Here is a 42,385-nt window from a genome sequence, read left to right on the forward strand (position 1 = left end):
CCGAATTCCGAGGGTCGCTCCACCATCCGAACCCTGCGCGGCAAACGCGCGCGTGGACGGCCCCGCGACGAGGAGCAGGTCGTCGCGCAGGATCAGATCCGCGCTCCCGTCGGCGGGCAGGGTGCGCGTTGCCGCATCCCCTGCGGAACGCCACACCACCCCGACGCCCGGGATACCCCACTCCGAGTACACGGCGCGTGCCTCCGGGCTAGAGGTGCCCGGCGGCCTCCATGCTCCGCAGTTCCCGCTTGAGCTCGGACACCTCGTCGCGCAGGCGCGCGGCGAGCTCGAACTTGAGCTCCTCGGCGGCCGCGAGCATCTGCTCGTTCAACTCCGCGATCAGCTCCTCGAGCTTGGCCGAGCCCTCCGCCGCGATCGCGCCAGCCCGTGCCGCCGCCTTGCCCTTGGCGCGCTGGGTGGACGGGGCTTTGCGCTGTGCGTGCTGCCCGGTGCGGGAGAGCACGTCCTCGGTGTCCGCGGCCTCACGCGCGAGCATCGCGGTGATGTCACCGATCTTCTTGCGCAGTGGTGTCGGATCGATGCCGTGCTCGGTGTTGTAGGTGATCTGGATCTCGCGCCGTCGATTGGTCTCGTCGATCGCCTCGCGCATGGAGCGCGTGATCGTGTCGGCGTACATGTGCACCTGGCCGGACACGTTTCGCGCGGCGCGGCCGATGGTCTGAATCAGGGAGGTGCTCGAGCGGAGGAAGCCCTCCTTGTCGGCGTCGAGGATTGCGACGAGCGAGACTTCGGGCAGGTCGAGCCCCTCACGCAGCAGGTTAATGCCGACAAGCACGTCGTAGACCCCGGCGCGAAGCTCGGTGAGCAACTCGACTCGGCGGAGCGTGTCCACGTCGGAGTGCAGGTAACGCACCCGAACGCCGGCCTCCTCCATAAACGTGGTGAGCTGTTCGGCCATCTTCTTGGTGAGCGTCGTCACGAGAACGCGTTCGTCGCGGGCCGCGCGGACCCGGACTTCCTCAAGCAGGTCGTCGATCTGGCCCTCGCTGGGCTTGACCACGATCTCGGGATCGATGAGGCCCGTCGGGCGGATGATCTGCTGTACGACCCCGTCCGCCTCGGCCAACTCGTACTTGCCGGGCGTGGCCGAGAGGTACACCACCTGACCCACCCGGTCTTTGAACTCGCCGAAGGTCAGCGGCCGGTTATCGAGTGCGCTCGGCAGCCGGAACCCGTGATCTACCAGCGTGCGCTTGCGGGAGGCATCCCCCTCGTACATGGCACCGATCTGCGGCACGGTGACGTGCGACTCGTCGATGACCACGAGGAAATCGTCAGGGAAATAATCGAGCAGACAGTGGGGTGCCTCCCCCGGTTCCCGCCCGTCGATGTGCCGGGAGTAATTCTCGATGCCAGAGCAAAAGCCGATCTGTTCCATCATTTCCAGATCGAACGTGGTGCGCATGCGCAGTCGCTGCTCTTCGACGAGCTTGGTCTGCCGTTTCAGCTCGGCGAGCCGGCCATCGAGCTCTTCGGTAATGGTGCCCATGGCTCGGTTCATCACTTGGCGGCTCGCCACGTAGTGGGATCCGGGGAACACGGACACCGTCTCAACCTGCTTGATGACGTCGCCCGTCACCGGGTGCAGGTAATACAGCGCCTCGATCTCGTCACCAAAGAACTCGATCCGGATCGCGAGTTCCTCGTACATGGGGATGATTTCGACCGTATCGCCGCGCACCCGGAAGTTGCCGCGCACGAACTCGATGTCGTTGCGCTGATATTGCATGTCCACGAAGCGGCGCAGGAGGACGTCACGATTGAGGACATCGCCCACCACGAGCGGCACCATCGCCTCGTAGTATTCTTCGGGCTTGCCGAGGCCGTAGATGCAGGAGACGGTCGAGACGACGATCGTGTCGCGACGGCTCAGCAGCGCGTTCGTCGTGGAGTGCCGCAGCCGCTCCACCTCCGCGTTGATCGACGAGTCCTTCTCTATGAAGGTGTCGGTCTGCGGTACGTAGGCCTCGGGTTGGTAGTAGTCGTAGTAGGAGACGAAGTACTCGACCGCGTTGTTCGGGAACAGTTCGCGAAACTCACTTGCGAGTTGTGCGGCCAGGGTCTTGTTGTGGGCAAGCACCAGGGTGGGCCGCTGCACGGCCTCGATGAGCCAGGCGGTGGTCGCCGATTTGCCGGTGCCGGTCGCACCCAGCAGGACCACGTCGGTTTCCCCGGCGTTGATCCGATTCGCGAGCTGCTCGATCGCCTGCGGCTGATCGCCGCTCGGCTCGTACTCGCTGATCACCTCGAATGGGCGGACGCTGCGCGTGGGTTCCATGCTGATCAGCATAATCCGATTCCCCGACATTCGAAACTTTGTTCGCCTCCGGGAAACTCTCGGCGGTGTCGTTTATGCTTTCCTCGGGGCAGACACAGGAGCTCGACGTCATGACGCACACCTCACCGCAGACGATCGTTGTCACCGGCGCCAGCGACGGGATCGGCGCAGCCGCCGCCCGCCAACTCGCCGCCGGGAACGCGCGACTCATCATTGTGGGCCGCTCGCCCAAGAAAACGGCAGCCGTCGCCCGGGCCACGCAGGCCGAATCCCTGGTCGCCGACTTTACGCGCCTCGACGATGTCCGGTCGCTCGCCGCGGCGCTGCAGGCGCGGTGCGCCCGCATCGACGTGCTCGCACACAACGCCGGCGGAATGTTTGCGGGCCCGGTCCGGACCGCCGATGGATTCGAGCGAACCTTCCAGGTGAATCATCTCGCGCCGGTGCTGCTCACGCGCCTCCTCCTGCCGCTTCTGTTGGAGAGCAGCGCGCGGACCGTGAGCACGTCGAGCGTTGGCGCACGCCTATTCGGGGACATCGACTTTGCCGATTTGGACACGCAGCGCCACTTCACGCCCTCACACGCTTCTTGCGTACCCCAGAACAGGGTGGGGCTCGGCTCGCCCATGTTGTGACGGGGGTCCCGGGCAGGGACTGGACGTCCGGGACGTACTATGGCTCCCCCGGGCGGATCGGGCGGAGCCACCGAGTGGCGTCGGATCCCGCCGCAATCGCCACGCACTGGCAGCAGAGTGCGGCGATGCTGGGCGTGTCCTGGCCCGCATGACACCACCGCGATACCCGGCGGCCTGACCCCACCGCGCGTCCGGGCACGCCGCTCGGGCGCGTCGAGCCACGCCGCCGCAGCGCGACGACGCGGCGAGGCACACGTCCCCGCCGCGTCGTCAGTGTCGCTAGATAATCGAACGACCCTCGCGCCGCGCGGCGAGCCACTCTGTGAGGAAAGCGCGGACGATGACGGTCAGCGTTCCCGCCACCAAGACCGGCCAGATCAGGACGTACAGGGTGAGCAATACGGTGTTCACATTCATGGGGTGCTCCTTTCGGCTGGGTTATCGGGTGGCCGGCGCGGGATCCGCGGAGGGATCCAGGGCGTCCTCGTCGCGCGCGGACGCGGAGTCGATGCTGTCGCGCAGGGAGCCGGCCTTGATGCTGTCGGGCTCGCTGTCGATCCCCGCGGGCGCGGTGTCGATCCCCGTGGACTGCTCGGCCTCGACCGGATCGAAGTCGCCCGTGCGGACCTTGATCAGCGCGAAGTCGAAGCGCTCATTCTTCATCATGGTGAGCGCAACACAGACGATCGTGCTCACGGCGTAGGCCACCAGCGAGCCGGAGAGCACCGGATACAGGTGCAGGAACCCGATCGCGAACGGGGCCGCGGCAAGCGTGGAAACCGTGCCCACGATCAGCGCGACACGCTTGCCGAAGAAGCCAAACGCCATGAGCCCCAGCACGACGCCGATGCCGATCGTCGCGAGGACGTCGCTGGCAATGCCGAGACCGCCGCTCAGGTCGATCCACTCGAAGCGAACCGGGAGGAACGCCGCGAGCGCGACGATGACGGAGACGGTGAACGCCGCGTTCGTGACCCGGTTCCAGTAGAAGCTCGCGATCACGGGGAACACGAGCGCGCCCCAGAGCGCGCCGACGAACACGAGCAGATCGAGGATGTTCAGCTGCGACCCGGCAAAGAAGATTCCCGCGGTGATCGCGACGATCATCGTGATCCGGCCGATCAGCACCATCGTGCGCGGGTTCGCGCGCGACTTGCCCGCGATGTTCTGACCGTAGATATCGGCCATCACGATCGAGGCGAGCGCCGTGAGATCCGCGTCCGCGGTCGAGGAGAGCGAGCCGATGATCATGATGAAGAACAGGGCGAGCAGGGCGGGGGTCAGGTAGGTCGCAGCCATTTGCGGGATCAGGTTGTTGACGTCGCCGCCCACCGGCTCGATCCCCGCGTAGAGCGCGATCACGCCGAGCATCCCAACCCCGATGATGGTGGCGCCGTACCCGAACGTCGCCGTGACGAAGGTCTTCTTGATGAGGTCTTCCCGGACCGCAAAGAGGCGCTGCGCGATCGTCTGGTTGCCAATCGCATACGCCAGCACGGCGGCGATGTACGGCGCGCCCTGGTTGAAGAAGGCATCGGATGAGAAGAAGTCGCCCTGCTGCGGCGTCAGGTTGTGCGCCCCGGTCTCGAAGAGGCTCGGACCACCGGCCGCGAAGAACACGACCGGGATGATGATCACCACGGCGCCGAGCATGAACACGACCTGCACGAAGTCCGTGAGCACCGAGGCGCGGAAGCCGGCCCAAATCGTGTACAGCAGCACGCCAGCCCCAATGCCGATCACGCCCTGCGTGAAGGTGAATGGGGAGAGCATGTCGATCAGCGCGCCACCCGCGATCAGGTTCGACGTCAGGCTGATGACGCTGCCGAGCACGTTCGAGCCGGCAAGCATCAGCTGACTCGAACGGCCGTGGCGGGCGAACATGACCTCGGCGATCGTGTGCGCGCGCGGTGCCACCTGCCGGATCCGGCGGCCAAAGGGGTAAATGAGCAGGATCATCAGGGCACCCCAGAGCCCATAGTGGATCGGGCCGGACAGCCCGTACTGGAACCCGGAAGTGGCGGAGGCGTACATCGACGCCGCCCAGATCCACGTCGCGGTCATGGAGGCCGCGGAGATCCCGAAGCCGATCTTTCCGCCGCCGGTCATGTAGCCGTCGGCGTTCTCGCGTTTGCGGCTGATGCGGAGCGAGATGATGAGGCTCGCGCCGAAAAACAGAATGAAAAGAGCGAAGACAACGGGGCCCGAAAGCTGTTGCAGCTCAGTCATGGTGAAGTCCTTTCAAAGTACGGAGGTCGGCAACTTTGCCGGGGAACCGAAAGTGAAGGAAATCACGCTAAATGGGGATACAGCTCTTCGGGACGAACAGCTGGGAGTGGTCAATGAGGCGCCAGGGGCGGCGCAGGCGAGCGGATCGGCGCGCGGGTGAGATAGGTCTTCCTTCCGACGTGGTGAGCCGGACCGGGGCGGCGTGCGTGGGGCGTCCGCGGTCTGGCACGTGGGCCGGACTGTCCGACGGGAACCCGGCGCTGGGCCGCGCGACGGCGGCGTGGCAGGCTCTGGGGTCCCCCCTCTATACCTAGTCGAGTTCCTGGCCCGAGTCCAGTCGAGCGGCGCGGAGCGGGGCGTGAGGGACGCCCCGCGCGGGCGTGGATCCGTGCCCGCGCCTGGGGTCCCCGCCCGTTCGTAACGATTGGTCACGCGCTGCGCCGTAGGCGGTCGCAGTCGGGACCCGGTTCAGTCCGCCCGAATCGAAAACAGCTCTCCGGGGGTGCACTCAAGCTCGCGGCACAGTGCGGACAGGGTCGTAAAGCGAATGGCCCGCGCACGATTGTTCTTCAGGATGGAGAGGTTCACCACACTCATGTCCACGCGTCGGGCGAGCTCCGCGAGCGTCATTTCGCGACGCGTGAGGAGCTCGTCGAGTCGACACTCAACGAGGTGATCGCTGTCCTCGGGCAGATCCGTGGGGGTCATACCGTCCCATCCTGATCGCGGGCGATCCGCTGCCCTGCGCGGAGCATTGCTTCGCACCACCCCACGAATAGGAGGAGCAAGATCGCCACAGTCCACGGGATCTCACTCCCCGCTGGCCAGTGTGTGGCTTCCAGGCCGAGCGCGTCGAGGCCGATGCGGGAGCCCACGCTGAGTGGAACGCGGGCACCGAGAACGAGCGCAAAAGCAAGCGTGAGAGCGAGCTGGAGGCGTCGGAGCGCCCCGCGATCGAAGAGTCCATGGGTGATCGCACGTTGCGCGAGCCAGGTGACCAGGGCGACCGCGACGGCGACCGCGAACGCGGGCAGAATTTCGCCGAGCCGCAGCCAAACAACCGAGTTCTCCGGGAGTGCCGAGGTCGCGAGTTGCGTGGTGAGGGTTCCGCCGTGGCCAACGAGGCCTCCGTCTTCGCCGATGGGCTGAGGCACAGCGATACTCACGCGCATGGGGAATGTTACGGTCGGGCTCGTCCCGCGAATCACCGCGTTGACCACGGCCCAGATCGCAATCCCCACCGCCGTGACGATGCCAACCCACCGGACGCGACGCAACTCGGTGCGTTCTGCGGACACTGGGGGAATCATGGAGGACATGCTCCGATCGTATCGGTTATCGATACTATCGACAAGCGATATGCTTCAGGACTCGGAAGTCGGCCAGCTCGCGTGCAAGCCCCGGGCCCCGCCGCGGCGCGCTGCCCGGGAGCGACTAGTCTGCGGCCGGGAACCGCGCCGGGAGCGGGAGGTTCCCCACGCCGGAGGCGCGGACCTCGTCGAACCCCTGCCACGCGGCGGCCCGCGCGAGGAGCGCGACCGCAGCCTCGGCGGTGCGCGCCGGTGCCCCCACCTCCTCCTGCCACGCGGCCTGCACCAGCAGCGCGCGGCCGGCCCGATCAGCCTTGAGGTCGATGCGCCCCGCCATCACTCCGCCCACGAGCAGCGGCAGGCAATAGTAGCCGTACTGCCGCTGCGCCTGCGGGGTGTAGATCTCGATGCGGTAGTGGAAGTCGAACATGCGCTCCGCGCGCGGCCGGAACCACACCACCGGGTCGAACGGCGTGAGCAGCGCGTCGGGCGCAAGCCGGGACGGAACGCGCGCCTCGCGGTGCAACCATGCGGGCTGCGGGCTGCCACCCCGGTCGTCCCAGCCGCGGACGCGCACGGGCACGAGCTCACCGGCATCTTCGAGGTCGCGCACCGCCACGCGTGCCTCCGCCGTCTTCAGCCGGTGGTAGTCCGCGAGGTCCGGCAGGGTGGCGATGCCCAGCGATCGTGCCGCCTGTGCGACGAGGGTGCGCTGCGCCTCCGCACGATCCGGCGGTGGGAGGAGCGCGGCGGGTGGCAGCGCATGCTCCGCGAGCGCGTACCGGCGCTGGAAGCCCTCGCGTCCCGCCGAGACGACCTCGCCCGTGGCGAAGAGCAGCTCGACGGCGCGCTTGGTGTCGCTCCAGTCCCACCAGGGACCGCGTGTGGCCCGCGGGCCGTCTTCGAGTTCCCGCACGAGCCGGGGCTGCCCATCGGCAAGCTGTGCGCGCACGCGGTCGACGGCCGGCGCGAGCTCCGCCGTTCGGCCGGTCCGCTCAAAACGGTCGCGAAAGTCGGCCATCCGCCACGCGAACAGCGGCCGATCCGTGGCCGGGATGAAGGCGGCCTCGTGGGCCCAGTACTCGGTGTACTCGCCACTGCGCCACAGCAGCCGATCGAGCGCCGCGGGATCATAGCCACCGTGCCGGGAAAACACCGGGAGGTAATGACTGCGCGCGAACACGTTCACGGAGTCGATCTGCAGCACGTGCAGCCGCGACAGCGCCGGATCAAACGGCCGGCGCTGCCGCAGCCGCGGGGTCTGCGTGAAGCCCTGCGCCGCGAGCGCAACGCGGCGCGCCTCAGCGGGGCTGAGCGTGTCGCGGCTCATCGGCGGTGGGCAAATAGTGTCGGACTACGCGAACCAGAGGGCGAGCTCGCGCTCCGCCGACAGCGTCGAGTCCGAGCCGTGCACCAGGTTCTGCTGCACCGCGACGCCCCAGTCACGGCCCAGGTCGCCGCGGATCGTGCCGGGCGCGGCGGTGGTCGGGTCCGTGGCACCTGCGAGCGAGCGGAAGCCCTCGATGACACGATCCCCTTCGGCGCGCACGGCGACGATCGGGCCCGAGGACATGAACTCGAGCAGCGGCTCGAAGAACGGCTTGCCCTCGTGCTCGGCGTAGTGCTCCGCAAGCAGCTCGCGGCTCGCGGTGACCATGCGAAGATCGGTGATCCGGTATCCCTTCGCCTCGACGCGGCGAAGGATCTCCCCGCTCAGGCCACGGGCGACGCCATCGGGCTTGACCAGGATGAGGGTTTCTTCAGCGGACATGCAGCTCCTCAGTTGCGAACGACTTGTGGGCGCACCGCGCCCCAGCGTCAAGTCTAGCCCTGCGCCGCGATCCAAGCGGCTCGGTCACGGTCCATCTGGCTGCCCTTCACCATGCAGTACACCCACAGCGCGGTGAAGAGGATCCCGACGATGAGCGCCATCGGCAGCAGGAACGCGGTCGCGAGCATCAGCCCGTGCACGACCCAGCCGATCCGGATGCCGAGCTGGCCACGGCGCATCAGGGCGAGGCCCAAGATGATCACCACGGCGAGTCCGCCGCCCAGGTACAGGCCGAGCTCGCGCGGCTCGAGCGTGCCGAGGCCATACAGCGTGAGCCCGATGAGCACGACGACGATGAGCTCGAAGCCGAGCACGATCGATGCGAGTGAGCGCTGGGTCGAGGTGACCCCGCTCCGCGCTCCCGAGATGCGCATCGCGGAGTTGTGGGCCATGGTCTCCGACGGGGAGAGCACCAGCTCGGGCTCCTCCGGCTCGATCGGCGTTCCGGAAGGCGTGCGGCTCATGCGGTCCCCCAACCCTCGGCGCGGGCGAAGGCGATCGCTTCACCCGCGAGCACGACCGATCCCACGACGAGCACGCCGCGACCGGGTGACCGACCCGCCCACGCCCGGGCCTCGTCCAGGGCCTCGGGGAGAGACTCGGCGAGCTCTACGGGCGTGTCGGGGATCTCGGCGAGCGCGATCTCGCGGAGATCCGAGGCGCTGCTGGAGCGCTCGGAGTCGACGGGGGTGAGGGTCACGCGATGCGCGATCGGGGCGAGGGCCCGCAGTACCCCCGCGGCATCCTTCTCGGTGAGCACGCCGATGACGAGGGCGAGTTCCTCGAAGCTGAAGGACTCGGCGACGGCGCGGGCGAGTGCCTCGGCGCCGTGCGGATTGTGCGCGGCGTCCACGTACACGACCGGCTCGGTGCCGATCAGCTGGAGCCGGCCGGGCGACACGAGCTGCCCGAACCCCTCCTCCAGGACCTCCTCGGAGATCGCGCGCTCGCCCCCGAAGAACGCCTCGACCGCGGCGATCGCGAGCGTCGCGTTCTCGGCTTGGTGGTGCCCGAACAGCGGGACGAAGGTGGGCGCGTAGCTGCCGCCCGTCAGACCCGCAACGGTGACCACGCGGCCGCCCACCGCGAGTCGGTCGTCGGTGAGGCCGAAGTCTTCCCCGGCGACCGCGATGCGTGCGCCGTGTTGCTCGGCCGCGGCCCGGAGCTCGGCGAGCGCCGCCGGATCCTGCGCCGCGGTCACCACCGTGCTGCCCGGTTTGATGATGCCGGCCTTCGTCCGCGCGATCGTCTCGACGTCGTGGCCGAGAATCGCGGTGTGGTCGAGGTCGATCGGCGTGATCACGGCGACCTGGGCCGTCGCGATGTTGGTCGCGTCCCACTCGCCGCCCATCCCGACCTCGATGACGGCGACGTCGACCGGAGCGTCCGCAAACGCCGCGAACGCGAGCACCGCGAGGGCCTCGAAGAACGTGATGGGGCCCTGACCATCGGCCGTGAGCTCCGCGTCCACGAGCGCGAGGGGGGCCTGCAGCTCCGCCCACGCCTCCGCGAGCGGTTCCGCTGCGATCGGGGTGCCATCGAGCTGGAAACGCTCGGTGAAGTCGACAAGGTGCGGGCTCGTGAAGAGGCCCGTGCGCAAGCCGTGCGCGCGCAGCAGGGACTCGATCGCTCGAGCGGTCGAGGTCTTGCCGTTGGTGCCGGCGACCTGCACCACGGGGAAGGAGAGCTGCGGGGTGCCCGCGAGCTCCGCGAGCCGGCGCACCGGTTCGATCCGGGGCCGCGGGTTCGCCTCCCCCACGCGTTCGAGCAGTTCCGCGTAGACGCGGGCCGCGGGATCCTGAGTCATCGTGTCTCTCCCTGCGTCCAACCCTCGGGCGCATCCAGGCCCGTGGTGTCGATGGTGATGATGAGCGGGCTCTTCGCGACGCCCAGGGCGCGGGCGCCGGAGATGAAGACGCCCCCACCCGGGGAGGTCACCTCATCGACGACGAGGTCGACGCCGAGCGTGCCCTCCACGGCGAAGCCCGCCGCGAGCGTTTCGGCCGCAATGAGCGCCCCGTGCGCCTGCAGCGCCGGCACGTGTTCCGGATCGACGTTCAGCGCGAGCACGATCCGATCGCTCACCTCGAGCCCGGCCTGCTTGCGCGCCTCCTGCACCGCGCGGATCGCATCGCGCGCGATCCCCTCGGCCTCCAACTCGTCGGTCGTCTCCGTATCGAGCAACACGAAGCCACCGCCCGGCAGCAGTCCGAGCGCCGGCCCCCCATCGGTGTCGTCGCCGACCCGGAGGGTGAGTTCGTACTCGTGGGGCTCGAGGGCGATCCCGCCCGCGACCACGACGCCGTCGGTTTCCGCCCAGTCGCCGGACTTTGCTGCCTTGATCGCGGCCTGCACCTGCTTGCCGAGGCGCGGGCCCGCCGCGCGGGCATTCACGGCGAGGGTGTGCACGATCCCGTGATCCGCGGCGCTCGTGGGGGTCTGCGCGATCAGGCGCACGGCCTTCACGTTGAGCTCCTCCCGGAGGATGTCCGCGAACGGTTCGATCGCCTCCGGATTCGCCGTGACGACCGTGAGCTCGGCGAGCGGGAGCCGCACGCGCAGCCGTCGGGACTTCCGCAGCGAGAGCGCCTGGGAGGTGATCTGGCGCACCTCGTCCATGGCGTCAACGAGCTCCGGCGCGCTCGGGAACTCCGCGGCGTCCGGCCAGTCCGTCAGGTGCACGGAGCGACCGCCGGTGAGCCCGCGCCAGAGTTCTTCGGTGACCAGCGGCGCGAGCGGTGCCGCGACCCGCGCGACCGTTTCGAGGACCGTGTACAGGGTATGGAAGGCCTGCGCGTTCTCCGGCTTCCCGGTGTCGCCCTGCGTGCCCTCCCAGAAGCGGTCGCGGGAGCGCCGAACGTACCAGTTCGTGAGCACCTCGGCGAACGCGCGCAGCGATTCGGCGGCGGAGGTGGTGTCGAGCCCCTCGTAGTGCCGTTGCGCGTCCCGCACCAGATCGCCCGTCTTCGCGAGGATGTACCGGTCGAGCGGATCGCTCGAGTCCGTGCGGCGCTCCGCGGTGAAGCCGTCCGCGTTCGCGTACAGGCTGAAGAAGTACCAGCTGCTCCACAGCGGCAGGATGAACTGGCGGACCCCCTCGCGGATGCCCTCCTCGGTCACGATGAGGTTGCCGCCGCGAACGACGGGTGAGGCCATCAGGAACCAGCGCATCGCGTCGGAGCCGTCGCGGGTGAACACCTCGTTCACATCGGGATAGTTCTGCAGCGACTTCGACATCTTGTTGCCATCCGAGCCGAGCACAATGCCGTGGCTGATGACGTTCTTGAATGCGGGCCGGTCGAACAGGGCGGTGGCGAGCACGTGCTGGACGTAGAACCAACCGCGCGTCTGCCCGATGTACTCGACGATGAAGTCGGCAGGCTGGTGCGTGTCGAACCACTCCTGGTTCTCGAACGGGTAGTGCGCCTGCGCGAACGGCATCGAGGCCGAGTCGAACCAGACGTCGAGGACGTCCTCGATCCGGCGCATCGTTGACGCGCCGCTGGGGTCGTCGGGGTTCGGGCGCGTCAGGTCGTCGATGTACGGCCGGTGGAGATCGACCTCGCCCGCCGCGTTGCGCGGGAGGGTGCCGAAGTCCGCCTCGAGCTCCGCGATCGAGCCGTAGACGTCGACGCGCGGGAAATCGGGGTTGTCGCTCTTCCACACCGGAATCGGGCTCCCCCAGAACCGGTTGCGACTGATCGACCAGTCGCGTGCGCCCTCGAGCCATTTCCCGAACTGACCGTGCTTGACGTTCTCGGGGACCCAAGTGATCTCCTCGTTGACCTCGAGCAGGCGCTGCTTCATCTCGGTGACGCGGACAAACCAGCTGGACACCGCCTTGTAGATCAGTGGGTTGCGGCAGCGCCAGCAGTGGGGGTAGGAGTGCTCGTAGCTCGCCTCGCGCAGCAGGCGACCGCGCTCGCGCAGCAGCCGGATCAGCGGCCGGTTTGCGTCCATCCAGAGCTCACCGGCGACGTCGGTGACGGCGTTCAGGAAACGGCCGCCGTCATCGACGCTCACGATCGTTGGGATGCCGGCCGCCGCGCCGATGCGCTGATCGTCCTCGCCGTAGGCGGGTGCCTGGTGCACGATGCCCGTGCCATCGCTCGTCGAGACGTAGTCGTCGACGAGGATCTGCCAGGCGTGCTCGGTCCCCCACGTCTCGGTGTCGGCGTAGTAGTCGAACAGCCGCTCGTAGGTGACCCCCGCGAGCTCGGCACCGGGGATCGTGCGTTCGACGGCGGCGCTCGCCTCCTCGGCAGAGGCGTAGCCGAGGTCCTTCGCGTGCGCGCCGACGAGATCCACCGCGAGCAGGTAGCGGGCGCTGCCGGCGTCGCCGCCGTCGTGCGCGCCGGACGGGCCGGCAGGAACGATCGCGTACGCGATCGCGGGCCCCACGGCCAGCGCGAAGTTCGTGGGCAGCGTCCATGGCGTGGTGGTCCAGGCGAGTGCCCGCACCCCGGTGATGCCGAGTTCGGTGGCCCGCTCGCCCGTGAGCGGGAACGTCGCCGTCACCGAGGGATCCTGACGCATCTGGTACACGTCATCATCCATGCGGAGCTCGTGGTTGGAGAGCGGGGTTTCGTCACGCCAGCAGTAGGGCAGGATGCGCTTGCCCTCGTAGGCGAGCCCCTGATCGTAGAGGCGCTTGAACGCCCAGATCACGCTCTCCATGTACCCGAGGTTGAGCGTCTTGTAGCCGTGCTCGAAGTCGACCCAGCGCGCCTGGCGCGTGACGTAGCTTTCCCACTCGTCCACGTATTTCAGAACGGACTCGCGCGCCTGCTCGTTGAACGCGGCGACGCCCATTTCCTCGATCTGGGATTTCTCGGTGATGCCGAGCTGCTTCATGGCCTCGAGTTCCGCGGGGAGCCCGTGGGTATCCCAGCCGAAACGCCGTTCCACCTTGCGGCCGCGCATCGTCTGGAACCGCGGGAAGACGTCCTTCGCGTAGCCCGTGAGCAGGTGGCCGTAGTGCGGGAGCCCATTCGCGAAGGGCGGGCCGTCGTTAAACACCCACTCGTCGGCGCCCTCGCGCTGTCGAATCGATTCCTGGAAGGTATCGTCCTCGGCCCAGAATTGCAGCACGCGCTCTTCGAGGGCGGGAAGCTGGGGGGACGCGGCGACGCCGAAGGCGCTGCCTCGCTGGGTGGCGTCGTGGGGTGCGGCGGAAGCTCCGGTGGGCTGCTGGGGGTACGGCATCGGGGTCCTTTGGTCCGGCGTGGCTACGTTCACTCACTGCTGGGACGAGCCGTACGGCCCGCGGTACCACCCTGCTTGTCGCGAGCTCTGAGAGTCGCAACCCCTTCGTTTGGGCGGTAACGGGCCCGGACGTTCGGTTCTACTGCGCACCATCGGAATGGTGCGGTTCTTCCGAAGACTCCCCGGTGATGGCCGGATCGCGGTCGATGCATCAAGTGTAGCGCAGGCTCCCGGCCCCGTCCTGAGTGCGTTTGGGCCCAGCGCGCACCGCCCGAACCCCGCCCAGGTAACGAAGCCGTAACGAAGCCGGACACAGAAAAACCCAGATCAGAACGATCTTGAACGCTGTTTGGCGGGCTGTTGCACGTCATACAACCTTGCACTATTCATTGAAACCTTGTTAGCGTCGAAGACAGCGTTGAGTGCGATTCAGCCTTGGCGCGCCGAACTCACCACTGGGTCCACCGTCGAGAGCCGACGGCCTGAGTGCGCGATTCGGTGCCCGCTGAGTTCCGCCCCGCAATACGAGATCAGGCCGGTCACACGGCCACTGAGAACCGTGTGCCCTGCCGCGCTTCCGTGCGCGGCGCACGAGCTCTCTCGATTCGTCGTACCACCAGATGGAGGAGTACTGAGTGACCCACACAACTGAACAGGCCGGAACCCCGGCCCCCGAGACTCCGGGAACCCCCGGATCGCAGGGTCCCGCCACTGACTCGGCAGCCCCCACTCCCCCCGCAATTACCGTGTCCCACGCCTACAAAGTCTTCGGACGCCGCCCCCGAGAGGTGGTGAAGCGCCTGCGCGCGGGCGCGAGCCGCGACGAGCTCCGCAGTCAGGGAACCGCGGCCGTCATCGATGCCAATTTCGAGGTGCAACCCGGCGAGATCTTCGTCGTGATGGGGCTGTCCGGCTCGGGCAAATCCACCCTGATTCGCATGTTGAACGGCCTGAACGACACCACGGATGGCTCAATCAAGGTCTTCGGGACCGAGGTCGTCAAGCTCGGTGCCCCGGAGCTCCGGAAGCTGCGGCGCGACCGCATGTCCATGGTCTTTCAGCACTTCGCGCTGCTTCCCCACCGGACGGTGATCGACAATGTCGCCTACGGGCTGGAGTTGCAGGGTGCCTCGCTGGCCGAGCGCCGGGATCGCGCACAGTACTGGCTGCAGCGCGTCGGCCTGGCGGGCTGGGAGGACCGGCTCCCCAGCGAGCTCTCCGGCGGCATGCAGCAGCGCGTCGGGATCGCGCGAGCGTTTGCGGCAGACACCGACATCCTGCTCATGGATGAGGCGTTCTCCGCCCTTGATCCGCTGATCCGCCGCGAGATGCAGGAACAGCTCGTGGAGCTCCAGCAGGAGCTCAAGAAGACCATCGTGTTCATTACCCACGATCTGAACGAGGCCATGTTCCTGGGCGATCGGATCGCGGTGATGCGCGACGGCAAGATCGTCCAGGTCGGCACGCCGAACGACATCCTCACCGACCCCGCGAACGATTACGTGGCGCAGTTTGTGCAGGACGTGGATCGGGCACGCGTGCTCACCGCCGGTGACGTCATGGAGCCGCCCCGTGCGGTGATCCCCGCCTCGGCGGGGCCGCGCGCCGCACTCCGCCTCATGCGCGACCTGCAGACCTCGGCGTGCTTCGTGGTCACGAGCGGCCGAAAGCTGCTCGGCGTCGTACGCGACCGCGACATGCTCCGCGAGGTGCGCGCCGGCGGGACGGACCTCAGCGAGAAGCTGCGGCCGACCCCGTCGATCGTCAACCGCGATCAGCTCATCGCAGACCTCTTCGAAATGGCCGTCGAGAGCCCGCTGCCCGTCGCCGTCACCGACGATCAGGATCGCCTGATCGGCGTCGTGCCGCGGGTCACCCTGCTCGCCTCACTCGCCAACGTCCCCGCAGTCACCACGGAGATCCCGATTATCGAACCGACGCCCGACGTGCCGATGGCCGTCATCACCGAGACGCTCGCACAGACGAGGCCAGCCCCCGCGCCCGAAGCGCCGGAGAACGACGCTGAGGGGGTCCAGGCATGAACGACGTGACGCTCCCCCTCGGCCGCGGCGCGGAAGCCGTCGTGAACTGGCTCACCGACGCCGCCGGCGGCCTGTTCGATGTCCTGAGCACGCTCTTTAAGGGCGCGTACGCCGGGCTCGACTGGCTCCTCGCGACCCCGCCGTTCTGGCTCGTGATTGTGGTGCTCGTCGCCCTCGCCTGGCTCGCGAAGGGCTGGAAGCTCGCGCTCGGCACCGCGATCGGGCTCGGCGTGATCGTCAGCGTCGGACAGTGGGGCAACGCGATGGACACCCTCGCGCTCGTCCTGCTCGCGAGCATCATCGCGCTGCTGATCGCCATCCCGCTCGGCATTCTCGCGGCGCGCAACGACACCGCCTCGAAGATCATCCGGCCCCTGCTCGACTTCCTGCAGACCATGCCCGCGTTTGTGTATCTCATCCCGGCGCTCATGTTCTTCGGCGTGGGCGTCGTCCCGGGCATCGTCGCAACGATCGTGTTTGCGCTCGCCCCGGGCGTGCGCCTCACCGAACTGGGGATCCGCGGGGTCGATCCCGAGGTCGTCGAGGCCGGGTACGCCTTCGGCTCGAAGCCCGGACGGATCCTGCGCCAGATCCAGCTTCCGCTGGCGCTTCCCTCGATCATGGCGGGCGTGAACCAGGTGATCATGCTCTCCCTCTCGATGGTCGTCATCGCCGGCATGGTGGGCGCGGGCGGACTCGGCGGCGAGGTCGTCAAGGCGCTGAACCGCATCGACATCGGCCTCGGCTTCGAGGCGGGCGTCTCCGTCGTCATCCTCGCCATGATCCTCGACCGGACCACCGGTGCCCTGGGTTCGCTCAGCACCCGGAAACGGAAGCGGAGCGCCGAGGCGGCCCCCGCGGCCACCGCATCGGCCGCGGCCTAAGACTCGCGGGCGTGCGCCGCTCCTTCGGGCCGCGCACGCCCCACATACCCACCCGAATTCAGACGAAAGGAACACCATGAAGACACGCATGATGACCGGAGTTCTCGCGCTCGGAGCCGCGGCTGCGCTCGCGCTCACGGGGTGCTCAAGTGACCCGGGCACGGGCGGCGGCGATGCTGATTCCAAGGGCACCGTCACCTTCGGCATGTTCAACTGGGACGAGGGCATCGCCGTCACGAACCTGTGGAAGGCGATCCTCGAGGAGGAAGGCTACGAGGTCAAGATCGAGACCGCCGATCCCGCGCCCGTCTACAAGGGCGTGGCAGACGGGGACTACGACGCGATGCTCGACGTCTGGCTCCCGCTGACGCACGCCAGTTACATCGAGCAGTACGGCGACGACATCGTCGAGCTCGGGGCCTGGAACGATGAGGCGAAGCTGACGATCGCGGTCAACGCGGACGCCCCCATCGACTCGCTCGACGAACTCGCCGCGAACGCGGACGTGTTCGGCAACAAGCTCGTCGGCATCGAGGCCGGTGCCGGCCTCACCGAGACGACGGAGAACGCCGTGATCCCCGGGTACGGACTGGAGAAGATGGACTACGTCATCTCCTCGACGCCGGCAATGCTCACCGAACTCGACACGGCGATGAAGAACGGTGACGACGTCGCCGTCACCCTCTGGAAGCCGCACTGGGCATACAACGCGTATGACCTCAAGGACCTTGAGGACCCGAAGGGCACGCTCGGCGAGGCCGAGAGCATCTACTCCTACGGCAGCACCGAGCTGAAGGACAAGTTCCCTGAGGTTGCTCAGTGGCTGACCGATTTCAAGATGGACTCGGATCTGCTGCACTCGCTTGAGAACGTGATGTTCAACGAGTACGACGGCAGCGACTACGAGCCGATCGTCAAGAAGTGGATCAGCGAGAACCAGGAGTACGTGGACTCGCTCACCGCGTAACCACTCCTCCCGCACGACCCGCATCACCCGAGGGCGTCATCTCCACTCACTCGTGAGCTGGGATGGCGCCCTCTTCCAGAGAAACACGACCCGCGCGGCACACCCACGCGGGGGAAACGAACAGGAGACCCATGAACACGCACCGCACGCACCGTGTCACCACGCCGGCCCGCCGGACCACCGCCCTGCTCGCCGGGGGCGCCGCCGCGCTCCTCGCCCTCACGGGATGCAGCGCCCCGGCCTCCCAGGCCGGCAGCACCGACGTCCACATTGCGCAGTTCGCCGGGTGGGGCGAATCTATTGTGACGAGCGAACTGTGGAAACTCGCGCTCGAGGACGAGGGCTACGACGTCACCATCACCGCCGCGGATCTCAGCCCTGTGTTTATCGGGCTCGCCGACGGCAGCTACGACTTCGCCACCCAGATCACGCTCCCCGAGATCCACCGCGCCTTCGTCGACGAGTATGGCGACGACCTCGTGGATCTCGGGCCCTGGTACGAGGAGACCCGGATCACGGTCGCGGTGAACGAGGACGCCCCGATCGACTCGCTCGCCGAGCTCGCAGACCACGCCGACGCATTCGACAACGAGATCGTCGGGACCGACCCGGGCGCCGGGCAGACCATCCTGATGGAGGACACCGTGATCCCCGGCTACGGCCTGGAAAACATGGACTTTGTGACCTCCTCCACCGCAGCGATGCTCTCGGCGCTCAAGGGGGCCACGGACACCGGAAAGAACATCGCCGTCTCCCTGTGGGAGCCCCACTGGGCGTATCTCGAGTACCCGATCAAGAACCTCGAGGACCCCGAAGGCCTGCTGGGGCAGACCGAGGCGGAGCACGTCTACGCGAGCACCGCATTCCCCGAGGCGCAGCCCGAGGTCGCGCAGTGGCTCCGAGAGTTCAGCATGACTCCCGACGAGCTCATGGAATTGGAGCGCCAGGTGTTCGTCGTGCACGGCGACGAGAAGCCCGCCGTGGGCGTCGCGGCCTGGGCGGAGGCGAATCCCGAGTTCATGCGGGCACTCACCGCGTGAACTCGGGCCACTCCGGGCATTGACGGCTCGGTGGCGGCGTGACACGATGCCCCTATGAGCGCCACTCCGAGCCCATTCGACACACCGAGCCCATTCGCCACGCCCGAGATCGTCGAGCTCCCCGCCCAGGATCTCGCCGTCGTCCGCGAGCGCGTCGCCTTCGACGCGATCCCGGGGCTCTATGATCGGGCCTTCCCGCTCATCTTCGCGACGTTGGCGCGACTCGAGCTGGCCCCGGTCGCACCGCCGTGCGGCGTGATCCGGGGCGAGCCGGGGGCAGAACTCGACCTCGGCGTCGCCGTGCCGATCGCGGCACCGCTCCCCGACGCGGACACGGGCGAGGTGCGGAGCGAACTGCTGCCCGGCGGCCGCGCGGCTACGCTGCTGGTGCGCGGCGAGTACGGCCTGCTCGGTGCCGCCTACGAGCATCTCTACGCGTGGCTGGCGGCGGCGGGGGAAACCCCGAGCGGAGTCGCCTGGGAACAGTACCTGACCGAGCCCACCCCCGACGGTGACCCCGCGCAGAACGAAACGCTGCTGGCCGTCCATCTCTCCTGATCCGGCCGGGTAGACTGGAGCGGTTGACACTCAGGCACCAGGGCGCACGCGGTGACACGCGAGCGCCCGACTACGCGGTGCCGCCCACATCGAACGACCTCGCGTCGAGACACGGAGCAGCTGCAATGAGCGCCATCCCCGACAAGCCGGCACTTGAAGGCCTCGAAGCGAAGTGGGGGGCGGTCTGGGAATCCTCCGGGACCTACGCGTTCCCGCGCGAGGGCGCGACGGCCGCCGAGGTGTTCAGCATTGATACCCCGCCGCCCACGGCCTCCGGCTCGCTCCACGTCGGCCACGTGTTCTCCTACACCCACACCGATACGGTGGCGCGCTACCAGCGCATGCAGGGCAAGCGCGTCTTCTACCCGATGGGGTGGGACGACAACGGCCTCCCGACCGAGCGCCGCGTCCAGAACTACTACGGCGTGCGCTGCGATCCCTCGCTCCCCTACGTGGCAGACTTCGTGCCGCCGCACGAGGGCGGCGACGGGAAGAGCATCAAGGCCGCGGATCAGCAGCCCGTATCCCGCCGCAACTTCATCGAGCTCTGCGAACGCCTGACGATCGAGGACGAGAAGCAGTTCGAGGAACTGTGGCGTACGCTCGGCCTGTCCGTGGACTGGTCGCAGAGCTACCGCACGATCGGGCAGGACTCGCTCCGCGCCTCCCAGCTCGCGTTTATCCGCAACGTCGAGCGTGGCGAGGCCTACCAGGCCCAGGCCCCGACCCTGTGGGACGTGACCTTCCGCACCGCTGTCGCCCAGGCCGAGCTCGAGGACCGCGAGCAGCCGAGCGCATACCACACGCTCTCCTTCCACCGCACCGACGGCGAGGGCGACATCCTGATCGACACCACGCGTCCCGAGCTGCTCGCCGCCTGTGTCGCGCTGGTCGCGCATCCCGACGACGAGCGGTACCAGCCGCTCTTCGGCACCACGGTGCGCACCCCCATCTTCGACGTTGAGGTGCCCATCGTGGCGCACCACCTCGCGAAGCAGGACAAGGGCACCGGCATCGCCATGATCTGCACCTTCGGTGACGTCACGGACGTGATCTGGTGGCGCGAGCTCGATCTCCCCAACCGCGCGATCCTCGGCTTCGACGGTCGCGTACTCCAGGAGGCGCCCGAGGCGATCACCTCCGAGGCGGGCCGTGACGCCTACGCGCAGATCGCCGGCAAGACCGTGTTCAGTGCGAAGCAGACCATGGTCGAGCTGCTGCAGGCCTCCGGCGAACTGACCGGGGAAATCCGCAAGATCTCGCACCCTGTGAAGTTCTTCGAGAAGGGCGACAAGCCGCTCGAGATCGTCTCCACGCGCCAGTGGTACATCGTCAACGGTGCCCGCGACGAACAGCTCCGCGAGCGGCTCCTCGCCCACGGCCGGGAACTGAACTGGCACCCGGACTTCATGCGCGTGCGCTACGAGAACTGGGTCGAGGGCCTCTCCGGCGACTGGCTGATCTCGCGCCAGCGCTTCTTCGGGGTCCCGATCCCCGTGTGGTACCCGCTCGACGCCGAGGGCAACCCGGTCTTTGACGCGCCAATCATCCCGAGCGAGGCGACGCTCCCCGTCGACCCGTCGAGTGACGTGCCCGCGGGCTATACCGAAGACCAGCGCGGCGTTCCCGGCGGCTTCCAGGGCGAGGTCGATGTCATGGACACCTGGGCGACGTCCTCGCTGACCCCGCAGCTCGCGGGCGGCTGGGAGCGCGATCCGGAGCTCTACGACCTCGTCTTCCCGTACAGCCTCCGCCCCCAGGGCCAGGACATCATCCGCACCTGGCTGTTCTCGACGCTGCTCCGCTCCGAGCTGGAGTGCGGGCAGCTGCCGTGGCAGAACGCCGGAATTTCGGGCTGGATCCTCGACCCGGACCGCAAGAAGATGTCGAAGTCGAAGGGCAACGTCGTCACCCCAGCGGGCATGCTGGAGCAGCACGGATCCGACGCGGTCCGCTACTGGGCGGCCTCGGCAAAGCTCGGCACGGACGCCTCCTTCGATCCGCAGAACCCGACCCAGATCAAGATCGGGCGTCGCCTGGCCATCAAGCTCCTGAACGCTGCGAAGTTCACGCTCGGCTTTGACACGAGCGGCATCGGCACCGTGTCGGAGCCCCTCGACCGGGCGATGCTCGCGGGACTTGCCACCGTCGTGGAGGACGCGACCCGCGCCTTCGAGAACTACGATCACGCGCGCGCACTCGAGCTCACCGAGTCGTACTTCTGGACGTTCTGCGACGACTACCTCGAGCTCGTGAAGGAACGCGCGCACGGCGCGGCGGGCGACGACGGCACGGGCCAGCCCCGCGCCTCCGCCGTGACCGCGCTGCGCGCGGCACTGTCGGTGTTTGTGCGGCTGCTCGCGCCATTCCTGCCCTACGCCACCGAGGAGGTCTGGTCCTGGTTCGAGACCGGCTCCGTGCACCAGGCGTCCTGGCCCCTCGCCGCGGACACCCGGGAGCTCGCCGGTACCGACGCTGATGCGGGCCTGCTCGCGCTCGTCGGCGGAGCGCTCATCGGGATCCGGGGGGCGAAGACCGACGCGAAGGCGTCCCAGAAGACGCCCGTGACCCTCGCCGTGGTGCAGGCACCGGCGGCCGACCGCGACCGGCTCGCGCTGGCAGCAGCGGATCTCGCCGCGGTTGGGCGCATCGCCGAACTGCGCATCGACGCGGCCGAGGTGGAGGCCGTCACGGTCACCGAGATCCACCTCGAGCAGGCGGAGGGCTAGTCATGCAGTTGGGGGCACGCTGGCGCGCGGGCGAGACGCCGCACCGCGGCGTGCCCCCGACCCTGCACGAGGCGATCGCGGCCCAGGAGGCCGCGCACCCGGACGCGCACTCCTGGACGCTCACGTTTCTGGAGGGGCGGCCGCGCTGCGCACTCGACGATCTCGTGCTCGTCACCATTGACGGGGCGTCCCGAGTCGTGGTGACGTCGCTCCGCGGCGACTCGGACGCGGACGGCGTCGGCGGCTCCGCCAGGTTGACCACCCACGCGGCACCGGATTCGAGCGACGACGACGACGATTGGCTGAACTGAACTGAACTGAGCTGAGCCACTGGACGCGTCTGAGCGGACGGCGGAGCTGAACCCAGTCGGCTGGGCTCAGCGGCGGCACCACGCGTCTGCGCAGCAGTGGGCTGCTCGCCCGCCTGGCGCGACTAGGCGCTTTCGCGGCCCCCGTGCGCCTGCAGCACCCGCGGCGGGGCCTCCCCCAGTACGGCTTCGCGGGTCACGATGACCTTGGCGACCTCGTCGCTGGAGGGCACCTCGAACATCACGTCGGCGAGCACGCGTTCCAGGATCGAACGGAGCCCGCGTGCGCCGGTCTTTCGTTCGACGGCGAGCTCGGCGACCGCCTCGAGCGCGGCATCTTCGAACTCGAGCCCGACGCCGTCGAGCTCGAACATGCGCTGGTACTGCTTCACGAGCGCGTTCCGGGGTTCCACGAGAATACGGGTCAGCGCCGGCACGTCGAGCGGATCCACCGTCGCCACGACCGGGAGCCGGCCGATGAACTCGGGGATGAGCCCGAACTTGTGCAGGTCTTCGGGTTCGACCTTGGCGAACAGGCTGTCGTCGTCGCGCCGGCTCGAGACCGGGGCACCGAAACCGATGCCGCCCTTGCCGAGGCGGGAGCCGATAATCTCCTCAAGCCCGGCGAAGGCACCGGCGACGATGAAGAGAATGTTTGTCGTGTCGAGCTGCAGGAACTCCTGATTCGGGTGCTTCCGGCCGCCCTGCGGCGGGATCGAGGCGACGGTGCCTTCAAGGATCTTCAGAAGCGCCTGCTGCACGCCCTCGCCCGAGACATCTCGGGTGATCGAGGGGTTTTCCGCTTTGCGGGAGATCTTGTCGATCTCGTCGATGTAGATGATGCCGGTCTCTGCGCGCTGGACATCGAAGTCCGCCGACTGGAGAAGCTTGAGGAGAATGTTCTCGACGTCCTCCCCCACGTAGCCGGCCTCGGTGAGGGCGGTCGCATCCGCCACCGCGAAGGGCACGCCGAGCTGGCGCGCCAGCGACTGCGCCAGGTAGGTCTTGCCGCAGCCCGTCGGGCCGATCAGCAGGATATTCGATTTCTCGATCTCGACCTGTTCCGAGGCGACCTCAGCACTCGTCAGCGTGGCCGCAGAGCGCACGCGTTTGTAGTGGTTGTACACCGCGACGGCGAGGGACTGCTTGGCGCGCTCCTGGCCGATGACGTACTCGTCGAGGAAATCGGAGATCTCGCGCGGCTTGTGGAGCGTGAAGTCGGAGGATTCGCTGGTCTGCGTTTCCGCGACGCGTTCCTCAATGATCTCGTTGCAGAGGGCCACGCACTCGTCGCAGATGTAGATCTGCGGGCCCGCAATGAGCTGTTGCACCTGCTTCTGAGATTTCCCACAGAAGGAGCACTTCAGCAGCTCGCTGCTTTCGCCGATCTTCGCCATGGTGCGGCTCCTTCACACTCGGTTGTGGGGACTCATTCGAGACTAGCGGCCACCTCCGACAATCGGCTGCGGCACGCCGCGGGCCCCGGGGTGTCCCCCGGGGCCCGACGTGACTACTGCGGGAGGACCGCCTGCGGGTTCTTCCGGCTCGTCAGGACCTGGTCCACGAGCCCGTAGTCGAGCGCTTCCTGCGCGCTGAGGATCTTATCGCGATCGATATCGCGATGGACTTCCTCGACCGACCGCTTCGAGTGCTTGGACAGCGTCTCCTCCAGCCACTCACGCATCCGCATGATCTCACGCGCCTGGATCTCGATGTCGGAGGCCTGGCCGTGACCGCCCTGGCCGGTGGAGGGCTGGTGGATCAACACGCGGGCGTTCGGGAGCGCGAGGCGCTTGCCCGGGGTGCCCCCGGCGAGCAGCACCGCGGCGGCGGACGCTGCCTGGCCGAGGCACACCGTCTGCACGTGCGGTCGGATGTACTGCATCGTGTCGTAGATGGCCGTCATCGCGGTGAAGGACCCACCGGGCGAGTTGATGTACATCGTGATGTCCCGCTCGGGATCCTGGCTTTCCAGGACGAGCAGCTGGGCCATCACGTCGTCCGCCGAAGCGTCATCGACCTGCACGCCGAGGAAGATGATGCGATCCTCGAACAGTTTCGCGTAGGGATCCTGCCGCTTGTAACCGTACGCGGTCCGCTCCTCGAAGGTGGGGAGCACGTACCGGGATTCGGGCATCTGCAGGCCCGAGCCGCCCGCCATTGGCATCTGTGGAGTCGTCATCGAAAAGCTTGCTTCCTGTCCCATGGTCTAGCGCTTCGTTCCGCCGCCGCCAACAACGTCCGTGGCGGAGTCACGGATGAAGTCGACGAAGCCGTACTCGAGGGCTTCCTCGGCGGAGAACCAGCGGTCGCGGTCCCCGTCCTCATTGATCTGCTCGACGGTCTTCCCGGTCTGTGCCGCGGTGATCTCCGCCAGCCGGTTCTTCATCGAGGTGATGAGCGCGGCCTGCGTCTGAATGTCGCTGGCCGTGCCGCCGAAGCCGCCGTGGGGCTGGTGCAGCAGCACGCGCGCATTCGGCGTGATGTAGCGCTTGCCCTTGGTTCCGGCGGTCAGCAGGAACTGGCCCATGGAGGCCGCCATGCCGATACCGACGGTGACGATGTCGTTCGGGACGAAGGACATCGTGTCGTAGATCGCCATTCCCGCGGTGATCGAGCCACCGGGCGAATTGATGTACAGGTAGATGTCGGCTTCCGGGTCCTCCGCTGCGAGCAGCAGGATCTTCGCGCAGATCTCGTTCGCGTTGTCGTCACGCACTTCGGATCCCAGCCAGATGATGCGATCCTTCAGCAGGCGTTCGAACACACTGTTCGGTGGCGTCTGTTCTGCCATTCGGCGCTCCAATCGTTGTTTCTTGATTCGAGAGTATCGAGTTGCGGACGCGCCCGCGTGGTTGTTCGCCGTCGGCGCATGCGTGGCGGGCGTCCGGAGACGACGGAAGCCCCCGCCCGAGGGGCGAGGGCTTCCGATCTCACAGCGGGAGGATTACTCCGCGGCCTGCTCAGCTTCCGCGGCGGCCTTCTTGGCAGCGCGGGTCGCAGCGGCCTTCTTGGCAGCGGCCGAGCGAGCTGCCTTCTTGGCAGCCTCGTCGTCCTCAGCCGCGTCAGCCGACTCAGCGGGCTTGTCGGCCTTCTTCGCTGCAGCCTTCTTCGCCGGTGCCTTCTTCGCGGGCGCATCCTCGGCGGGTGCGTCCTCGGTCTCGGTCTCGTCGTCGGTATCGACGGCGGTGAACTCGCTGAGGTCGACAGCCTTGCCGTCCTGATCCACCACGGTGGCCTTCGCGAGTGCGATCGCGAGCGCCTTGTTGCGGGTGACCTCGCCGAGCACGATGTTCATCTGGTTGCCCTGGCTGATTGCCTGCAGGAACTGCGTGGGCTCCATGCCGTACTGCTGTGCTGACTGGAAGATGTACTGCGAGAGCTCGTTCTGCGTCGGGGTGACCTCTTCGGCCTCCACGATCGCGTCAAGCAGCAGCTGCAGCTGGATCTGCTTCTCCGAGGAGATGCGCACCTCGGCGCGGTGCTCGTCGTCCTCGAGACGGCCTTCGCCCTCCAGGTGACGGTGCACTTCCTCCTCCACGAGCTCCTCGGAGACCGGGATGCCGGCCTGCTCGATGAGGGTCTCGGTGAAGATGTCGCGAGCCTGCTGGCCCTGCGCGAACACGCTGGCGCGGCCGACCTGCTCCTGCAGGCTCTCGCGGAGTTCCGCGATGGTGTCGAACTCGCTCGCGAGCTGGGCGAACTCGTCGTCGGCCTCGGGGAGCTCGCGCTCCTTCACCGCGGTCAGCGTGAGGGAAACCTCAGCCTCGCGGCCCTCGTGCTCGCCGCCAAGCAGCTGCGAGGTGAAGGTGGTGGACTCACCAGCGGTGAGCGTCTCCACGGCCTCGTCGGTGCCCTCGAGCAGGTTGCCCGCACCCACCTCGTAGGAGACGCCGCTGGCCTGATCGACCTCTGCGCCGTCGACCGTCGCGACCAGATCCAACTCGACGAAGTCGCCCTTCGCGGCCGGGCGATCCACGGTGACGAGCGTGCCGAAGCGCTCGCGCAGCTTCGTGAGCTCGAGCTCTACCGCGGCCTCGTCCACCTCGGCGTTGTCGACCGTGATGGTGATGCCATCGTAGTTGGGCAGCGTGAACTCGGGGCGCACCTCGACCTCGAAGACCAGGCCGAGGGTGCTCGACGGGTCAGCCGCGTCGGGCCAGTTCGCGACGTCGGCGGTCGGGCGGCCCATGGGGCGCTCGTTCGACTCGGCGAGGGCGGTCTGGTAGAAGTCGTCGAGCGAGGCGTTCACGGCCTCCTGGATGACTGCCTCACGGCCGACGCGCTGATCGATGATCGGGGCCGGGACCTTGCCCTTGCGGAATCCGGGCACCGAGACCTGCTCGGAGATCGTCTTGTACGCCTGCTTGAGGTAGGGCTCCAGCTCGTCGAGCGTGACCTCCACGCTGAACTTGGCGCGGGTCGGAGTGAGCTTCTCAGCTGTCGTCTTCGGCAATTTGGCCTCTCAATGATCGAAATCGTGCTGCAATACCAGCTCGTCGGGTCGGGCGACCCTGGTCGGGGCGACAGGATTCGAACCTGCGACCTCCCGCTCCCAAAGCGGGCGCTCTAGCCAAGCTGAGCTACGCCCCGAAAACCGTGAGGTTCCCATGCGAAACACGCGTCTCCGCGCGCAACCTGAGCAAGTCTAGCCGAAATCGCCTGTTCGTTGCACACAGGCTCGGCTCGGCGGAAATCCCCTCACCCACTCCGCACGCGAGGAGGACCCAGAACCTCCGCCGCGACTGCCGAGAACGCACTCACGCACCCGGCGAGTGGGATGTGGGGCGCTGGCCGAGCCCGCGAGGCCAGTTCCGGGTTCACAGAGATTCCCGGAATAGCAGAAACACGCAGGGCCCCGCATCTGCGAGGCCCTGGATCTGGAGGGGATGACGGGAATCGAACCCGCGTAATCAGTTTGGAAGACTGAGGCTCTACCATTGAGCTACATCCCCGTGTGTGCGTTTCGCACCTCACCGATCATAGTGCATCGCGCGCGCCGGCTTCCATCTCGTCGCCCGCGCCGCGTGTCGCGGTGCGGTGGAGCGCGGTGTAGCCGAGGTAGGCCGCCGCGTTCTCCGTGAGCGAGTCGCGCTCCTCGGCCCGGAGTTCGCGAACCACCCGGGCGGGCACCCCGGCCACGAGCGAGTGCGGCGGGATCACCACGCCCTGGGGCACAAGCGCGCCCGCGGCCACGAGCGATCCGGTGCCCACGGTGGCACCGTTCAGCACCGTGGCACTCATGCCGATCAGCGCGCCGTCCTCGATGGTGGCGCCGTGCACGACGGCGTTGTGCCCGATCGAGACGTCGGCGCCGATGACGGCGGGGTGTCCCCCGCGGTGCGTGTGGATCACAACCCCGTCCTGCAGGTTGGCGCGGGCCCCGATCTCGATCGCGTCCGAGTCGCCCCGCACGACGGCGTGGTACCAGATGCTCGCGTCTTCGGCGATGCGCACCGCGCCCACCACCACGGACCCCGGGGCCAGCCAGACACTGCCGTGGACCTCGGGTGTTCGGGCCGCATCGAGCGGGATCACGAGCCCCGCGGGGATCGTCGCGCTCATCGGCTGCGGCCCCGGCTCGGCGGCAGCGGCACCCTGCGCGTGTTGCTCGGTCATGTTGCACCCTTCGTCAGAAACGAAAAACCCCCACCGATTCGGTGGGGGTTTGTGTCGCTCCCCCGGCTGGGCTCGAACCAGCGACATCCTGATTAACAGTCAAGCGCTCTGCCAACTGAGCTACAGGGGATCATTGCGTTGCAACTCGTTTACTGTACCAACTCCGGAGAAGCGGGTGCAAATCCGAGCCGGACCGCCGGGCGTGCCGCGCTATTCCTCCGCAATCTCATCGTACGCGGTGGCCCGAAGCGCTTGGGCGAGTCGCTGCACGTAGCCGTGGTCGGCGTTGCGGAAAATCTCGTTGATCTCGCCGTGACCGACGAGGTGGCCCTCCTGCATCACGAGCACGTCCTGCACGAGCGCCTCGAGCATGCCGATGTCGTGGCTAATCAGCAGCATCGTCGCGGAGGTCCGCTCCCGGTACCAGCGCAGCAGCTCCACGATCCGGGGACGGTTGTTCGCGTCCACGCCGAGCGTGGGCTCGTCGGCGATCAGCAGTGCCGGATCGAGCATCAGGGAGCGCATTACGGCGACCCGTTGCCGCTGGCCCTTTGACAGTTCGTAGGGGTACTCCTGCAGCTTGGCGAGCGGCAGGGCGACGATGTCCATCATCTCCGCGATGCGCTCGCCGAGCTCTTCGCGGTCGAAGTGCTTGCTGCGCTCCACGATGGGCTCGAACAGGATGTCGCCGACGTTGAGCTCCGGGGTGAGCGTCGCGCCCGCGTCCTGCGCGAGGTGCCCCACATAGGCGGTGAGCCGGGAACGCGCCCGCCGCCCCAGCCGTCGCATGGGCACGTCAAATACCGTCGCGGCGCCACCCGTGAGCTTGATCCGGGCCGACTTTTCCCCCGTGTCGGCGGCGCGTCCGGCGAGGAACCGCGCGAGCGTTGATTTGCCGGAGCCGCTCTCCCCGAGCAGCGCCATGACCTCGCCGCGCGCCACCTCGAAGCTCACTCCCTCGACGGCCTCGAACTCCCGGCCACCGGCGTGTGCGGGGTAGGACAGCGAGAGGTCGGAGACACGGATCGTAGGGTCCGCGTCGAGGTGTGGGTGAGTCATGTGACTTACTCCTCGGGGTGTGGCGAATCGGGGTCACGCGTTTCCGCGTGTGCCTACACTATCGACCGATGTCGGGGCCGCCGGCGTGCGCGCCGGTATGCCGCACTATTCGTCGCGCAGCCCGCGGCGTGCGGCTTCGAGCGCGACGAGCTGCTCCTGGAGTCGCCGCGATGCCGGATCGGAGGAGTCTCCGATCCGCTGCATCCGGGCGAGCAGTTCCTGTTTCAGGCCCACGAGATCGCGGTCCAGCAACGACACGATCACGTCTTTCGCATAGATCGCGAGCTGGTCTGCGCGACGCTCGGGCATGGGCACCATCGCGAGTTCCCGCACGAGGCCGCGGTGGGACTCCGGGGCCTCCGCGACGACCTGGTCCACCCAGGAGGGCGTGCCGAGCGCGGGAAGCGCGGCGCTGAGCGCGTCCCGCACCACGCGCAGGTTCGGCTCGAACACCTGCGCGGTCACGGCCTGGTGCACGAGTTCCGCACCGACGGCGCCCCCCTGCTGCAGGATCGCCATGAGGGCGTCTCGCTCGAGCCGGGTCGTGGGGGCGTTCCGCAGCGCCGAGAGCCCCAGCACGGGGCCGGGCGCTCCCCCGCCGCCGGGCGGGCCGTCCGCACGCGGCGGCTCCGGAGGCACCTCCCGACTGCCGCGCGGGTCACGCTCCGCGGTCCGCACCGCGTGCTGCACCTCGCTGAGTTCCATGCCGAGCATCCGCGCGAGTTCCCGCGCGTACCCGGGTCGGAGCGAGGGATCCTTGATGTCGGCGACGATGGGGGCCGCGGTCCGCAGCGCCGTCACCCGCCCTTCCACAGAGTTCAGGTCGAAGCGCGACACGGCCTGGCGCAGGGCGAACTCGAACAGCGGCTGTTTCCGCGTGAACAGTTCGCGCACGGCCTCGTCGCCGCGGTGTAGCCGCAGGTCTGCGGGGTCGAAGCCTTCGGGGGCGACGGCCACATAGGTCTGGGCGGTGAACCGCTTCTCCTCACTGAACGCGCGCAGCGCCGCCTTCTGGCCGGCCTCGTCGGGGTCGAAGGTGAACACGACCTCCGCGGCGGAGTCGTCACCCATGATCCGGCGCAGGATCGAAATATGGTCCTTCCCGAAGGCCGTGCCACAGGTCGCCACGGCCGTGTCGATGCCGGCGAGATGGCAGGCCATGACGTCGGTGTACCCCTCGACCACCACCGCGCGCTTGCCGCGCGAGATCGCCTTCTTGGCGAGGTCGAGGCCGTACAGCACCTGGGACTTGTGATAGACCGGCGATTCCGGCGTGTTCAGGTACTTCGGGCCATTGTCGTCCTCGTAGAGCTTCCGGGCACCAAAGCCGAGGGTCTGACCGCTCGTGTCTCGGATCGGCCACACCACCCGGCCCCGGAATCGGTCGTACACGCCGCGCTGACCCTCGGAGACGAGTCCGGCCTGGGTGAGTTCGGCGGGCGTGTAGCCCTGCGCTTTCAGGTGATCCGTGAGCCCGTTCCACCCGCGGGGGGCGTAGCCGACGCCGAAGCGCTCGATCGCCGCCGCATCGAAGCCGCGCTGTTCCAGGAAGGTGCGACCGGCCGCGCCCTCCTCGCTCATGAGCTGTCCAGCGTAGAAGGCCGCGGCCGCCTGGTTTGCCGCGAGCAGCCGGGCGCGATTCGGCCCGTCTTCCCGCGCGTACCCGCCCTCCTCGTACGTGAGCGTGTAGTGGATCCGGGCGGCGAGGCGTTCGACGGACTCCGCGAAGGTGAGGTGATCCATCCGCTGCAGGAAGGTGAACGCGTCACCCGATTCTCCGCACCCGAAGCAGTGGTAATAGCCGAGCGCCGGCCGGACGTGGAAGCTCGGGCTGCGCTCGTCGTGGAACGGGCAGAGCCCCTTCATCGAATCGATTCCCGCGTTCTTCAGGGTGACGTAGTCGCCCACGAGATCGCCCAGGTTCGTGCGTCGCTTCACTTCCTCAACGTCGCTCGCGCGGATCCGGCCTGCCATACCCGCCAGCTTAGTGCCGCGGGCTCGGCGGGTTGTTCCGCGCGCTAGACGAGCGGGATGTCGCAGAACTGCTTGTGCCAGGCGATCGCGGATTGATCGGTGAGCGACGCCACCTGGTCCACCACCGCACGCCGGGCACCCGCCTCGTCGGTCGCCGCACGGAAGTCGACCGCGAAGGCGGGTTCGAGGCCCTCGGCACCCGCCGCCCACAGCGCTTCCAACAGCTCCGCCAGCAGTTCACGCTGCCGCCGATAGGTCGGTTGCCGGCGCCCGCTCGACATCACGAACGCCGCGACGATCCCCTTCAAGACCGCGATTTCGGCGCGGATCTCCGCGGGCACGACGATCTGCGCGCCGTATCGGGCGAGCGGTGTCCCGTCGGCGGCCTCGAGCGTCGCGGCGACGGCCGCGCGCGCGAAGCGACCGATCATGTCGCTCGTGAAGTTCTTCAGCTGCGCCTGGTGCCCCCGTGAGGCATCCCAGCGGGTGAGCCACGTCTGCGTCTCGGAGATTCGATCGTAGGCGGCACCCAGCTCGTCGCTCGTGAAGTCGCCGCCCGCCCACTCTGAGACCGCGCGAATCAGGGAGTCGTGGCCGGAGCGCGCCGTGAGGATCTCCGGGTCGATGAACTCGCTGACGATCGCGTCCTCGAAATCGTGCACCGAGTAGGCGATGTCGTCCGACAGGTCCATGACCTGCGCCTCGGCACACTTCACGCGATCGGGCGCGCCGGCCCGCAGCCAGGCGAACACCGGTTCGTCGTCCGCGAAGTACCCGAATTTCATGCTGCCGGGCGCCGCCTCGGAGCGGCTCCAGGGATACTTGCAGCTCGCGTCGAGCGTGGCCCGCGTGAGGTTCAGCCCGAGGCTCACGCCGTCCGAGGTGACACGCTTGGGTTCGAGCCGGGTCAGCACGCGGAGCGTCTGCGCGTTGCCCTCGAAGCCGCCGGCATCCGCGGCCCACTCGTTGAGCGCCTTCTCACCGTTGTGGCCGAACGGCGGATGTCCGAGATCGTGTGCCAGGCACGCCGTGTCGACGACGTCCTGGGCGAGCCCGAGCGTGACGGCCAGCTCGCGGCCGATCTGCGCCACCTCCAGCGAGTGGGTGAGCCGGTTCCGGGCGAAGTCGATCCCCGCGGTCGGGCTGAGCACTTGCGTCTTCGCCGCGAGCCGCCGCCAACCGCTCGAGTGCAGCACCCGCGCACGATCGCGAGCGAAGTCACTGCGGACGCCGCTGTGGGTTTCCGGATCGAAGCGCTCGGCGTCCGCGGGTTCGTACCCCGGCGGGAGCCCCGGGTTAGCCACCGGAATCGTCTCGCTCGGCCTCCGCGAGGTCCGCGTAGTCAATGCTGTCGCTCGTGCGGCTGTTCAGCCAGCCGTCCGGCAGATGCACGCGCTTCGGCGATCCTGCCCGGCCGCGCTGTCCCTCGGCCCCTTCACCGGGGTACGGGATCGAGCCGTCCATCGTCGCGAAGATCTCGTCCATCTGCTCGAGCGACTCGACCGCGGCCAGCGCGCGGCGGGTGTCGCCGCCCACGCCGTAGCCCTTGTAGTACCAGGCGACGTGCTTGCGAATGTCGCGGCAGGCGCGATCCTCCTCGCCGTCGAAGAACTCGATGAGCAGTTCGGTGTGGCGTCGCATGGCGGCCATCACGAAGCCCAGCGGCGGGCGCGCGATGGCGGCCTCGGCCTCGGCGGCGCTGATCTCTCCCGCCTCAGCCCGAAATGCCGCGGCAAGGTCCCCGAACAGCCACGGCCGCCCCAGGCACCCGCGACCCACCACGACGCCGTCGCAGCCGGTCTCCCGCATCATCCGGATCGCGTCGTCCGCGGCCCAGATGTCGCCGTTGCCGAGGATCGGCACGCTCGTGATCGTCTCTTTGAGCGTCGCGATCGCGGACCAGTCGGCGTGGCCGGAGTAGAACTCGTTGGCGGTGCGCCCGTGCAGGGCGATCGCCGCGACGCCCGCGTCCTCGGCGGCGCGCGCCGCGTCCAGGTATGTGAGGTGGTCCGCGTCGATGCCCTTGCGCATCTTGATCGTGAGCGGGATGTCCCCGGCGGCGCGCACGGCGCCCGAGACGATCGCCTCAAACAGGTCGCTCTTCCAGGGCAGCGCGGATCCGCCACCCTTGCGGGTCACCTTCGGGACCGGGCAACCGAAGTTCAGGTCGATGTGGTCGGCCAGGTCCTCGTCCACCAGGAACTTCACGGCCTCGGACACCGTCTTCGGGTCGACGCCGTACAGCTGGATCGAGCGCGGCGTTTCGCTCTCGTGATGCTTGATCAGACGCAGCGATGCGGGCGTGCGCTCCACGAGCGCACGGCTCGTGATCATTTCGCTCACGTAGAGCCCCGCACCGTACTCGCGGCACAGGCGACGGAACGCGGTATTCGTAATGCCCGCCATGGGGGCCAACACCACCGGCACGTCGAGCTCGAGGGGCCCGATCCGCAGCCGGGAATCACGGAGAGTCTGGGAAGTCATATCCTCCCTATTCTCTCATGCGGCGATGACTACTGCGCGGCACCCGGGGTGGGCGCGTCTGTGGCCCCGCCGAATCGGCGGTCGCGATCGTGATACACCTGGATGGCGCGCCACAGTTCCTGCCTGCTGAAGTCCGGCCACAGGGTGTCCAGAAACACCATCTCCGAGTACGCGGACTGCCACAGCATGAAGTTGCTCGTGCGCTGCTCGCCCGAACTGCGGAGAAACAGATCGACGTCCGGCAGCTCCGGGACGTAGAGGTGACGCTCGATCGTTCGCTCGGTGATCCCCATGGGCGTCAGCCGGCCCGACTCGATATCCGCCGCGATCGCGCGCACCGCGTCGACGAGTTCGTTGCGCCCCCCGTAGTTGACGCACATGGTGAGCGTCAGCCCGGTGTTGTTCGCGGTCACCCGCTCCGAGGCGCGCAGCTCGTGAATCACGGAGCCCCACAGTTTCGGCTTTCGCCCCGCCCAACGCATGCGGACGTTCCAGGCGTGCAGCTGCGCCCGGCGGCGGCGCAGGACGTCGCGATTGAACCCCATAAGGAAGCGCACCTCGTCGGGCGAGCGGCGCCAGTTCTCCGTGGAGAACGCGTACACCGACAGATGGCTCACCCCCGCCTGGATGGCACCGGCAACCACGTCGAGCAGCGCCTGTTCCCCCGCCCGATGGCCCTCCACACGGGTGAGCCCGCGCTGGTTCGCCCAGCGACCGTTCCCGTCCATGACGATCGCCACGTGCTTCGGCACGGGACCCGCAAACCGGGGCGGGGCTTCGCCCGTCCAGTCGACCGGAACGAGAGTATCGGGGGCAACACGCATACCCAGCAGTCTAAAGCCGCGGGGTGCTGAAGGAGCGCAGGCCGCGTTCGAGGTGCCACTGCGTATAGGCCGCCGCGATCCCCGCCGCCTGACCCCGCTCACGCTCGGACGCCGCGAGCGCGTCGTCCCAGTCTCCGGCGAGCAGGGCACGCAGCAGCTGCACGCTCCCCGGGTCCAGGCGCGGCGAGCCGGGCGGGCGGCACGCCTCGCACGTCATGCCACCGAGCTGCACGTTCACGGCGGTGTGGGGGCCGGGCGCGCCGCAGCGCACGCACTCGACCAGTCCCGGCGTCCACCCGGCGATCGACATGGCGCGCAGGAGGTAGCCGTCACGCACCAGTTCCGCCGGGATCTTTCCGGCGGCCAGCGTGCGCAGCGCGCCGACCAGCAGCCCATACAGCGCGGGGCTCGGATCGCCCTCGGCGAGGCGCTCCGCGGTCTCCACTATGACGGAGCCCGAGCGATACCGCTCGTAGTCGGCGCTGATGGCCGGGCCGTACGCCCCGAGCGTTTCGGCCTGGGTGACGGTGTCGAGCGTGCGGCCCTCGAAGCACTGGATGTCCGCGACCATAAACGGTTCAAGCCGCGCCCCAAACTTCGAGGAGGTCCGCCGCACGCCCTTCGCCACGGCGCGGAGCAGCCCCCGGCCGCGAGTGAGGAAGGTCACGATACGGTCGGCCTCACCCAGCTTGTGGGTGCGGAGCACCACACCTTGATCGCGATAGAGAGGCACCCCTCTAGTATCCCGCATCGCGAGCTCCCTGCCGGGTGGGACAATGGTGAGGTGATTGACCAGACGTTCCAGACCCCGCTGCCGCTCGACCTCGTCGCGGTCGGCGTCGGCAGCCTGCAGGGCGCGATGTTCGCGGCCGGGTTCAAACGCATCGACCTGCTCGGCGTCGCCATCATCGGCATCGCCTCGGGCATTGGCGGGGGGTTTCTCCGCGACATTCTGCTCGGGGTCACACCGGCCGCGTTCTCGGACAACCTCTATCTCGTCGTCGCCACCGGCGCCGCGTTCATCGGCATGCTGCTCCCCCGCCTGCTCCAGAAGGTGGATCCCGTGATCACGGTGCTCGACGCGCTCAGCATCGGCATGTTCGGCGCGATCGGCACGACCAAGGCGCTCGCAATGGGCATGCCCGTGATCCCCGCGCTGTTCATCGGCACCGTCTCCGCGGTGGGCGGTGGCGTGCTCCGCGACGTGATGCTGAATATTCCGATCGCGCTCATGCACGTCGGCTCGCTCTACGCGGTCGCGAGCCTCGTGGGGGTGGCGACGCTCGCCGTGCTCATCGCGCTCGGGGTGCCCGTGCTGATCGCCGGAATCGCGTGCGTGATCGTCACCGCCGTGCTGCGGCTCCTCGCCGTGCGATTCGGCTGGAGCCTGCCCGAGCAGCGCGCCCTCAGCCGGATCCGGATGCGCCGACAGCGCCAGGTGGAACAGGTGATCGAGGAGGCCCTGCACACCGGCGCAATCACGCTGCCCATCGATCTCGCGCACCTGGAGGATCTCGGCGAGGACGATGACTTCTCGGCGCGCGAGGCCGACGGCGGCACCGGGGATGCCGGATCCGGCACGACCCAAGCCGGCGCGGGTGCCCGGCGCAGCCCGGACGTCCAGCCGGATCCGCTCTGGAACATGCGGCCGAACCCGACCGAGGACGCACCCCCGGCCCGGGATCCGGAGGCCTAGCCCCGCGGGCCACTCCGGCGCCGGCCGACCTTTGCCTCGGCTTCGCGCCACGCGCGCTGCGCGGGGGTCTCCCCTGGCGCGGCCGCGGCGCGCTGGCGATCGGCGCTGCCGCCGCGTCCCAGATGCCACGCGTGCGTGATCGCGAGGGCGAGCGCATCCGCCGCATCCGCGGGCTTCGGCGGGGCCGCCAGGCCGAGCAGCCGCGTCACCATCGTGGTGACCTGCGCCTTGTCTGCCGAGCCGTAGCCGGTGACCTGGGATTTCACCTCGTTCGGCGTGTACATCGCGACGGGGATCCCGCGCTCCTCGGCGAGATACATGACTACACCACTGATCTGCGCGACGCCCATGACACTCGCGACGTTCTGCTGCGCGAACACCCGCTCGAGCGCGATCCCGTCCGGGCGTTCGCCGTCGAGGAGTCGCCGAATGCTGGATCCCAGCTGGTGGAGCCGGGCCGGCAGGGGCGCGCCGGCCGGGCTCCCGAGCACCTCGACGTGCTGGAACTCGACGCGGCGGCCCGCACCCGCTGTGACAATACCGATGCCACAGCGGGTGAGCCCGGGGTCGATCCCGATGATGCGCACGTCGCGTCCCGGTGCTCTCCGGCTTACTCGTCGTTCCCGAGCTCTTCCTGAACCTCGGGGCTCAGGTCGAAGTTCGAGTAGACGTTCTGCACGTCGTCGCTATCCTCGAGGGCGTCGATGAGGCGGAACACCGCGCGAGCCGTGTCCGCGTCGATCTCGATCTTCACGTTCGGCACGAACTCGGCGTCCGCCGAATCGTAGTCGATGCCGGCCTCGACGAGCGCGGTGCGGGCCGCGACGAGCTCCGACGGATCCGTGAGCACCTCGAAGGACTCGCCGTTCGGCGTCGGCGTGACCTCCTCCGCGCCCGCCTCCAGGACGGCCATGAGGACGTCATCCTCGGTCGTGCCGGCGGCCGGAACCGTCAGGACGCCCTTACGGGCGAAGTTGTAGGCGACCGAGCCCGGGTCCGCGAGGGTGCCGCCGTTCCGGCTCAGGGCGGTCCGCACCTCGGCGGCTGCGCGGTTCTTGTTATCGGTGAGGCACTCGATCATCAGGGCGACGCCGTTCGGGCCATAGCCTTCGTACATGATCGTCGTGTACTCGACGGCTTCCCCGTCGAGCCCGGCACCGCGCTTGATCGCGCGGTCGATGTTGTCGCCGGGGACGGAGTTCTTCTTCGCCTTTTGCACGGCATCGACGAGGGCGGGGTTGCCCTGCAGATCGGGGCCGCCGATCCGGGCGGCCACTTCGATGACCTTAATGTACTTGGCAAAGGCCTTCGCGCGGCGCGAGTCGAGGATTGCCTTCTTGTGCTTCGTGGTCGCCCACTTGGAGTGTCCGGCCATTGGGGACTCCTTCTCGATGAATGTACTGCGGTGAACTTCTGGATGGGTGCGTGTCGTGTCTCCCGACGCGCGGCGCGAGCGCGCTGCTTACCGGGGAACGTCCGGGGGGTCGGCCCAGGCCGTCGCCAGCTTCTCGCGCACCTCTCCGAGGAGCTGCGGCAGCGCCTTCGTCTTCGCGATGATGGGGAAAAAGTTTGCGTCGGAGGCCCACCGGGGCACGATGTGCTGGTGCAGGTGCGCGGCAACCCCGGCACCCGCGATCGCGCCCTGGTTCATCCCCAGGTTGAAACCGTCGCAGCCCATCACCTCACGGGCGATCCGCATCGCCCGCTGGGTGAGGGCACCGATCTCGGCAACTTCCTCGGGACTTGCCTCGTCGTACCCCGCGATATGCCGGTACGGGCATACGAGCATGTGACCGGTGTTATACGGGAACAGGTTCAGGATCACGTAGGCCGTCTCGCCGCGCGCCACGATCAGCGCGTCCTCGTCAGTCTTGGTGGGTGCCTCGCAGAAAGGGCAATCACGGTGATCCGGCTGGTGGTGGTCCTTCACGTACACCATGCGGTGCGGCACCCACAGACGCTCCATGTCGTCCGGGGTGCCCACCGCGGCGGTGGTGCCGAGGTCTTCTATGCCGTCCACGCCGTCGACACCTGCTCGTGCGCCGCGATCGCACCGGTGATGCGCTCGATGGCCTCGGCGACCGGCACGCCGTTCAGCTGGGTGCCATCGCGGAAGCGGAACGACACGGCGTTCGCCGCGCGATCGTCCTCGCCCGCGATGAGCTGGAACGGAACCTTCGCCTTGGTGTGGTTGCGGATCTTCTTCGGCATCCGGTCATCGCTGTGATCGACCTCGGCGCGCACGCCCTGCGCGCGCAGCTGAGCGATCACCCCGTCGAGGTACTCGCCGTACTGCTCAGCGACCGGGATCCCCACGACCTGGGTCGGCGAGAGCCACACGGGGAACGCGCCGGCGTAGTGCTCGAGCAGGATCGCGAAGAACCGCTCCACCGATCCCAGCAGAGCGCGGTGAATCATCACGGGCTGCTTGCGGGTCCCGTCGGCCGCGGCGTACTCCAGCTCGAACAGCTCGGGCTGGTTGAAGTCCAGCTGCACCGTCGAGAGCTGCCAGGTGCGGCCGATCGCGTCGCGCGCCTGCACCGAGATCTTCGGGCCGTAGAACGCGGCCCCGCCCGGATCCGCCACGAGCTCCAGCCCGGACTCCTCGCCCACCTCGCGCAGCGTCTGCTCCGCCTCCGCCCACTGCTCCTCGGTTCCGACCGACTTCTCGGGATCGCGGGTCGAAAGCTCCAGGTAGAAGTCATTCAGGCCGTAGGCGCGCAGCGTCTCGAACACGAACTCGAGCTGCGTCTTGATCTCACCCTTGACCTGCTCGTCGGTGACGTAGATGTGCGCGTCGTCCTGCGTCAGCCCGCGCACGCGCGTCAGGCCGGAGAGCGTGCCGCTCTTCTCGTAGCGGTACACCGTGCCGAACTCGGCGAGGCGCAGCGGCAGCTCGCGGTAGCTGCGCGAGCGGGAGCGGAAGATCAGGTTGTGGAACGGGCAGTTCATGGGCTTCAGGTAGTAGTCCTGGCCCTGCTTCGTGACGTTGCCCTCAGCGTCAACGACCTCATCGAGGTGCATGGCCGGGAACATCCCGTCCTTGTACCAGTTGAGGTGCTGGCTCGTCTCGAACAGCGAGCCCTTCGTGATGTGCGGGCTGTTCACGACCTCGTAGCCGTTCTTCAGCAGCTCCGAGCGCATGAAGTTCTCGATCTCGTGGCGGATGATGCCGCCACGCGGGTGGAACACTGCGAGGCCCGAGCCGATCTCGTCGGGGAAGCTGAACAGGTCCATCTCCACGCCGAGCTTGCGGTGGTCGCGCTTCGCGGCCTCCTCGAGTCGGGTCTGGTAGGCGCGCAGTTCGTCCTTCGTCGGCCAGGCGGTGCCGTAGATACGCTGCAGCATCGGATTCGCCTCGCTGCCGCGCCAGTACGCACCGGCGCTGCGCATGAGCGCCCAGCCGTTGCCGATGACGCGGGTGCTCGGCACGTGCGGGCCGCGGCACAGATCCTTCCAGCAGACCTCACCCGTCTTGGGGTCGACATTGTCGTAGATCGTGAGCTCGGCACCGCCGACCTCGACGCTCTCGTTGTCGCCGCCCTCCGCCGCGCCGCCCTTGAGCCCAATGAGCTCGAGCTTGTACGGCTCGTTCGCGAGCTCGGCGCGGGCCTCGTCCTCCGTGACGACGCGGCGCACGAACCGCTGCCCCTGCTTGATGATCTTCTGCATCTCGCTGGAGATCGCCTTGAGATCCTCGGGCGTGAACGGCTCCGCCGGATCGAAGTCGTAGTAGAAACCGTCAGTGATGGGCGGGCCGATGCCGAGCGTGGTCTCCGGGTTGATGCGCTGCACCGCCTGCGCGAGCACGTGCGCCGCGGAGTGACGCAGAATGTTCAGCCCGTCCTCGGAGTCGACCGAAACGGGCTCAACCGTGTCCGTTTCCGTGACCTCCGTTGCCAGGTCGCGGAGCTCGCCATTGAGTCGCATTGCGACGATCGAGCGATCGGTAAACAGGGAGAAGCCATCGGCCACAGGGGCACACTCCTTCAGTACGGTGACACGGACCCCGCAATTCTATCGCGGACAACCCTCGCGGGGGCGCATCGCGCGCCACGGCCGCCGCGACCGATCGGCGAGAACGCAATTTCGCGCGTTCTCCCGGGAAATGACGAAAGCCCCGGCGGTGCCGGGGCTTTCGTGCTGGTGGGCGATACCAGACTCGAACTGATGACCTCTTCCGTGTGAAGGAAGCGCGCTACCAACTGCGCCAATCGCCCGTTTCGCTGCTCGTTTCCGTGCTGCGCCAACCTGATCGATAGTACACGGATTGCCACCACCGCGTCACCAGGGCCACGTATTCCGCGATTTCATGCGCCAGTGCCGCTACTCTGTCGGGCGTGTCGTCACCGGGGCCAAGTCGCTGTTGAGATGCTGGTCGAGCGCCGAACTCACCTCGCTGAGCGCCGAGAGCTGATCCCGGAGTGCGTTGTACCGATCAATGTCGCCCTGCAGTTCGGTGAGGGTGAGCTCCAACTCCGCACGCCGCCACTCCAGGTCTCCCCGCACCTGCTCGAAGGCGGCGGGCGCATCCGAGAACTCGAACCGCTCGTTCCGAGCACTGAAGTCGGCGGCGTCGGCATTGAACTGCTCCACGGCGGCCCCGTACTCCACCTTCCGGCGCTCCACGTCCTCGCGCAGTACCGTCATCTCGGCCTGGATCTCGTCTGCCTGCCGCTGCAGGTCAACAAACACCGCGTGGTAGCGCGCAAACGTATCAACGATCGCGCCGCGATCCCGGAACCACCGCGCATAGTGGGCTTCGAGATCATCCGAGAGCTCACGCACCTCCGTTCCCAGCACCGAGTGCAGCTCGTTCGCGAACGCGCTGTCCGAAAGGTGCTCGTAGACCGACATCCGTTCTCGCAGCTCAGCGTCATCAACGCTCAGGCGCTCGTACTCTTGGCGCAGCTTCGCCGTCAGGGCCGCCCGATCCCCCTCCCCCAGGCGGGCAAAGGTCGCGTGCAGCAGTTCGTGCGCCGCGGTCACCTCGACGATCCCTGCCACACGCTCATCCGTCACGTCATACAGGTGGATCCGGTCCTGCGTGAAACAGCCGAGCACGTGCCCCTGTTCGGAGTGGTCTACGCCGGCGCACTGCGCGTTGAAGTGCTGGCTCCCATCCACGGTCGGATGCGTCGCCAGGAATATGCGCTCCCCCGCCTCCGTGAGACGGAGGTCGTGCGACACCTCGGACACGCGCACGCTCGGATCGAAGGCGACCGCCGCGAAGTGATCCTTGATCTCCTGACGAAAGCTCACCGCCACGCACACCGCGACAACGAGCGCCCCGAAGAACGCGATCCACAGACCCCGAGCAAGCGCGGAGCGGGCGTTCTTCACCATGCGTCCACAGTAACCGGCACCACCGACACTCGGGCCAAAAAATCCGGATCGGCGAGAAAAACGCGGAAAACAGCCGCGCGCCGGCCCGGCACGCCCGGGGACGCCGCGAAAATTTGCGTGGGTTGCCGGGCACCCCCTATAGTCATTCAAGTACACGGCAACGTGAACGTGCGGATGTAGCGCAGCGGTAGCGCATCACCTTGCCAAGGTGAGGGTCGCGAGTTCGAATCTCGTCATCCGCTCTGGGAGCTGACTTTACGGTCAACTGCCTAGCAATATGAATAGGTGGCAACACCATACGGTGGCGTGGCCGAGAGGCGAGGCAGCGGCCTGCAAAGCCGTATACACGGGTTCGAATCCCGTCGCCACCTCTCAACAAATGAATAGCCTCATGTAGGCGCGATTGGCGCAGCGGTAGCGCGCTTCCCTGACACGGAAGAGGTCACTGGTTCGATCCCAGTATCGCGCACAGACAGGGACTCGGCTTCGCCGGGTCCCTTTTTCGTTACAGCACGACCAGTGACCTCGCGGCACTCGCGAACGCTGCGCGTCCGCCCCGAGAGTGCCGCGCTGGTTCGATCCCAGTATCGCGCACTCCCAAAGACCCGGCCCAGGCCGGGTCTTTTTCGTTGCAGCACGAACCAGTGACCTCGCGGCACTCGCGAACGCTCCGCGTCCGCCCTACACCGAACGGCGCGCCGTTCCACGCATAGAGGCCACCTCCTTCTCGCCGGCCACATCACAATCTCGGGACCCGGTCAGGAACTCCGAGCGAGTCGAGTCCGGACACACAAGCCCCTCCCACGCCCGGGCTGCACGCCCAAATTTGCGCGGGTTGCCGGGCACCCCCTATAGTCATTCAAGTACACGGCAACGTGAACGTGCGGATGTAGCGCAGCGGTAGCGCATCACCTTGCCAAGGTGAGGGTCGCGAGTTCGAATCTCGTCATCCGCTCTGGGAGCTGACTTTACGGTCAACTGCCTAGCAATATGAATAGGTGGCAACACCATACGGTGGCGTGGCCGAGAGGCGAGGCAGCGGCCTGCAAAGCCGTATACACGGGTTCGAATCCCGTCGCCACCTCTCAACAAATGAATAGCCTCATGTAGGCGCGATTGGCGCAGCGGTAGCGCGCTTCCCTGACACGGAAGAGGTCACTGGTTCGATCCCAGTATCGCGCACAGACAGGGACTCGGCTTCGCCGGGTCCCTTTTTCGTTACAGCACGACCAGTGACCTCGCGGCACTCGCGAACGCTGCGCGTCCGCCCCGAGAGTGCCACGCTGGTTCGATCCCAGTATCGCGCACAGACAGGGACTCGGCTTCGCCGGGTCCCTTTTTCGTTA

36 protein-coding genes and 10 tRNA genes (1 of these 46 cut by a window edge) are annotated in these 42,385 nt (G+C 67.8%); 15 read left to right on the plus strand and 31 right to left on the minus strand.

The genetic code is table 11. The annotated features are described in order from the left end of the window. On the minus strand, nucleotides 1-192 hold the start of the coding sequence (locus D3230_RS16395) for a helix-turn-helix domain-containing protein (protein WP_202344606.1). It extends 738 nt beyond the left edge of the window; only the first 192 of its 930 coding nucleotides appear in the window; the start codon lies at nucleotides 190-192; the stop codon falls past the left edge of the window. 16 nt (nucleotides 193-208) lie between these two features. Beyond that, nucleotides 209-2,299, minus strand: a complete 2,091-nt coding sequence (gene uvrB, locus D3230_RS08425) for an excinuclease ABC subunit UvrB (protein WP_202344607.1) — start codon at nucleotides 2,297-2,299, stop codon at nucleotides 209-211. A gap of 74 nt (nucleotides 2,300-2,373) precedes the next feature. Between uvrB and D3230_RS08430 the strand changes: the two genes are divergently transcribed. Continuing rightward, nucleotides 2,374-2,934, plus strand: a complete 561-nt coding sequence (locus D3230_RS08430) for an SDR family NAD(P)-dependent oxidoreductase (protein WP_337249147.1) — start codon at nucleotides 2,374-2,376, stop codon at nucleotides 2,932-2,934. A 279-nt stretch (nucleotides 2,935-3,213) separates the two neighbouring features. Here the strand turns inward: D3230_RS08430 and D3230_RS08435 are convergent, their stop codons facing one another. From D3230_RS08435 to ileS, 9 genes are all read right to left on the minus strand, one after another. Then, nucleotides 3,214-3,351: a putative transporter small subunit gene (locus D3230_RS08435; protein WP_202344608.1), complete on the minus strand. Its 138-nt coding sequence runs from the start codon at nucleotides 3,349-3,351 to the stop codon at nucleotides 3,214-3,216. A 21-nt stretch (nucleotides 3,352-3,372) separates the two neighbouring features. Then, complete coding sequence (locus D3230_RS08440) at nucleotides 3,373-5,163, minus strand: sodium:solute symporter family protein (protein WP_202344609.1); 1,791 nt, start codon at nucleotides 5,161-5,163, stop codon at nucleotides 3,373-3,375. A 468-nt stretch (nucleotides 5,164-5,631) separates the two neighbouring features. Further along, nucleotides 5,632-5,871, minus strand: a complete 240-nt coding sequence (locus tag D3230_RS08445; protein WP_202344610.1) for a helix-turn-helix domain-containing protein — start codon at nucleotides 5,869-5,871, stop codon at nucleotides 5,632-5,634. After that, nucleotides 5,868-6,482, minus strand: coding sequence for a hypothetical protein (locus tag D3230_RS08450; protein WP_202344611.1), 615 nt, complete (start codon nucleotides 6,480-6,482; stop codon nucleotides 5,868-5,870). Before D3230_RS08450 ends, D3230_RS08445 begins: the two co-directional genes overlap by 4 nt. A gap of 115 nt (nucleotides 6,483-6,597) precedes the next feature. Continuing rightward, nucleotides 6,598-7,803 (minus strand): winged helix-turn-helix domain-containing protein, encoded by a 1,206-nt coding sequence (locus D3230_RS08455; RefSeq protein WP_202344612.1) that lies wholly within the window; start codon nucleotides 7,801-7,803, stop codon nucleotides 6,598-6,600. Nucleotides 7,804-7,827: 24 nt separating this feature from the next. Continuing rightward, nucleotides 7,828-8,244 carry a nucleoside-diphosphate kinase gene (gene ndk, locus D3230_RS08460; RefSeq protein WP_202344613.1) on the minus strand — a complete coding sequence of 139 codons (417 nt, stop codon included), beginning with the start codon at nucleotides 8,242-8,244 and terminating at the stop codon, nucleotides 7,828-7,830. Nucleotides 8,245-8,297: 53 nt separating this feature from the next. Beyond that, nucleotides 8,298-8,768, minus strand: a complete 471-nt coding sequence (locus D3230_RS08465; protein WP_202344614.1) for a DUF4233 domain-containing protein — start codon at nucleotides 8,766-8,768, stop codon at nucleotides 8,298-8,300. Next, a complete protein-coding gene (locus D3230_RS08470; protein ID WP_202344615.1) occupies nucleotides 8,765-10,111 on the minus strand; it encodes a bifunctional folylpolyglutamate synthase/dihydrofolate synthase in 1,347 nt (448 codons plus the stop codon). The genes D3230_RS08465 and D3230_RS08470 overlap by 4 nt, the downstream gene beginning before the upstream one ends. Continuing rightward, nucleotides 10,108-13,509: an isoleucine--tRNA ligase gene (gene ileS / locus D3230_RS08475; protein ID WP_202344616.1), complete on the minus strand. Its 3,402-nt coding sequence runs from the start codon at nucleotides 13,507-13,509 to the stop codon at nucleotides 10,108-10,110. Before ileS ends, D3230_RS08470 begins: the two co-directional genes overlap by 4 nt. Nucleotides 13,510-14,144: 635 nt before the next feature. Here ileS and D3230_RS08480 point away from each other — a divergent pair. The 7 genes from D3230_RS08480 (at nucleotide 14,145) to D3230_RS08510 (ending at nucleotide 22,040) form a co-directional block, all read left to right on the plus strand. Further along, nucleotides 14,145-15,551: a quaternary amine ABC transporter ATP-binding protein gene (locus tag D3230_RS08480; RefSeq protein ID WP_420029027.1), complete on the plus strand. Its 1,407-nt coding sequence runs from the start codon at nucleotides 14,145-14,147 to the stop codon at nucleotides 15,549-15,551. After that, nucleotides 15,548-16,435 (plus strand): ABC transporter permease, encoded by an 888-nt coding sequence (locus tag D3230_RS08485; protein WP_202344617.1) that lies wholly within the window; start codon nucleotides 15,548-15,550, stop codon nucleotides 16,433-16,435. Before D3230_RS08480 ends, D3230_RS08485 begins: the two co-directional genes overlap by 4 nt. 76 nt (nucleotides 16,436-16,511) lie before the next feature. Next, nucleotides 16,512-17,402 (plus strand): glycine betaine ABC transporter substrate-binding protein, encoded by an 891-nt coding sequence (locus D3230_RS08490; RefSeq protein WP_202344618.1) that lies wholly within the window; start codon nucleotides 16,512-16,514, stop codon nucleotides 17,400-17,402. 131 nt (nucleotides 17,403-17,533) lie between these two features. Beyond that, nucleotides 17,534-18,442: a glycine betaine ABC transporter substrate-binding protein gene (locus tag D3230_RS08495; protein ID WP_202344619.1), complete on the plus strand. Its 909-nt coding sequence runs from the start codon at nucleotides 17,534-17,536 to the stop codon at nucleotides 18,440-18,442. 54 nt (nucleotides 18,443-18,496) lie between these two features. Continuing rightward, entirely contained in the window at nucleotides 18,497-19,000 is a 504-nt protein-coding gene (locus tag D3230_RS08500) for a GyrI-like domain-containing protein (protein WP_202344620.1), read from the plus strand. 125 nt (nucleotides 19,001-19,125) lie between these two features. Then, entirely contained in the window at nucleotides 19,126-21,729 is a 2,604-nt protein-coding gene (gene valS / locus D3230_RS08505) for a valine--tRNA ligase (protein WP_202344621.1), read from the plus strand. A gap of 2 nt (nucleotides 21,730-21,731) precedes the next feature. Then, nucleotides 21,732-22,040 carry a Fe-S oxidoreductase gene (locus tag D3230_RS08510; protein ID WP_237467235.1) on the plus strand — a complete coding sequence of 103 codons (309 nt, stop codon included), beginning with the start codon at nucleotides 21,732-21,734 and terminating at the stop codon, nucleotides 22,038-22,040. Between the two features lie 122 nt (nucleotides 22,041-22,162). Here D3230_RS08510 and clpX read toward each other — a convergent pair whose 3' ends face one another. The 14 genes from clpX to recO all read right to left on the minus strand — a co-directional run bounded on the left by clpX (nucleotide 22,163) and on the right by recO (nucleotide 34,730). Then, nucleotides 22,163-23,434 carry an ATP-dependent Clp protease ATP-binding subunit ClpX gene (gene clpX / locus D3230_RS08515; RefSeq protein ID WP_202344622.1) on the minus strand — a complete coding sequence of 424 codons (1,272 nt, stop codon included), beginning with the start codon at nucleotides 23,432-23,434 and terminating at the stop codon, nucleotides 22,163-22,165. A 113-nt stretch (nucleotides 23,435-23,547) separates the two neighbouring features. Then, a complete protein-coding gene (locus tag D3230_RS08520) occupies nucleotides 23,548-24,219 on the minus strand; it encodes an ATP-dependent Clp protease proteolytic subunit (RefSeq protein WP_272929019.1) in 672 nt (223 codons plus the stop codon). A 27-nt stretch (nucleotides 24,220-24,246) separates the two neighbouring features. Further along, complete coding sequence (locus D3230_RS08525) at nucleotides 24,247-24,858, minus strand: ATP-dependent Clp protease proteolytic subunit (protein WP_337249148.1); 612 nt, start codon at nucleotides 24,856-24,858, stop codon at nucleotides 24,247-24,249. Between the two features lie 126 nt (nucleotides 24,859-24,984). Beyond that, nucleotides 24,985-26,493 (minus strand): trigger factor, encoded by a 1,509-nt coding sequence (tig, locus tag D3230_RS08530; RefSeq protein WP_202344624.1) that lies wholly within the window; start codon nucleotides 26,491-26,493, stop codon nucleotides 24,985-24,987. Between the two features lie 59 nt (nucleotides 26,494-26,552). Further along, nucleotides 26,553-26,630, minus strand: a tRNA-Pro gene (locus D3230_RS08535). A gap of 288 nt (nucleotides 26,631-26,918) precedes the next feature. Continuing rightward, nucleotides 26,919-26,992, minus strand: a tRNA-Gly gene (locus tag D3230_RS08540). A 25-nt stretch (nucleotides 26,993-27,017) separates the two neighbouring features. Further along, nucleotides 27,018-27,602, minus strand: coding sequence for a gamma carbonic anhydrase family protein (locus D3230_RS08545; protein WP_202344858.1), 585 nt, complete (start codon nucleotides 27,600-27,602; stop codon nucleotides 27,018-27,020). Nucleotides 27,603-27,713: 111 nt separating this feature from the next. Further along, nucleotides 27,714-27,786, minus strand: a tRNA-Asn gene (locus D3230_RS08550). An 80-nt stretch (nucleotides 27,787-27,866) separates the two neighbouring features. Next, nucleotides 27,867-28,715, minus strand: a complete 849-nt coding sequence (locus tag D3230_RS08555) for an ATP-binding cassette domain-containing protein (RefSeq protein WP_202344625.1) — start codon at nucleotides 28,713-28,715, stop codon at nucleotides 27,867-27,869. Nucleotides 28,716-28,820: 105 nt separating this feature from the next. Continuing rightward, on the minus strand, nucleotides 28,821-30,689 hold the full coding sequence (gene dnaG, locus D3230_RS08560; protein WP_202344626.1) for a DNA primase: 1,869 nt from the start codon (nucleotides 30,687-30,689) through the stop codon (nucleotides 28,821-28,823). A 44-nt stretch (nucleotides 30,690-30,733) separates the two neighbouring features. Further along, the gene (locus D3230_RS08565) at nucleotides 30,734-31,993 is read right to left on the minus strand and encodes a deoxyguanosinetriphosphate triphosphohydrolase (protein WP_202344627.1); all 1,260 of its coding nucleotides are present in this window, start codon (nucleotides 31,991-31,993) and stop codon (nucleotides 30,734-30,736) included. Beyond that, a complete protein-coding gene (gene dusB, locus D3230_RS08570) occupies nucleotides 31,986-33,173 on the minus strand; it encodes a tRNA dihydrouridine synthase DusB (RefSeq protein WP_202344628.1) in 1,188 nt (395 codons plus the stop codon). Before dusB ends, D3230_RS08565 begins: the two co-directional genes overlap by 8 nt. Nucleotides 33,174-33,202: 29 nt before the next feature. Beyond that, nucleotides 33,203-33,997, minus strand: a complete 795-nt coding sequence (locus tag D3230_RS08575) for an isoprenyl transferase (protein ID WP_202344629.1) — start codon at nucleotides 33,995-33,997, stop codon at nucleotides 33,203-33,205. A gap of 10 nt (nucleotides 33,998-34,007) precedes the next feature. Beyond that, nucleotides 34,008-34,730 (minus strand): DNA repair protein RecO, encoded by a 723-nt coding sequence (recO, locus tag D3230_RS08580; protein WP_202344630.1) that lies wholly within the window; start codon nucleotides 34,728-34,730, stop codon nucleotides 34,008-34,010. Between the two features lie 51 nt (nucleotides 34,731-34,781). Between recO and D3230_RS08585 the strand changes: the two genes are divergently transcribed. Continuing rightward, complete coding sequence (locus D3230_RS08585; protein WP_337249136.1) at nucleotides 34,782-35,693, plus strand: trimeric intracellular cation channel family protein; 912 nt, start codon at nucleotides 34,782-34,784, stop codon at nucleotides 35,691-35,693. On the opposite strand, the gene ruvC is transcribed toward D3230_RS08585, so the two are convergent. The 6 genes from ruvC to D3230_RS08615 all read right to left on the minus strand — a co-directional run bounded on the left by ruvC (nucleotide 35,690) and on the right by D3230_RS08615 (nucleotide 41,039). Then, a complete protein-coding gene (ruvC, locus tag D3230_RS08590; protein WP_202344631.1) occupies nucleotides 35,690-36,280 on the minus strand; it encodes a crossover junction endodeoxyribonuclease RuvC in 591 nt (196 codons plus the stop codon). The genes D3230_RS08585 and ruvC overlap by 4 nt on opposite strands. A 23-nt stretch (nucleotides 36,281-36,303) precedes the next feature. Beyond that, nucleotides 36,304-37,068 (minus strand): YebC/PmpR family DNA-binding transcriptional regulator, encoded by a 765-nt coding sequence (locus D3230_RS08595; RefSeq protein ID WP_202344632.1) that lies wholly within the window; start codon nucleotides 37,066-37,068, stop codon nucleotides 36,304-36,306. A gap of 87 nt (nucleotides 37,069-37,155) precedes the next feature. Beyond that, nucleotides 37,156-37,659 carry an HIT family protein gene (locus tag D3230_RS08600; protein ID WP_202344859.1) on the minus strand — a complete coding sequence of 168 codons (504 nt, stop codon included), beginning with the start codon at nucleotides 37,657-37,659 and terminating at the stop codon, nucleotides 37,156-37,158. 41 nt (nucleotides 37,660-37,700) lie between these two features. Continuing rightward, a complete protein-coding gene (gene thrS / locus D3230_RS08605) occupies nucleotides 37,701-39,668 on the minus strand; it encodes a threonine--tRNA ligase (protein WP_202344633.1) in 1,968 nt (655 codons plus the stop codon). A 169-nt stretch (nucleotides 39,669-39,837) separates the two neighbouring features. Continuing rightward, nucleotides 39,838-39,913 (minus strand) — tRNA-Val (locus D3230_RS08610). A gap of 106 nt (nucleotides 39,914-40,019) precedes the next feature. Continuing rightward, entirely contained in the window at nucleotides 40,020-41,039 is a 1,020-nt protein-coding gene (locus tag D3230_RS08615) for a hypothetical protein (protein WP_202344634.1), read from the minus strand. Between the two features lie 170 nt (nucleotides 41,040-41,209). On the opposite strand from D3230_RS08615, the gene D3230_RS08620 reads away from it, so the two are divergent. The 6 genes from D3230_RS08620 (at nucleotide 41,210) to D3230_RS08645 (ending at nucleotide 42,221) form a co-directional block, all read left to right on the plus strand. Continuing rightward, nucleotides 41,210-41,281, plus strand: a tRNA-Gly gene (locus D3230_RS08620). A 58-nt stretch (nucleotides 41,282-41,339) separates the two neighbouring features. Then, nucleotides 41,340-41,410: transfer RNA gene (locus tag D3230_RS08625), tRNA-Cys, on the plus strand. A gap of 26 nt (nucleotides 41,411-41,436) precedes the next feature. Next, nucleotides 41,437-41,508: transfer RNA gene (locus D3230_RS08630), tRNA-Val, on the plus strand. A 414-nt stretch (nucleotides 41,509-41,922) separates the two neighbouring features. Next, a tRNA-Gly gene (locus D3230_RS08635) sits at nucleotides 41,923-41,994 on the plus strand. 58 nt (nucleotides 41,995-42,052) lie between these two features. After that, a tRNA-Cys gene (locus D3230_RS08640) sits at nucleotides 42,053-42,123 on the plus strand. A 26-nt stretch (nucleotides 42,124-42,149) separates the two neighbouring features. Beyond that, a tRNA-Val gene (locus D3230_RS08645) sits at nucleotides 42,150-42,221 on the plus strand. The last annotated feature ends 164 nt before the right edge of the window (nucleotides 42,222-42,385 follow it).

Source organism: Leucobacter chromiireducens subsp. solipictus, from assembly GCF_016758195.1.
Classification (GTDB): domain Bacteria; phylum Actinomycetota; class Actinomycetes; order Actinomycetales; family Microbacteriaceae; genus Leucobacter; species Leucobacter solipictus.

Coding starts and splice junctions, on each gene's coding strand:
- D3230_RS08435 (WP_202344608.1), bottom strand. CDS start 3,351: ATGAATGTGAACACCGTATTGCTCACCCTGTACGTCCTGATCTGGCCG.
- D3230_RS08575 (WP_202344629.1), bottom strand. CDS start 33,997: ATGCGTGTTGCCCCCGATACTCTCGTTCCGGTCGACTGGACGGGCGAA.
- D3230_RS08470 (WP_202344615.1), bottom strand. CDS start 10,111: ATGACTCAGGATCCCGCGGCCCGCGTCTACGCGGAACTGCTCGAACGC.
- D3230_RS08510 (WP_237467235.1), top strand. CDS start 21,732: ATGCAGTTGGGGGCACGCTGGCGCGCGGGCGAGACGCCGCACCGCGGC.
- ndk (WP_202344613.1), bottom strand. CDS start 8,244: ATGTCCGCTGAAGAAACCCTCATCCTGGTCAAGCCCGATGGCGTCGCC.
- D3230_RS08555 (WP_202344625.1), bottom strand. CDS start 28,715: ATGACTCACCCACACCTCGACGCGGACCCTACGATCCGTGTCTCCGAC.
- D3230_RS08500 (WP_202344620.1), top strand. CDS start 18,497: ATGAGCGCCACTCCGAGCCCATTCGACACACCGAGCCCATTCGCCACG.
- ileS (WP_202344616.1), bottom strand. CDS start 13,509: ATGCCGTACCCCCAGCAGCCCACCGGAGCTTCCGCCGCACCCCACGAC.
- dnaG (WP_202344626.1), bottom strand. CDS start 30,689: ATGGCAGGCCGGATCCGCGCGAGCGACGTTGAGGAAGTGAAGCGACGC.
- D3230_RS08490 (WP_202344618.1), top strand. CDS start 16,512: ATGAAGACACGCATGATGACCGGAGTTCTCGCGCTCGGAGCCGCGGCT.
- clpX (WP_202344622.1), bottom strand. CDS start 23,434: ATGGCGAAGATCGGCGAAAGCAGCGAGCTGCTGAAGTGCTCCTTCTGT.
- D3230_RS08440 (WP_202344609.1), bottom strand. CDS start 5,163: ATGACTGAGCTGCAACAGCTTTCGGGCCCCGTTGTCTTCGCTCTTTTC.
- D3230_RS08445 (WP_202344610.1), bottom strand. CDS start 5,871: ATGACCCCCACGGATCTGCCCGAGGACAGCGATCACCTCGTTGAGTGT.
- D3230_RS08520 (WP_272929019.1), bottom strand. CDS start 24,219: ATGACGACTCCACAGATGCCAATGGCGGGCGGCTCGGGCCTGCAGATG.
- D3230_RS08545 (WP_202344858.1), bottom strand. CDS start 27,602: ATGAGCGCGACGATCCCCGCGGGGCTCGTGATCCCGCTCGATGCGGCC.
- dusB (WP_202344628.1), bottom strand. CDS start 33,173: ATGACTTCCCAGACTCTCCGTGATTCCCGGCTGCGGATCGGGCCCCTC.
- D3230_RS08450 (WP_202344611.1), bottom strand. CDS start 6,482: ATGTCCTCCATGATTCCCCCAGTGTCCGCAGAACGCACCGAGTTGCGT.
- uvrB (WP_202344607.1), bottom strand. CDS start 2,299: ATGGAACCCACGCGCAGCGTCCGCCCATTCGAGGTGATCAGCGAGTAC.
- D3230_RS08465 (WP_202344614.1), bottom strand. CDS start 8,768: ATGAGCCGCACGCCTTCCGGAACGCCGATCGAGCCGGAGGAGCCCGAG.
- D3230_RS08485 (WP_202344617.1), top strand. CDS start 15,548: ATGAACGACGTGACGCTCCCCCTCGGCCGCGGCGCGGAAGCCGTCGTG.
- D3230_RS08430 (WP_337249147.1), top strand. CDS start 2,374: ATGCTTTCCTCGGGGCAGACACAGGAGCTCGACGTCATGACGCACACC.
- D3230_RS08495 (WP_202344619.1), top strand. CDS start 17,534: ATGAACACGCACCGCACGCACCGTGTCACCACGCCGGCCCGCCGGACC.
- valS (WP_202344621.1), top strand. CDS start 19,126: ATGAGCGCCATCCCCGACAAGCCGGCACTTGAAGGCCTCGAAGCGAAG.
- D3230_RS08595 (WP_202344632.1), bottom strand. CDS start 37,068: ATGGCCGGACACTCCAAGTGGGCGACCACGAAGCACAAGAAGGCAATC.
- D3230_RS08600 (WP_202344859.1), bottom strand. CDS start 37,659: ATGGAGCGTCTGTGGGTGCCGCACCGCATGGTGTACGTGAAGGACCAC.
- D3230_RS08615 (WP_202344634.1), bottom strand. CDS start 41,039: ATGGTGAAGAACGCCCGCTCCGCGCTTGCTCGGGGTCTGTGGATCGCG.
- D3230_RS08455 (WP_202344612.1), bottom strand. CDS start 7,803: ATGAGCCGCGACACGCTCAGCCCCGCTGAGGCGCGCCGCGTTGCGCTC.